Genomic DNA, 57,671 nt, shown 5'->3' with positions numbered 1-57,671 from the left:
TGGGTGGGGAGCTGGAAGTGCCCACGCTAGATGGCCGTGTGAAGCTGAAGATTCCACCGGAAACTCAAACCGGTAAGCTCTTCAGACTGCGCGGTAAAGGCGTGAAGCCGGTACGCGGCGGCGCACCTGGCGACCTGCTTTGCAAAGTGGTGCTGGAGACGCCGGTCAATCTCAATGACGAGCAGAAAGACCTGCTTCGTCAGTTGCAAGAGAGCTTTGACGGCAGCAATAGCCACAGCCATTCGCCGAAGAAAACTGGTTTCTTCGACAGTGTGAAGAAGTTTTTTGAAGAGATGAAGCCGTAACGGCGATTCACTTCACAGCACATCAGCGCCCCGGCACTTTCAAGTGTTGGGGCGTTTTTTTGTTAACTAGTTATTGCTAATTCATTGTGTTGCATAGTGTAAAATAGTGGGTCTGATGGGCTTATCGCTTAATCGCTAACCGATACCCTTTTAAAGCGTGGATTATTTGCACATAACTTATTAGCACATAAGGACGAGGGCAAATGCTAGCGGATGAAGAGTCTCGCCCTGGGTTGGGCATTGGGCTGCGAGTGCTTTCTGGCGTGCTGTTCACCGGCATGTTGGTGTGTATTAAAGCGGTGAGTGACGAGGTTCCGGTAGGGCAGTCGGTTTTTTTCCGCTCGCTATTTGCGCTGTTGCCGATTGTTGTGTTTTTGATGCTACGTCGCGAGTTTCCGCAGGGATTGGCGACGCGCCGTCCACTGGGGCACGCGTTGCGCTCGGGCCTTGGGGCAGCGGCAATGTTCGCATCGTTCGCGGCGGTGGCCTTGTTACCTGTCGCGGAAACTACGTTGTTAGCCCAGCTGACGCCCGTGTTTATGGCATTGGGTGGTGTCTTGCTGCTGGGGGAGCGCTTCTCGCTTTATCGGGCGGGCGCTATTGCGTTGGCGTTAGCTGGGGTGGCGGTGCTGGTACTGCCAGGGCTTGAGGCCAGTCGCGAGCAAGGGCAGCTGGCTGGCTATGCACTAGGCGCGCTGAGCGCGCTGTTAACCGCTGGAGCGCTGCTAACCGTACGGCGCATTTCACGTACCGAAACAGCCGGTTCCATTGCCTTCTACTTTATTCTGGTCTCTGCGCTAGCGGGGTTGGCAACACTGCCCTTGGGCTGGGCACCGCTTAAGGGTGACGTGGTGTGGTTGTTAGTGCTGTCTGGCTTGTTTGGCGGTTCGGCTCATATTGCGATGACGCTGGCGCTACGTTACGCCGAAGCGTCACGCCTAGCGCCTTTTGAATATATTGCGTTGGTGTGGCCTGTGTTAGCAGATTGGATGCTGTTTGGCCTGCCGGTTTCTAGCGGCTTTTTGCTGGCATTGCCGTTGCTACTTAGCGGGGTCGGGCTGGCCACACTAGAAGGCCGCCGGATTAAACGGCTTCTTCGACAATAAGCTGAGGGCGGCCCTTTGAGCATGGCTCAATACGCGCCGTCACTTTGTAAACTTGGCGCAGTAACTCAGGTGAGATTACCTCCTCGGTTGAACCGCAGGCGATTAAACGGCCGTTCTCTAACACCATGGCTGCATCAGTGAAGCGCAACGCATGCCCGAGGTCGTGAAGGGCAACCAGAATAAGCATGTTGCGCTCATCGGCAAGGCGCCGCAGTACGCTTAGCAGGTTGATTTGGCGGTTAAGGTCAAGCGCTGAGGTAGGCTCATCCAGCATTAAAATTTCAGGCTCTTGAACCAGCGCCTGGGCGGCACTCACCAATTGGCGCTGTCCGCCGCTCAGATCACCGATATCGCGTTCGCCAAGTGCGCTGATATTGAGCTCTTCAAGCGCTCGGTCGACCTGGGTAAGGTCTTCAGGCTGCACTTTTAGGCTGCGCCCTTGCATACGTGCCAGTAGCACTGATTCGTACACCGTTAGCACTGCTTTTGCCCCCGTATCTTGAGGCATATACGCCACTGGGCGTTCGGCACTGGTGCCACTGACAATCACCTCACCGTCCCCTTTTAGCAGGCCTAAAATACGGCGAAACAGGGTTGATTTACCTGCTGCGTTAGGGCCAAGCAGGGCGACAACCTGGCCGCCCTGAAAGCGCGGCGTTGTAATGTCCTGAATAATAGGACGGCGCCCGTAGCGAGCAGAAACGTGGTTAAGTTGTAGGGTTACCATGATGCCTTCTTATGGTTGAGTACCAAAAATAGGAAGAAGGGAATGCCCACGAGTGATGTGATAATGCCAATGGGAATAATGGTGCCTGGGATAATGATTTTGGAAATCACTGAGCCAACCGAAAGAATAAGCGCGCCGCATAAAGCAGAGCCGGGCAGGAAGAAGCGCTGATCCTCACCCAGCAGAATGCGCGCAATATGTGGCCCTACTAGGCCGATAAAACCAATAGTGCCGACAAAAGCGACGGCAATCGCTGCAAGCAGCGACACCAGCACTAAAACTTCTAAGCGTAGTGTGCGTGGGTTGACACCCATGCTTTCGGCCTTGGTATCCCCTAGGCGCATAGCGGTTAGTGCCCAGCCGTGGCGCGCCAGTAACGGCATAACGGCTGCCAGTACACCGAGTGCAATCCAAAACTTTGGCCAGGTTGCCTTGGTGAGACTGCCCATGGTCCAGAAGACAACAGCGGCGACAGCCTGTTGGCTGGCAAAAAACTGAATCAATGCCATTAATGAGTTAAAAATAAACACCATCGCAATGCCTAGCAGTACGATCGTTTCCACGGTGACGCCGCGCTTAAGGCTGAGTGCGTGAATTAAAAAAGCGGTCACCATTGCCATCAGGAACGCATTGATGGGGACAACATACTCAATGGCCGCAGGAATGATCGCAACGCCAAAAGCCAAGCCCAGGGCAGCGCCAAAGCTAGCGCCGGCCGAAATGCCTAACGTAAACGGGCTGGCTAGCGGGTTGCTTAGGATCGTTTGCATCTGAGCCCCGGCCACCGAGAGGCTGGCACCGACCACTAACGCCATCAGCGCCACGGGCATGCGAATTTCCCACAAAATGACACGTGCCTGCTGGCTAACAGACTCCGGGGTAAACAAAGCAGCAACGACTTCGCCAAGACTGTAGCGTGCAGGGCCGAGTGCAAGGTCAATACACAGGCTTAAGAACAGTGCTATGACCAGCGCCGCCAAGATCATTTGGCGACGAAATACCTGGGTGCGATAGAAGGCGCGCCCGTGGGACACGCTATTCATAGCAGTGCTGTCAGTCGCCATTTAAAGATATCCAATAACCGGGTGCATAATCGATAGGCAGAAAGCGATCGTGCAGCTCGCGCATTGTCGCTTCAGGGTCGAGATCGTCAAACAGTTCGGGGTGCAGCCATTTCGCCAATTGCTGAACAGCAACAAAATAGTAAGGACTGTTATAGAACTGATGCCAAATGGCGTGGAAATTTCCAGTGTCGACCGCTTCAATACCGGTCATGGCGGTGCGCTCGGTGAGTGCTTCGAGTTTCGCGCGAGCATGATCCATGTTTGCGCCTGGTCCTACTCCTACCCAAGCGCCTCCGGGAACGTAAGCATCCCAATTGCCGCCCGTGACAACGACGTGCTCGGGGTTAGCGGCAATAATTTGTTCAGGATTCAAATTGCCGAAGCTGTTAGGAATAATGCCTTCGGCAATGTTGTTGCCGCCAGCCAGGGTGACATACTCGCCAAAGTTACCAGGGCCAAAGCTCATGCAGCATTCATCTGAATACCCGCCTGCCCGGTCAATAAATACGCTCGGGCGCTCTGGGTTGGCGTCCTCAATAACATCAGTAACCCGCGCCATCTGCTCTTCAGCAAAGGCGATGAATTCCTCGGCAGCGGCTTCATCTCCCATCAGCTGGCCAATAATCCGCATCGAGGGAATGGTATGTGCGATGGGGTCTTCACGGAAATCCACATAGACAATAGGGATATCCAGCTCGGCTAACTTATCGTCATAGGCGGCGTCTTCAGTGGCCGCTTTCGCCTCAATATTCATCAGTATGACGTCAGGGTTAAGTGCCGCAGCTTGCTCAACATCAAAGGTGCCATCTTTGAAGCCACCAAAGGTGGGGATTGCCTCAATGTCGGGGAAACGTTCCAGATAGCGGGCGTAATTGTCGGGATCCGCCTGAGAAAAGTCTTCCCGCCAGCCAACCACATGGGTAAAAGGCGTTTCTGGTTCCAGCAGGCCAAGCAGATAAATTTGCCTTCCTTCGCCCAAGACAACCCGCTCGGCAGGCGCGTCTAAGGAGACTTGACGGCCTGCAACATCGGTGACGGTGATGCTATCAGCATTGGCAGCGGTGAACGTTAAGGCGGTTAGTGCGCTAAGTAGCGTCCTGAAAGCGTGGGAAGACATAACTATATTGATCACCAGTTGGTAAGTGAAACTAACCGAGGGTCGCCAGCGCGACTATTGAGAGGTAATGCCAAGAGGAAATTGATTATGCGTGTAATTCGTATTCACTGAGCTGGGCATTATTACGAAAACAGGCTTGTTTGTCGAGGTACGCTGCTAAGGAGGTGTCGTTGGAACGTGTTGTTGCAAGGCTTTATCATTCGCCGCTTGGCGCTTTTCGCTGTGGGCATTACGCTAGTAGGAGTTCACTCGCTATCTTTGGAGAAAACACCATGCCTTTATCCCGTGCCGAAATCGTAACGCCTTCTGGTGAGCGCTTGATAAACCGCTTATGCAAGCACTGGGCACATAAGCTTGAGATTGAGCAGAATGAGCAGGAAGCCAAAATCACATTTGCCAATGGCACCTGCCTGATGCATGTCGAGGCAGATCGCTTGATTGTGTCCCTCGAAACCTTGGAAGAGGAGCATCTGGATCAGTTGGAGGGGGTGGTGGAAAGCCATCTCATGCGCATGGCAAAAGACGAGCCGCTGGAAATTGTTTGGGAGAACTAACCCGTTCGAGGCAGCGTGCGCGCTGCCTTAAGCAAGCACCGCATCATTAACAGGGGTCTGTTATAATTTCGGCCACTTTTTTATCCTTGTTTTTCTTATACCAAGCTGGGTGCCGAACGGCGCACGCGCAGGAGTTCTCATGACCCGAATTGCCATTGTAGGCGTCGCTGGCCGTATGGGCCGCACGTTAGTAAATGCGGTAGAGCAGCAGGCAGATGCCTCACTTGCAGGCGGTATCGTTGAGCCAGGTAGTTCCTTGGCGGGGGCGGACATTGGTGAGCTGGCAGGTGTTGGTAAGCGCGGTGTGGTGGCCGTTGATTCTCTCGCTGCGATTGTGGACGACTTCGATGTTCTGATCGATTTCACTGCGCCGCAAGTCACCTTGGCAAATTTGGCATTCTGTGCTGAGCACGACAAACGCATTGTGATTGGCACCACCGGCATGAGCGATGACGAGCTGGCCGAACTGGATAGCTACCGCGATAAGGTTGCTATGGTGTTTGCGCCGAATATGAGTGTCGGCGTTAACCTGACCCTCAAGTTGCTTGAGACCGCTGCAAAAGCTCTCGGTGACGAAGGCTACGATATTGAAGTTATTGAAGCGCACCATCGTCATAAAGTGGATGCGCCTTCTGGCACGGCGATTAAGATGGGAGAAGTGGTCGCGGAGAGCATCGGCCGCACGTTAAAAGAGCACGGTGTTTATGAGCGGGTAGGTCAGTGCGGTCCGCGCACCGACAAAGAGATCGGTTTTGCCACCGTGCGCGCTGGCGACATTGTTGGCGAGCACACGGTGATGTTTGCCACTGAAGGCGAGCGTATCGAAATTACTCATAAAGCCTCCAGCCGTATGACCTTTGCTAAAGGCGCGGTTCGCGCTGCTCGCTGGGTCGCTGATAAAGCACATGGTCGTTACGATATGCAGGATGTATTAGGTTTAGAGTAATGTTTTAGTACAACAGGGCGCGTTTCGGTATGCACTCTGTTGGCTGCTGAACATGACTGTTTGGATGGCCTCCGAACCTGCTGGCAGGGTGAGGGGGCTTTGTTGCTTCTGGCCCCCTCCTGATTGCTTTTCTGCTTAATTTTGACGCCGGTGCTGTAGGCGTCCTCCGGCCCAGGTTTCGAAGATAGCGCGGTCGTCGCCTAGCATCATTAGAGTGAATAACTCCTCTGCCAAACTTTCGCATCGTGCCATACGGCGTGCCATTAGCGGTGAGGCGGACAGGTCGATAACGACGAAGTCGGCATCCATGCCTGGTGCGAAACGGCCGATACGGTCATCTAGCGATAGGGATACGGCATTGCCTCTGGTCAGGGCATGGAAACCTGACCAGGCCGTCAGTGGCTGGCCGAGCAGTTGCCCTACTTGATAGCCCGCCTTGAGAGTCGCCAACCCGGAAAGATCGGTGCCAGCGCCAATATCGCTGGCCAGGGTGAGATTTAACCCATTTTCATGAGCGGCGTGGCGGTCGAACAAGCCGCTACCAAGGAAGAGGTTAGAGCTGGGGCAAAAAGCGATATTGGCACTGCGATCAGCAAGCCGCTTGCGCATACCATTGTCCAGGTGAATGCCATGGGCAAAGGTGCTGCGTGGTCCAACCAAACCAGACTGCTCGTAAACCTCAAGATAGTCACGGCTTTCTGGAAACAGCTCGGCTACCCAGTCCAGCTCGCCGAGGTTTTCCGATAAGTGAGTCTGTAGCCAGAGGCTTTCATCGTTGCGCAGCAGGCCGCCAGCGGCATCAAGCTGGGTGCGCGTGGAAGTGGGAGCAAAGCGCGGCGTAACGCTATAGCCAAGGCGATCGGTGCCATGCCAGTCGCTGATTAAGCGCTCGGTATCACGAATGCCGCCGAGGGTCTTATCAGTCAGTGCTTCAGGGGCGTGGCGATCCATGAGTACCTTGCCCGCAAGCATACATAGGCCGCGGCGTTGGGCAGCACTGAAGAAGGCATCTACCGAATTGGGATGGCTTGAGCAGAACACTTGGGCGGTGGTGGTCCCGACTCGCATCAGCTCTTTGAGAAAAGCGTCGGCCATGTTGTCGGCATGCGCGCGCTGGGCGAAACGGCACTCTTCAGGAAAGGTGTAGTCATTCAACCAGTCCAGCAGTTGGCGGCCATAAGAGGCCATGATATCGAGCTGAACATAGTGGACATGACTGTCAATAAAGCCTGGCATGACCAGCTTGTCACGCTGGTCGATGACGCTGATATCGGCGGGTAACTGAGGGGCCAGAGTGCGATAGTCGCCGACGCCCTGAATGCGACCGTCGGCCCACCATAGAGCACCGTCTTGGTGGTAGACAACGCTACCCTCTCGGGGCGTGTCACCATCGCCGGGGTCGGCATCGAAACTCAAGACCCGTGCACGTATTAACCAGGCTTGCCCCTGCTCTTGTTTCAGGCATGGTCCTTGCTCTTCATTCATAATGTTGCTCCTGAAGATAGTTAGAGAGGGAAGGCTTAATGGCCATTGCTGTGCCGTTTGTCAGCGTCAGGGGCAAGTTTGGCGCGTGCGGCTTCGGCTGCCGCCATGACTCGCTCCGGTGTGGCTGGGGTGTCCAGAGGTATCGCCTGAGTGTATCCGTTTAGGCTGGCCAAGCCGTCACGCAGAGCCGCCCATACCGACATACCAAGCATGAAAGGGGGTTCACCCACGGCCTTGGAACGATAGATGCTGGCCATGGAGTTGGGGTGGCCTTCCATTAAGGAGGTATTGAAAGTGGCGGGTAGGTCGCCGTAAGTGGGAATCTTGTAGGTCGCGGGGCCATTGGAAATCAGTTGGCCTTTATTATTCCATTTCAGCTCTTCACTGGTTAACCAGCCCATCCCCTGAATAAAACCACCTTCGACCTGGCCGATATCGATAGCCGGATTCAGTGAGTCACCCACGTCGTGGAGAATATCGACACGATCTACTAGGTACTCGCCGCTCAAGGTATCGATTGAAACTTCGGCCACCGCCGCACCAAAGGCATAGTAGTAAAAAGGGCGTCCATTGCCGGTGGCGCGGTCATAATGGATCAATGGGGTAGCGTAAAAGCCTTTTTCCGAAAGTGAGATGCGCGATAGATAAGCGGCTTGAACCAGCTCTCCCCAAGCGATGCGGCGTTCACTTTCGCCAAAGCCGGCTATTAAATAACCCTCTTTGATGTGGATGGTTTCTCGATCGAGATGGTAGTGCTCGGCGGCAAAGTCATAAAGTCGTGTTTTTAGTTTGAGTGCCGCATCGCGCGCCGCCTGGCCATTGAGATCGGCACCGCTGGAGGCGGCGGTGGGAGAGGTGTTGGGCACCTTGTCGGTACGCGTGGCGGTGATGCGCACGCTATCAAGATCCAATCCCAGCTCACGCGCAACTACTTGGCAAATCTTGGTGTGCAGCCCCTGACCCATCTCGGTGCCGCCATGGTTGATCATGACGCTGCCGTCGGTATAGACGTGAAGAAGCGCGCCCGCTTGGTTGAGGTGCTGGGCGGTGAAGGAAATGCCGAATTTTACCGGGGTCAACGCTAAGCCTTTACGAATGACGGGGCTCTTGGCGTTGAACTCTCGGATCGCTCGGCGCCGCTGCCAGTAGTCGCTAGAGGTTTCGAGTTGCTCAACCAGCTCATGCAGTAGAACGGTCTGATCTACCGTCTGGCCGTAATGCGTCGTGTTGCGGCCGTCGCGGTAAAAGTTGCGCTTGCGTATCGTCAGCGGATCTTCGCCCAGACGGCGAGCGATATCCTCCATTGCCGCCTCAATAACCATCATACCTTGGGGGCCGCCGAAGCCGCGGAAAGCTGTGTTAGAGGCCGTATGGGTGCGCGCTCGATATCCTGTAACGCGGACGTCACCCAGCGAATAGGCGTTATCCGAGTGGAACATGGCGCGATCAACAATGGCGTCGGAAAGGTCGGGTGAATAGCCACAGTCGCCGATTACATTGATATCGCCACCCAGAATCACGCCCTGAGCATCGACGCCAAGACGGTAGTCGTTATGAAAAGGGTGGCGCTTTCCGGTGACGCGCATGTCATCGACCCGCGGTAAGCGGAAGCGGCAGCTGCGCCCGGTTCGTCTAGCGATTAGGGCGGCTAGGCAAGCCCAGGGAGAAGCCTGTGTTTCCTTGCCGCCGAATCCGCCCCCCATGCGGCGAGTCTCGACGGTAACGGCATGGAAGGGAATGCCGAGCACCTCGGCAACCAGTTTCTGCGTCTCGCTAGGATGCTGGTTGGAGGTATGAATCATAACGCCTTCGTCTTCGCTGGGATGAGCGACGCAGGCTTGCCCTTCCAAGTAGAAGTGTTCCTGGCCACCGACAAACTGTTTGCCAGCAACGACAATGGCAGCGTCGGCAAAGGCTTTTTCCCAGTCTCCACTGATCTGTTGATGAGTAGGGCGTACCAGATCGCCCGCGTTGGCGGCAGCAACGGGGTCGAGGCTTGCAGGGCGCTCCTCGATCTCGATAATTGCCTTTTCGACTGCTTGACGAGCCGCACGGTGGCTGTCGGCCGCCACGGCAAATAGCACCTGGCCCGCGTAGAGCACTTCGCCGTCGGCCATGATGGGATCCCCTGGGAAAACGGGGCCAATATCGGTATGGCCTGGCACGTCTGCCACGCTAATAACATCGACCACACCAGGAGCAGACCTTACCGCTTCCAGATCCATGCGGGTAATGCGCCCGTGGGCGACAGATGACAGGCCTGCGGCTAGGTGGAGGGCATTGGCCGGAAGGGCTAGGTCATCAATATAAGCCGCGCGCCCGGTGACATGCTTGATGGCACTCTCGTGATTGGCCGAGGTGCCAGAAAAAAAACGGCCGGTATGTTGTGCTGGCTGAAATGCTTTCTGCTCAGGCTGTGGTGCTGGCAGATCAGTGAGCGTACGCATGGAGCATCACCTCCTGAGTGTGTGGTTGGGCGTGGGTAGACGATTCGATGACCAGACGCAGGCGTTCAAGTAGCGCGCTCGCTGAGCGCGTGCGGTAGTCGGCACTGCCACGAACATCGCTCATCGGTGAAAAGTCATTCGCGAGTGCTTGGCGTGCAGCCTCAAAGACGCTTGGTGAGGGGGGATTTCCTTCGAGAGCCGCTTCGGCCCCACGGGCTCGGGCAGGTATGCCGGCCATGCCACCGAAGGCCAGGCGTACATCGCGTAGACACCCATCCTCCAGATGCCAGGCAAAGGCACTCAGCACGGCAGAAATATCATCTTCGCGCCGCTTCGAGAGTTTCCATACTTTCAACTGATGGCCTGCTTGTGGGGCCGGGATGAAAACCGCGCTTAACACCTCATTGTCAGCCAAGTCGGTTTTTTTGTAGTCGATGAAGAAGTTGCTGGCGGCAATCTCGCGGGAGCCGTTAGGGCCTGCAAGACGAAGCTGTGCATCAAGAGCCAGCAGCACCGGCGGGGTATCGCCGATGGGGGATGCATTAGCAACGTTGCCGCCCAAGGTGCCGCGGTTGCGTACTTGTGCCGAGCCTAGGCGGTGTAGAAGATGGGCAAAGGTTGGATATTCACTCTCGAGTAGGGGCTCCAGGCGTGCATAGGTGACGGCTGCTCCGATCCACCAGCCGGGACGCCCGCTCGCATCCTGACCTTGTTCAATTTGCTGAAGCTCACTTACGCGGGTGGTGTCGATAAGCCGTGGTAAGTCCTTCAGTTGTTGGGTGACTTCAAGCCAAAGGTCAGTGGCACCCGCAACCAAGCGTGCTTCTGGATGGGCTGCGCGTAGGCGCACTAGGTCATTCAGCTGGCGAGGCTGATGGAAACGGCTGCTGGTTTCGTCCAGGTTGGCCACGTGCTGATTATCTTGCGCATCATTCAGTGTTGCATCTAACCATTCAGGGCGATGACCATCGATACTGTTCATTGCTAATGCCGCATCACGAATGGGGCGATAGCCAGTGCAGCGACACAGGTTGCCGCCAAGTGCGGCTTCAAGGCGCTCAGGGCTAAAGGGAGTGGCGAGCGGGTTAGTGTGCTGTTCTTCGTGCAGTGTGAACAATGACATCACAATGCCCGGCGTGCAGAAGCCGCATTGGCTACCATGGCATTCGACCATGGCTGCCTGGGCGGGATGCAGGTATTGCTGGTCGTCAGCGAGACCTTCGACGGTGACTAAGTGGCGGCCTTGGAGCTGATGAGCGGGCATGATGCAGGCGTTGGCGCTGTGGTAGCGTAGCTCGCCATTGGCATCGGGTGCCCCGATGGCTACCGTGCAAGCGCCGCAATCACCAGACGCGCAACCTTCCTTGGTGCCGGTCAGGTGTAGTTGTTCTCTTAGCAGTTCCAGAACGCTAAGGTGAACATCCGCTGTAACGCGATGCGGTTGCCCATTGAGGTGAAATGTAATCATAGTTCTACCCGTTATGTTGTTATTGGTTGCTTAATTGCTGTCCGATCGGTCAGGTGGTGCGTGAGAAACGGGGTATTTCTTGATGACTCAGCATGAGAAGAGTCGTCTATTGTGCTGTCAGTAGCATCACCACCGCTAACAGGGCGGAGACCCACATCGCAGGCTTAATCTCATCCAGCTTGCCGGTGGCCAGCCGGATGAGTACAAAGCTGATAAAACCAAAGGCGATACCCAGGGTGATGGAGTACGTCAGCGGCATTAAAATGATGGCTAGAAATGCGGGGAAGGCTTCCTCGAGACGGCTCCAGTCAATCTTTCCAATCGGTGCCATCATGAACAGCCCCACCAAGACAAGAGCTGGGGCTGTCGCGATGCTGGGAACTAGGGACAGCAACGGTGAGAGAAACAAGAAAGGCAGGAACAATACGCCAATAACGACGGCCGTGAGTCCTGTGCGGCCGCCCTGGGCAACGCCAGCACCGGATTCGATAAAGGTTTGTGCCGCGCTGGTGCCGAGAGGGGCCGCGATCATCGATGCGAAAGCATCCACCGTCATGGAACGCTTAAGGTTGCGTGGATTGCCGTTGGCATCCTTGAGATCCGCTGACTCGGATAGCGCCATAAAGCAAGACAGTGAGTCGAAGAAGTTAGTAAACAGCATCACGAAAATGAACGGCAGGTAAGCCACCTTGAGGGCGCCTAGAATATCGACCTTCATTACCGCCGAGAAATCCGGCCATGCGGCTAGGCCTTGCCAAGCCACCAATACGTCGTCACTCCACAGCCGCCCCATAGGGATTGCCAACAGAGTGGTTAGGGCGATGCCTAAGATCAGAGCGCCATTGAAGCCGCGAATGACCAGTATCGCGGTAGCCATTAGGCCAATAAAGAAGGTTATTAGGCTTGCGTTTAAATCGCCCAGGCTAATCAGGGTCGCTGGGTTGGCTACGATGAACCCGGCATTCTTGAGCCCAATAAAGGTGATGAATAGGCCTATCCCACAGGTGATGGCATAGCGCAATGAGGCTGGAATGGCCTCGATGATGGCTTCGCGAACGTTAAACAGCGCCAAAATAGCGAACAGTACTCCTGACCAGAATACGCAGCCTAGAGCAACTTCCCACGATAACCCTGCGCCAAGCACCAGGGTGTAGGTGAAAAGCGCATTCATGCCCATTCCAGGAGCAACTAAAATTGGATTGCGGGCATACAAGCCCATGGCCAAGCTACTAAAAAAGCTGATGACCACGGTGGCGGAGAGTGCTGCAGAAAAGGGAATACCCGCATCAGATAAGATGGCTGGGTTGACCACGATGATATACATCCCGGCTAGAAACGTCGCGATGCCTGCAAGCACTTCGGTCTTCACCGAGGAGCCGCGGCGGCTGACATTGAAGTAATTATCCAGGGTGCTCGTTGCTTGCACGGGAGGAGAGCCGGAATACGGCGTAGGGCTTTGTGGCATGACGATATTCTCTTTGTATTTGTTGGGTGAGCTATCGAAAAAAACGTGTTTGACCATTTGGTCAACTCGGACAAGCGTAGACAAAAAAACATCAAGAAGGCAACCAAATATATTAATTACGTACACAAAAAATTTTGGGGCGACTTCCATCCTCCTCATTTATCAATGACCTGAAGGTCGTGGCATATTGATTGCAGGGGTAAAATGGAGCATATAAAGTTGCTGGTAGTTTTAGGGCTAGCCTAAGGTCGATAAATCCTGTAACATTCCAAAAATTTTGGCCCAGTGGCTGCAAAAAGCAGCAAAATATCTGCAGCGAACGAATCGCTGTAGGGTAAGCACCGCGCTTGTTGCACTGGCCTCAGGTTAGAGAAAACAGTCAGCTAAATGCTGCGCCATGGCCATTCGCCACGGAAGAGAACAACAAGCGGGATGAAACCGATTTTTTTACTATCGGCTTCGTCCCGCTTTTTTACGACCCGACGTTTGCACGCAAACGCCGACAAACCGGATCGCCGAGCCTGCGCCCACAGGCTCCCACCAGCATGGGAGAACTTGTCTTGAATAACCCCGCATTGAGCAAACCCGCGATATTGGCCCTGGAAGATGGCAGTGTGTTTCATGGCATTGCCATTGGCGCGGATGGCGTCACAAGCGGTGAGGTGGTGTTCAATACAGCCATGACCGGCTACCAGGAAATCCTCACTGACCCTTCTTACACCCGCCAAATCGTCACGCTGACCTATCCTCATATCGGCAATACCGGCATTAATTCGGAAGATGTGGAATCTGCATCGATTGCCACAGCGGGCCTGGTGATTCGTGATTTACCCCTGCTGGCCAGCAGTTTCCGTTCAGAGCAAAGCCTCTCTGACTATCTAAAAAGCCAAAATGTGCTGGGCATTGCGGATATCGATACTCGCCGTTTAACGCGCATTCTGCGTGATAAAGGCGCGCAAAACGGTGCGATTCTGGCGGGTGCAGAAGCAGAGGGCGATGATGCGGTAGAGCGGGCGCTGGCGGCAGCGAAGGCATTTCCCGGGTTGAAGGGCATGGATCTGGCCAAGGAAGTCTCGTGCAAAGAGGCTTACGAATGGACCCAAGGCGAGTGGACGCTGGGCGAGGGCTATGCTGATGCTTCCCAAGGTGAGCGTCCTTACCACGTGGTGGCGTATGACTTCGGGGTGAAATTTAACATCCTACGTATGCTGGCCGAGCGCGGCTGCCGGTTGACGGTCGTACCGGCACAAACGCCTGCGGCTGACGTGTTGGCGATGAATCCGGATGGGATCTTTTTGGCTAACGGCCCCGGTGACCCCGAGCCCTGTGATTACGCCATCAAGGCAATTCAGGATGTATTGGAAACCAATACGCCGGTATTTGGCATTTGCCTTGGTCACCAGTTGCTGGCGCTGGCCTCGGGTGCCAAAACCATCAAGATGGGCCACGGCCACCACGGTGCTAACCATCCGGTGCAGGATTTAGACACCGGCACGGTAATGATTACCAGCCAAAACCACGGCTTTGCTGCCGATGAAGCGACCCTTCCAGCCAACGTGCGTGCCACGCACCGTTCGCTGTTCGATGGCACGCTGCAAGGGATCGAGCGCACTGACCGCCCGGCGTTTAGCTTCCAAGGTCACCCGGAAGCTAGCCCTGGCCCGCGTGATGTGGCGCCGCTGTTTGATCGCTTTATTACCATGATGCAGGCGCGTCGCTAACGCTGCCCTTGATCGCCGCCATGTAACGCCGTTTTTTTGTCGCTCATCGTCACCTATTTTGCGGGAACCGTTATGCCTAAGCGTACCGATATCAACAGCATTCTTATCATTGGCGCTGGCCCGATTGTCATCGGCCAGGCCTGCGAATTTGACTACTCTGGCGCCCAGGCGTGTAAAGCGCTGCGTGAAGAGGGGTTCCGGGTTATTTTGGTTAACTCCAACCCGGCCACCATCATGACCGACCCGGCCATGGCCGATGCCACCTACATCGAGCCGATTACCTGGCAAGCGGTTGAAAAAATTATTGAGGCCGAGCGCCCGGACGCGATTCTACCCACGATGGGTGGTCAGACAGCGCTCAACTGCGCGCTTGACCTGGAAAAGCATGGCGTACTGGAAAAGTACAGCGTCGAGATGATTGGTGCCAATGCCGATGCGATTAACATGGCTGAAGATCGCGATCTGTTCGATCAAGCCATGAAGCGCATTGGTTTGGAGTGCCCGAAAGCCAAGGTGGCGCACACCATGGATGAGGCCTGGGAAATTCAGGCTGAATTAGGCTTTCCGACCATTATTCGTCCTTCTTACACCATGGGCGGCTCCGGCGGCGGCGTGGCGTATAACAAAGAAGAGTTCGAAGAGATCTGTACCCGCGGTTTCGAGCTTTCCAATAACCACGAGCTGCTGATCGACGAATCGCTGCTGGGGTGGAAAGAGTACGAGATGGAAGTGGTGCGGGATAAGAATGACAACTGCATCATTGTCTGTGCGATTGAAAACTTCGATCCGATGGGTGTTCACACCGGTGACTCGATTACCGTCGCGCCAGCGCAAACGCTGACCGACAAAGAGTATCAGATCATGCGTGATGCCAGCCTCGCGGTACTGCGCGAGATTGGTGTGGAAACCGGCGGCTCCAACGTACAGTTTGGTATGGACCCGAAAACCGGCCGCCTGGTGGTTATCGAGATGAACCCGCGGGTATCGCGCTCGTCGGCGCTGGCATCTAAGGCTACTGGTTTCCCGATTGCCAAAATCGCCGCGAAACTGGCGGTGGGTTACACCTTGGATGAGCTGCAAAACGATATTACCGGTGGCCGCACGCCCGCGTCGTTTGAGCCATCAATCGACTATGTCGTCACTAAGATTCCGCGCTTTACCTTCGAGAAATTCCCTCAGGCAAACGACCGCCTGACCACCCAGATGAAGTCGGTGGGCGAGGTGATGGCGATTGGCCGTACGTTCCAAGAGTCGCTGCAGAAAGCGCTGCGCGGCCTGGAAACCGGTAACGATGGTCTTGATCCGATCATCACCGATTTCACGCCAGACAATATGGCGATCATTCAGGGCGAGCTGCAGGCCGCCGGTGCCGAGCGTATTTTCTATGTGGCTGACGCCATGCGCTCTGGAATGAGTGTTGATGAGGTATTTGCGCTCACCAATATCGACCCTTGGTTCCTGGTGCAGTTGGAAGACCTGGTGTTGACTGAAAATGCCGTCGCCAAGCGCGCTCTGGCCGATTTCTCTGCTCGCGAGCTTTACCAGCTTAAGCGCAAAGGCTTTGGTGACGCGCGTTTGGCCAAGCTGCTGGGCGTGTCTGAAAAAGAGTTCCGCAAAACGCGCCAAGCAGCGGGCATTCGTCCGGTTTATAAACGTGTCGATACCTGTGCGGCGGAATTTGCCTCAGACACCGCTTACATGTACTCCACCTATGAAGAGGAGTGCGAAGCGGACGTCTCTGATCGTCAGAAAATTATGGTATTGGGTGGTGGCCCGAACCGTATCGGTCAAGGTATCGAGTTCGATTACTGCTGTGTTCATGCCGCCTTTGCCATGCGCGATGATGGCTATGAAACCATCATGGTCAACTGCAACCCGGAAACCGTTTCTACCGACTACGACACCTCTGATCGTCTCTACTTCGAGCCGGTGACGCTGGAAGATGTGTTGGAAATTGCCGACAAAGAGAAGCCGGTTGGCGTGATTGTGCAGTTCGGTGGCCAAACGCCGCTGAAGCTTGCCCGTGAACTAGAGGCAGCAGGCGTGCCGATTATCGGTACCACGCCGGACGCCATTGACCGCGCTGAAGACCGCGAGCGCTTCCAGGTAATGATCGACAAGCTAGGCTTGAAGCAGCCGCCCAACGCCACTGCCCGTAGCTTTGAAGAGGCGTTTTCCAAGGCAGAGGCCATTGGCTACCCGCTGGTGGTGCGCCCTAGCTACGTGCTGGGTGGTCGGGCAATGGAGATCGTTTATGACGCCTCCGAGCTTGAAAACTACATGACCAATGCGGTGAAGGTGTCTAACGACTCTCCCGTTTTGCTTGACCACTTCTTGAGTGCCGCGATCGAAATTGATATCGACGCTGTGTCGGACGGTCAGCAGGTGGTGATCGGCGGCATTATGCAGCACGTTGAGCAAGCTGGCGTTCACTCTGGTGATTCCGCCTGTGCGTTGCCGCCTTACTCGCTGCCTGCCGATGTGCAGGATGAAATGCGCGAGCAGGTCAAGAAAATGGCCGTTGAGTTGGGCGTTAAAGGTCTGATGAACGTGCAGCTGGCGTGGCAGGGTGGCGAAATTTATGTCATCGAGGTTAATCCTCGTGCGTCGCGTACCGTACCGTTTGTGTCTAAGTGTATCGGCACTTCGTTGGCGCAAATTGCGGCGCGCTGCATGGCGGGTAATACACTGGCCGAGCAGGGCTTTGAGCGCGAAATTATCCCGCACTTCTATAGCGTGAAAGAGGCGGTCTTCCCGTTCAACAAGTTCCAGGGTGTTGACCCGATTCTGTCGCCCGAGATGAAGTCGACGGGTGAAGTAATGGGCTCTGGCGAGACCTTTGCAGAAGCGTTCTTTAAAGCGCAGTTGGGCGCTGGCGAAGCCATTCCAGCATTGGATGGTGACCGTAAAGCGTTCCTTTCGGTACGCGAGCCCGACAAGCAAGGGATTATCGAAGTGGCGCGTTCTCTGCTAACATTGGGCTTCACACTATGTGCAACGCGCGGTACAGCGGCAGCACTTGAAGCTGCTGGACTGGAAGTGGAGCACGTCAATAAAGTCTACGAAGGCCGTCCCCATATTGTCGATCTGTTGAAGAACGACGAAATCGCCTACATCGTGAACACGACTGAAGGTCGTCAGGCTATTAACGACTCTTCAATTATTCGCCGTACTGCTCTCGCGCGCAAGGTGCCCTATGCGACCACCTTGGCGGGCGCTAATGCTGTTTGCATGGCGCTTGAGTACGGTAGGGAGATTACGGTGCGGCGCCTTCAGGATCTGCATGCAGGAGCAAGTCAATGAACAAGGTCCCGATGACGGTAGCGGGAGAAAAAAGTCTTCGCGAAGAGCTTAATCACTTGAAGGGCGAAGCCCGCCCTCAAGTTATTGCTGCTATTGCTGAAGCGCGTGAACATGGCGATCTCAAGGAGAACGCCGAGTACCACGCCGCTCGCGAGCAGCAAGGATTTATTGAAGGCCGTATCCAGGAAATTGAAAGCAAGCTTTCAGGTGCGCAGGTCATCGACGTTACTAAGCTGCCCAAAACCGGCAAGGTGATCTTTGGGGTTACCGTGTCGTTGCTGAATCTGGATAGCGACGCCAGCGTTACCTACCGCATTGTTGGTGAAGACGAAGCCAATATTAAAGAGGGGCGCATTTCTGTGACCTCACCTATCGCCCGAGCAATGATTGGCAAAGAAGAAGGCGATGTGGTGGTGGTAAAAACACCTGGTGGCGATGTTGAGTACGAAATTGAGAGTGTTGAACATCTCTGATTTACCGCGGTGACGCGGGGCGGGCGTCTTGATGGCGCCTGCAGTCCAGGCACACTAAAAGGCCCGTGACGGTGACGTCGCGGGCCTTTTAGTATCATGCGTTCATGCGTTGTTTAACGAGTCACGTGTGGGTTAATGCCGTCCGTGGTGGTTTTCAAAACGCGTGATGTTGGAAAGCTTGGGGTTTACCTTTGGGTTGTGGCGATAGAGCAGCGCCATTTTGCCAATGGTTTGTACTAGCTCGGCGTTACTGTCGGCGACTAGCTCATTGAGCGCCGCGACGCGGTCTTCCCGCTCGGGAATAGCGAGCTTCACTTTGATGAGCTCGTGATCGTTGAGCGCGCGGCTGAGTTCTGCGAGCAAATTTTCGGAGACGCCGTTCTCAGAAACGGTGACCACTGGATTAAGGTGATGGCCAATGCTACGAAATGCTTTCTTTTGTGCCTGTGACAAGCTCATGGTATCTTGCGGTATCCCGGTTAGCGCTTAACGCTCCATCTTACGGTGAAATGCCGTTAAGTGAAAGCAATCGCGTGAATGCGCCCATCTCTTATTCCAGTGTTAGATTCCCACATGCAGCAAAAGCCCCCAAGCCGTAAACATTCAGTGAGCAAGACCAGCAACAACTGGAAGAAAGAACATTTCGACGATCAGTATGTGAAACAACGCTGGCAAGATGGCTATCGCTCCCGTGCAAGCTATAAACTGCTTGAGCTTGATGAAAAGGATAAGCTGTTTCGCCCAGGCATGACGGTAATTGATCTAGGCGCTGCCCCAGGGGGGTGGAGTCAAATTGCCGCAGAAAAGGTGGGGCCTGACGGTGTCGTGATAGCGTCAGACATATTAGAGATGGATGCCCTCGCCGGCGTTGACTTTATCCAGGGCGATTTTACTGAAGAGAGCGTGCTTAACGCGATTCTTGAACGTTTAGGAAATCGTCAGGTAGACCTTGTGATGTCCGATATGGCCCCCAATATGAGTGGTATGGCGGCTATTGATCAGCCACAGGCAATGTACCTTGTTGAACTCGCTTTGGAACTTGCGCGAGAAACGCTACCGCCTGGCGGGCGTTTTCTGGCTAAGGTATTTCAAGGCGAAGGATTTGATACCTATTTGAAAGAGCTCCGAAGTAGCTTTGATCGTGTTGTGACTCGCAAGCCGGATGCTTCGAGGGCGCGCTCGCGGGAAGTCTATTTTTTAGCGGAAGGATTTCGAGGCTAGCGAGACGTGGCCCTGTACTCGTCAGTGAGTGCGAGCGTGTAGATACTGGCGGGTAATAGCAAAGATTTATCACCACGATTGCCAGACAGGCAGGCGTAAATTGTGTCACATTATGCACATTGGACGAGCGTGACACAGATGGCCCAAAGCAAAATGTGCTTTGGCAATGGTTGAACGTTAAGCTCTAGTGTAAGGTCTGAGTATTGACGGTTAACTGACGGATTCTTGTAATGAGGGTAGCCCCTTGAACGATATGGCGAAGAACCTGATTCTGTGGTTGGTCATCGCGGCCGTTCTACTGACAGTGTTCAACAATTTCAGTACGGAAAGCGCACCGCAAACCACCAACTACTCTCAGTTTGTGCAGCAGGTGCAAAATCAGCAGGTACGTAGTGTCACGATTGATGGCTATACCATCATTGGTGAGCGTACGGACGGTTCTCAGTTCCAGACCATCCGCCCGTCGGCGGAAGATCCTAAGCTGATGGATGATCTGCTAAGCAATAACGTGACCGTTGTCGGTAAAGAGCCGGAACAACAAAGCATCTGGACGCGCTTGCTGATTGCGAGCTTCCCGATTCTGCTTATTCTGGCCATCTTTATGTTCTTTATGCGCCAAATGCAAGGTGGAGCCGGTGGCGGTAAAGGCGGTCCCATGAGCTTTGGTAAGTCGAAAGCCAAACTGCTTTCCCAAGATCAGATCAAGACCACATTTGCCGATGTTGCAGGCTGCGACGAGGCGAAAGAAGAAGTTGAAGAGCTTGTAGACTTCTTGCGTGATCCTACTAAATTCCAGCGTTTGGGTGGCACAATCCCGCGCGGTGTATTGATGGTAGGTCCGCCAGGAACAGGTAAAACGCTGCTGGCCAAGTCCATTGCGGGCGAAGCCAAAGTACCGTTTTTCTCTATCTCTGGTTCAGACTTTGTTGAAATGTTTGTGGGCGTTGGTGCTTCACGCGTTCGTGACATGTTTGAGCAAGCCAAGAAACAAGCGCCTTGCATTATCTTTATTGATGAAATCGATGCGGTTGGCCGTTCACGCGGTGCTGGCATGGGTGGCGGCAATGATGAGCGTGAGCAGACACTCAACCAGTTACTGGTAGAGATGGATGGCTTCGAAGCTAATGAAGGGGTCATCGTCATTGCGGCCACTAACCGCCCTGACGTGCTTGATCCTGCGCTGCTGCGTCCGGGGCGTTTCGACCGTCAAGTAACGGTTGGGCTGCCGGATATTCGTGGCCGTGAACACATTCTGGGCGTTCACCTGCGTAAAGTGCCGCTGGCGGATGATGTTAAGCCGCAGCTGATTGCGCGCGGTACGCCAGGCTTCTCTGGTGCGGATCTTGCGAACTTGGTCAACGAGGCAGCGCTGTTTGCCGCCCGTCGTAACAAGCGCTTGGTTGCCATGGAAGAGCTGGAGCTTGCTAAAGACAAGATCATGATGGGCGCTGAGCGCAAATCGATGGTTATGACCGATAAAGAGAAGCTCAACACGGCGTATCACGAATCAGGTCATGCCATTATTGGCCTTGTTGCGCCGGAGCATGATCCTGTTTACAAAGTGACGATCATCCCGCGTGGCCGTGCGCTAGGCGTCACCATGTTCTTGCCGGAAGAAGATCGTTACAGCCTGTCTCGCCAGCAAATTCTCAGTCAGATTTGCTCGCTGTTTGGTGGGCGTATTGCCGAAGAGATGACGCTGGGTGCTAACGGTGTGACAACGGGTGCTTCAAACGATATCAAGCGCGCCACCGAGCTGGCCCATAACATGGTCGCTAAATGGGGGCTATCGAATGAGATGGGCCCGATCATGTACGACGAGGATGAGTCCCACCAGTTCCTTGGTGGCCCTGGTCAGGGTGGCGGTAAGCTAAAATCTGGCGAAACGACGTCTCGTCTCGATAAAGAAGTGCGCAAGATTATCGACGAGTGTTACGAGCAGGCACGCCAGATTCTGGAAGATAATCGCGACAAGCTAGATGCGATGGCCGAAGCGCTGATGAAGTACGAAACCATCGATGCTGATCAGCTGAAAGATATTATGGAGGGGCGCGATCCGCGTCCGCCAGAAGGCTGGAACGATGGTGATTCATCTGGCGGCGGCACGCGTGTTGGTGACGAGAAGGCGGAGGAAAAGGCTGACGGTACGCCTTCTGATGCATCTGGCGACGATGGCGAAGAGGATGATGACCAGCCACGCCGTCGTCCTTCTGACCCGTTAGGCGGTCCCGCAGGTCCTTAACGTGTGCGAGTGTTAGAGATGTTAGCAAAGGCGCCCCATAACGGGGCGCCTTTTTGTTATGCTGTGAAGCCATTGCAAACACGTTTTTTCTTTTAGTAGGCCGCAGCATGAAACCGATAGTTGACTCTTCATCGCCTTCACGGGCAGCGGATAGCGCATATCACCTGCGCTGTGGGCGCCATTCATTAGATCTTTCGTTTCCACGGGTAATGGGTATTCTGAATGTTACGCCGGACTCCTTCTCTGATGGCGGGCAACACATTGGTCTAGATAGCGCGTTGCGCCACGCTGAACAAATGTTGGCGGAAGGGGCCGCGATGATTGACGTGGGCGGGGAGTCGACAAGGCCGGGGGCTAGCCCTGTATCAGAGCAGGAAGAGTTAGACCGTGTGGCGCCTGTGGTTGAAGCGTTAGTGCACGAGCTAGATGCGCTGGTGTCAGTCGATACCAGTAGCCCTGCTGTTATGCGAGAAGTAAGCGCGCTTGGCGCTGGTATGATTAACGATGTGCGAGCGCTAGAGCGCGAGGGTGCGCTGGGCGCTGCGGCAAGCACTGGCCTGCCTGTGTGTTTAATGCATCGCCAGGGTGAGCCCCAGGATATGCAGCAGTCGCCCTATTATGGTCAGCCAGTTGAGCGAGTGGTTGCCGACTATCTTGCTGAGCGGGTAGCGGCGTGTGAAGCCGCTGGAATTCGCCGTAGCCGTCTGTTGGTAGATCCTGGTTTTGGTTTTGGCAAAACCATTGAACATAACCTGCGCTTGCTGAAGTATATGGATGAACTTCAGGCGCTGGAGTTGCCGCTGTTAGTGGGGATGTCGCGGAAAAGCATGATTGGTAAAGTGTTGGGTCGCCCGGTGGAGGAGCGCTTGGCCGGAAGTCTTGCGCTAGCAGCCATGGCGGTTGAACGGGGCGCCAATATTTTGCGCGTGCATGATGTCGGGCCCACGGTAGATGCCGTGGATATGGCATGGGCGGTGCTTCAGGAAGGCTGCGAGCCGCCGTTAAATAAGGAGATGGCGCCATGACGCGACGTTATTTTGGTACCGATGGGATTCGCGGTACGGTTGGGCAAGCGCCTATTACTGCCGATTTTATGCTCAAGCTGGGGTGGGCGGTGGGTCAGGTATTGCGCCGTGAAAAAGGCCGCACGCGTGTGTTAATTGGTAAAGATACGCGCATCTCTGGCTATATGTTTGAGTCAGCCTTGGAAGCGGGGCTATCTGCCGCAGGTGTCGATGTTTCGTTGCTGGGGCCAATGCCTACACCGGGAATCGCCTATCTAACGCGTACCTTTCGCGCCGACGCTGGGATAGTGATTTCCGCGTCGCATAACCCGTTTGATGATAACGGCATTAAGTTTTTCTCTGCCGAGGGTAAAAAGCTACCCGATGAGATTGAAGATCGCATTGAGACGATGCTTGATGCGCCTCTGACAACGGCGAGCGCGGCTCAGTTGGGTAAAGCGACGCGCATTGACGATGCTGCCGGGCGCTATATCGAATTCTGCAAATCGACGTTACCTGATCGTCTCAGCCTGCACGGTCTAAAAGTGGTATTGGATTGTGCTCATGGGGCTACCTACCACATTGCGCCAAACGTATTTCGTGAGCTAGGCGCTGATGTTAGCGTAATTGGTTCTTCTCCTGATGGGGTGAATATTAACCATCAAGTGGGGTCTACCCATCCCGCAGCGCTGCGTGCAGCGGTGATTCAGCAAGGTGCTGATTTAGGCATTGCCTTTGATGGTGATGGAGATCGAGTGCTGTTGGTAGATGCCGATGGCCGTGAGGTGGATGGCGACGATATTCTTTACCTGATTGCCCGAGATCGTCATGAGCGGGGACTGCTTGAAGGTGGCGTGGTGGGCACTCTGATGAGCAACTTCGGGCTTGCCATGGCGCTGGAGCGGCTGGGGATTCCCTTTCAGCGCGCGAAAGTGGGTGATCGCTTTGTCATGGAGATGATGGCTGCCAACGGCTGGGAGCTGGGAGGCGAGTCATCAGGTCATATTGTATGTGGCCATGCTCAAACGACGGGCGATGGGATTGTTTCAGCGTTGCAAGTGTTGGCGTTGATGGTGCGAGAGCAGAAGCCGCTGCTGTCTCTCTTGACGGGGTTGGAAAAGGTGCCCCAGTCGCTGGTTAACGTCAGGCTGCCTGGGGGTACCAACGCAAAAGATGTCATGACGGCAAAGCCGCTACTCGAAGCGGTGGCTGCCCTTGAAGCTGAGCTAGGTGACCAGGGCCGAGTGTTGCTACGCCCGTCGGGTACTGAGCCGCTAATCCGAGTGATGGTGGAAGGGCGGGCTCACCTGGATGTTGACCGTCTGGCGCATAAACTTGCCGATCAGGTCCAGGCGTTGCTCAGCTAGCTTGGTAAAAGTGTTTGATAGGCGAGTATGCTTGCCACGCCCCCAACTAACTAACCTGTATAACAGCGGTTGTCTTGACAAGGCCGCTCCTATACCATTTCGCTCCACCTTGAGTGAGGATAATCGATGCGTACGCCATTAATTGCCGGTAACTGGAAAATGAACGGCTCCACGGCGTTGATTCAAGCGTTCGGAGACGCCTTCGCCGCGTCCAAGCTGCCTAATGATATCGACGTTGTAGTTATTCCGCCGTTTCCTTATTTGGAAGCTGCACGAAGTGCTTTCCAAAATACGCCGTTACAGCTAGGGGCGCAGACGCTCAATCCTCAGCACTCAGGTGCGCATACGGGTGAGATTAGCGGGCGTATGCTTAAAGAGTTTGATGTGGCCTATGTGCTGGTTGGTCACTCTGAGCGTCGCCAGCTATACAAAGAAGGTGATGAGCAGGTATTTGACCGCTTGGTAGCCGCGCTTGATGTCGGCATCACGCCGATTCTTTGTGTGGGTGAAACTCTAGAAGAGCGCGATTCCGGTAGCACGATGGATGTTGTATTGCGGCAAGTTGGCTATGCAATGGCGCGTTTAGAGCCAGCACAGCGGCTTAAGGTTGTTATTGCCTATGAGCCCGTATGGGCAATTGGGACAGGCCGTACAGCAACGCCTGAGCAGGCTCAGGAAGTAATGGCCGGTATTCGTACCTATCAGGCCGGGTTTGATAAAACGCTAGCCGAGCAGCTTAAGTTGCTTTACGGCGGCAGCATGAATGCAAACAATGCGGCTGAGTTGCTTGCTCAGCCGGATATCGACGGCGGTTTAGTGGGTGGTGCTTCGCTCAAAACCGACGATTTCTACGCCATTTGTCAGTCAGCAGGATAATCCCATGCAAGTTGCAATTCTTATGGTTCACGTGGTGATTGCGATCGCCTTGGTTGTGCTCATCCTGCTTCAGCAGGGTAAAGGTGCCGAAGCGGGTGCCGCCTTTGGTGGAGGGGCATCGCAAACTGTGTTTGGTTCGCGGGGTAGCGGTAACTTTTTGTCTCGCGCAACGGGACTTTTAGCCGCCGGCTTTTTTGTTACCTCAATGGCATTGGCTTATTTTGCGACCCAGGCAGGACAAGCGCCCGAAGCGGGTATTCCCGACTCTCGGCTAATTGAGCAGCAGCGCAATATTCCAACGCTTGACGATGGCCCTGCAAGTATGGATAATACCGCGCCAGTGCTAGAGGAAAGCAGCGAGTAACATATTGATACTGCTTTTTTTAGCCTCCCCTGTTGCCGAAGTGGTGGAATTGGTAGACACGCTATCTTGAGGGGGTAGTGACCGTATGGTCGTGCGGGTTCAAGTCCCGCCTTCGGCACCATCTGTTTTGCTGGCTCGCCAGCTTCCCAGAGTTGTTTTGTCAAATAAGCTTCATTAAAGAGCTATTGTCAAAAAGTAGGGATTGGCACCTAAGACGAAAAATGCACTTGAAAAGAAAGGTTGACGAAAGTGGTTCAAGTGTCTATTATCGTCGACCTAGATTGATGCGGGGTGGAGCAGTCTGGTAGCTCGTCGGGCTCATAACCCGAAGGTCATCGGTTCAAATCCGGTCCCCGCTACCATTTACTAGTAACATGTTAATCGCCTGAAAAGTCTTGATGTTAGCTAATCTTGATGTTGGTTGGGCAAGGGCGAAAGCCAAGTCATGTTATTAGGTGGTATTACAGGTTTCTTTCGAAAAGCCCCTTCCTGTGAAGGGGCTTTTTGTTAGTAGCTTTTCGAGAGCCAAGAGTGTCTCCAGAGCGGATGTCTTCCGAATTGCCAGAGACACATTTCCGGGTAACGCCAATCAGCCACCTAGCTTCTCATTCAACTCCTGGCCAGGTGCCTGATGCAACGGCTATAGGAGCTTTGTCTGTGGCCACAAAACACGCTGCGCTTCACGCGCTGATCGAACCTGTCGTAGCCGCCATGGGTTTTGAGCTATGGGGTATCGACCATCTTTCCCAGGGCAAGCATTCGCGGCTGGTAATTTATATCGAACGCGAAAGTGGCGTCAGCGTGGAAGACTGCGCTGATATTAGTCGCCAAGTCAGTGCCGTTATGGATGTGGAAGATCCCATTCCTGGCGAATACCGCTTGGAAGTCTCGTCGCCTGGTATGGCACGTCCCTTATATACCCTGGATCAATTTATTCGTTATCAAGGCCACCACGTTGCGCTCAAATTGCGCGTGGCTTTTGATGGACGGCGTAAATATCAAGGCCTTCTCGCTGGTGTCGAAGGCGATGAGGTACTGCTACAGCTGGATGGCGAAGAGTACTGTTTTCCAATCGAAAGCATCGATTCTGCGCACGTCGTCCCGCAATTCGACGAATAAACGGGTGGCGGCTTCCGGCAGGCTGCCGGGATGATGCACAAAAGGACAGGTTTTCTGGCGAGGCAAACGCATGAGTAAAGAAATTTTAATGGTCGTGGACGCGATCTCAAACGAAAAAGGCGTCCCCCGCGATGTTATTTTTGAAGCGGTTGAGGCCGCGCTAGCTAGCGCGTCACGCAAGCGTTTTGATCAGGAAGAAGCCAATGTGCGCGTTCATATCGACCGCCGCACGGGCGACTACGATACGTTCCGCTACTGGACCGTTGTCGAAGATGACGAATTTGAAACACCTGATTATGAAATTAAAGAAACCATCGCCGAGCAGCGTGATCCGCCGCTGAAACTAGGCGATGTGGTTGAGAAAAAGATTGAAAATGCCGTGTTTGGCCGTATCGCTGCGCAAACTGCAAAGCAGGTTATCGTGCAAAAGGTACGTGAAGCCGAACGCGCTGAAGTGGTTCGTCAGTACGCTGACCGCGAAGGCGAGTTAGTGGCAGGTATCGTCAAGAAAACCACGCGTGACGGATTGATTATCGACCTGGGTGAAAACGCTGAGGCGTTCTTGCCGCGTAACGAAATGATTCACGGTGAGCGCTACCGCATGAATGAGCGGGTACGCGCCTTGCTAGTGAAAGTTGATCCAGAGGCGCGTGGTGCACAGCTACAGCTGTCACGTACCTGTCCTGAATTCATCATTGAGCTGTTTAAAATTGAAGTACCGGAAATTGCTGAACAGCTGATTGAAATCAAGGGTGCGGCGCGCGACCCTGGCTCGCGGGCCAAAATCGCCGTTAAAACTAACGACCGCCGCATCGATCCTGTTGGGGCGTGTGTTGGTATGCGTGGTTCTCGCGTACAGGCAGTGTCGTCAGAGCTGCAAAATGAGCGTGTCGATATTGTGCTGTGGGACGACAACCCAGCGCAGTTGGTGATAAATGCCATGGCACCTGCCGATGTGGCGTCTATCCTGGTTGACGAAGATGCTCACGCCATGGACGTTGCCGTTGCTCAAGACAATCTGGCGCAGGCCATTGGTCGTAGCGGCCAGAACGTGCGCTTAGCTTCTGAGCTAACCGGCTGGCGTATTAACGTGATGACCGAAGATGAAGCTGAGTCAAAACGTGAGCAGGAAATTGATAGCCTGGTGGATTCCTTTGTTCAGCATCTGGAAGTGGACGAAGACGTTGCCCGCCTATTAGTAGAAGAAGGGTTCACCACCCTGGAAGAAGTTGCCTACGTGCCGCTTGAAGAGATGCTCGAAATCGAAGAGTTCGATGAAGATTTGGTGGAAGAGCTGCGCGCACGAGCGAAAGACGAGCTGCTGACGATGGCCATTGCCTCGGAGGAAGCGCTAGACGGTGCCCAACCAGCAGACGATCTGCTGGACATGGACGGCATGGAGCGCCACCTGGCCTTCATTCTGGCTAGCCGAGGCATCGTCACCATGGAAGATCTCGCCGAGCAGTCTGTCGACGATCTGGTCGATATCGAGGAGTTGGACGAAGCGCGCGCAGCGGCACTGATCATGACTGCCCGTGCGCCCTGGTTTGAAGACGATGGCGTATCGGATTCGAACACACAGTAAAAGGTCACGGGCTGAGGAGGGTCACTATGTCGGATATGACAGTTAAAGATTTTGCAGTAAAGGTGGGCCGTGATGTGCCCCGCCTATTGGAACAGATGAAAGAAGCTGGTTTAAAACATGCGTCAGAAAGCGACGCCGTGTCTGAAGACGATAAGCAAACGCTGCTAAGCTTTTTGAAAAAAAGCCATGGCGGCGGTGACAGCGATGCTAGCAAAAACCGCATTACGTTGACGCGTAAAACCCGTAGCCGTATTAAAACGGGCGAGCGTGGCAAAACGATCGAAGTGCAGGTGCGTAAGAAGAAAACGTACGTTAAGAGCGCCGAAGACGATAAGCCGAAGGCGCCTGAGCCTAAGCATTCTGGCCCGCGTCAACTGGTAGGTGATATGGCAGAAGCGGAAGCCGAGCGTAAAGCTCGCGATATCCGCGAAGCTGAAGAGAAGGCGGCAGCGGCTAAAGCGAAAGCAGCGGAAGAGGCTGCACGTAAAGCCGAGGAAGAGAAAGCCAAGGCAAAAGCGGCTGAAGTGCCCGATATCGCTGTGCCTGAGCTGCAAATCGACGATACCCCGGCACCTGATGATTTGCCGCCCGCGCCGCCGAAAGAAGGCCGCACGGATCGTCGTACAGCACCGCCTAAAAAGGCAGCGGCTAAGAAAAAAGGCCGTAGTGACGATGAGGATCGTGGCGACCGCGAAGAGCGTAAGCGCGGTGGTGGCGGTAAGAAAGTCAAACGTGCCGAGCGTCGCGGCGGTCGTCGTGGTGGTGCCAGCCAGAGTGGCAACGGCAAGCATGCTTTCCAAAAGCCGACTCAGCCGATCGTTCGTGAAGTCTCGATTCCTGAGTCAATCAGCGTTGCTGAGTTGGCCGACAAAATGTCGATCAAGGCCAATGAAGTGATCAAGGCCATGTTCAACATGGGCGCGGCCGTGACCATCAACCAAACGATTGACCAGGATACTGCGGCTATCGTTGTGGAAGAGATGGGCCACAAGGTCAAACTGGTGAAAGACGATGCGCTGGAAACGGAAATGCTGGAAGGCATCTCCTACGAAGGCGAAGAGATCACTCGTTCACCGGTGGTCACTGTTATGGGCCACGTTGACCACGGTAAAACATCGCTGTTGGATTATATCCGTCGCGCGAAAGTCGCCACTGGCGAAGCGGGCGGTATTACCCAGCACATCGGTGCTTACCACGTGGAAGACAACCACGGCGGCGTTACCTTCCTGGATACCCCTGGCCACGCGGCGTTTACCGCAATGCGTGCCCGTGGTGCTAAAGCGACTGACGTCGTTATCCTGGTTGTTGCTGCTGACGACGGCGTAATGCCCCAGACGATTGAAGCGATCGAACACTCCAAAGCTGCTGAAGTACCCATGGTGGTGGCGGTGAACAAGATCGACAAGCAGGGCATCGATCTGGACCGCATTCGTAATGAACTCTCGCAGCATGGCGTGATTTCAGAGGAATGGGGTGGTGACACCCAGTTTGTGCACGTTTCTGCGAAGACTGGCGAGGGCATCGAAGAGCTGTTGGAAGCCATTCAGCTTGTGTCAGAAGTACTTGAATTGACGGCTGTACCTTCCGCACCTGGTAAAGGCGTTGTGGTTGAATCGCGCCTTGATAAAGGTCGCGGTCCGGTAGCCACTGTTCTGGTACAAAACGGCACGCTGAAGAAAGGCGATATCGTTCTTGCTGGTCTGCATTACGGCCGCGTTCGTGCGCTTACCAATGAGCTGGGCAAGCAAGTGGATACCGCTGGCCCTGCGATGCCGGTCGAAATCCAAGGTTTGGATGGCACGCCGGATGCAGGTGATGACTTCATGGTTGTTGCCGATGAGAAGAAAGCCCGTGAAGTGGCTAACTTCCGTCAAGGTAAATACCGCGAAGTGCGCCTGGCACGTCAGCAGAAGGCCAAGCTGGAGAACATGTTCAGCCAGATGGGCCAAGACGAAGTGGCCAAGGTCAACATCGTTCTGAAAGCCGACGTTCAAGGTTCGCTGGAAGCTATCAAAGGCGCCCTGGAAGAACTCTCCACCGGTGAAGTTGAAGTTGCCGTGGTCTCCTCGGGTGTTGGCGGTATCACCGGTACCGATGCCAACTTGGCGCTTGCTTCTGAGGCCATCGTCGTCGGCTTCAACGTCCGTGCTGATGCGGCTGCTCGTGAAATCATCGAACGTGAAGGTCTGGATCTGCGCTACTACAGCGTTATTTACCAGCTGATCGATGAGGTTAAGCAGGCGATGAGCGGTATGCTTGCTCCCGAGTGGAAAGAAGAGATCGTGGGCGTGGCCGAAGTACGCGATGTGTTCCGCGCACCGAAAATTGGTGCAGTGGCTGGCTGTATGGTTGTCGAAGGCACCGTATCGCGCAGCAAACGTATCCGTGTACTGCGTGACAACGTTGTGATTTACGAAGGCGAGCTCGAGTCGCTGCGCCGCTTCAAAGATGACGTTCAAGAAGTGCGTAATGGCATGGAATGCGGCATCGGCGTGAAGAACTACAACGATGTTCAGGTCAACGATAAGATCGAAGTCTTTGACCAAGTGAAGGTCGAGCGCAGCCTGTAAGGCCGCGAGGAGCAATCATGCGCGAATTTAAGCGTACCGACCGAGTCGCTGACCAGCTCCAAAAGGAGCTGGCAGTACTGATCCAGCGCGAAGTAAAAGACCCGCGTTTGGGCATGATCACGGTGAGCGGCGCGACCGTTAGCCGTGATCTTGGCTACGCCGATATCTATGTCACCTTATTGGGTGAGCAAGATCCCGCGCGTATCAAAGAAAACCTGCAGGTGCTAAAGCGCGCTGGAGGCTTTCTAAGAAGCCAAATTGCCAAACGTATTAAGCTGCGTCACGTACCTGAACTGCGCTTTCATTACGATGAAAGCGTGGTGCGTGGTCAGCACCTCTCATCACTGATCGACGAAGCGGTTTCAACTGACCGCGCACGTCAACAGGATGATGAAGAGGGAAGCGACAATGACAATGGTGAGGAGACGCGCTAATGGCACGTCGCCGTCGCGGATTGCCGGTTAATGGCGTATTGCTGCTGGATAAGCCTAAGGGCATTTCCAGCAATCATGCGCTGCAGCGTGTGCGTCGTCTGTTTGAGGCGCAAAAAGCCGGTCATACCGGCACGCTGGACCCTATGGCAACAGGCTTGTTACCTATTTGCCTTGGGGAAGCTACTAAGTTTTCCGCGCACCTGTTAGAAGCCGACAAGATGTATCGCACCCGTGTAGAACTGGGCGTGATTACAGACACCGGTGATGCCGAAGGCACGGTCATTGAGCAGCGCGAGATCCCCCGCTTAACGGCCGAGGATGTCGAGTCAGTCCTAGCTCGCTTTCACGGCGAGATTGACCAAGTGCCGCCGATGTATTCGGCACTGAAGCATCAAGGCAAAAAGCTGTATGAGCTTGCTCGTGAGGGTAAGCACGTTGAGCGTGCAGCGCGGCGAGTAAGCGTGTATGATGCGCGGCTGCTTGCTTTCGAGGGCACTGCCTTTGAGATTGAAGTCAGTTGCAGCAAAGGCACGTATATTCGCACCTTGGCTGAAGATATTGGTCATGCGCTGGGCTGTGGTGCCCACATTAGCCAGTTGAGAAGGCTCAAAACGGGGCCCTTTACTGGCGATGCAATGTGGACACTGGAGGGCCTTGAGGCGCTGGCAGACCAAGCCACCCGCGAGGCTGAACTAATGCCTGCGGATGTGCTGGTTGATCATTTGCCGTCGCTGACGGTGGATGAAACGGCTTACGGGCGTCTTGCACACGGCCAATCGGCTAGCTTAGCCATTGGTGCGCTTGAGCCTGAGGCGCTGGCAAGACTTTATTACGCTGAGACGTTTATCGGCCTTGGCGTTGTAAAAGGGGCGCAGGAAGTAGCTCCCAAGCGGCTGTTAAGTACCGTCGCTATCTCGTAAAACGTTGCAAGGACGTAGCGATTTGCGCGAAAATTGTACGTGAAGATAGTTGCATGAGACTGCAAATATGCGTGGTCTCACCCATTCAATTTTAGGCATATTGCTTACTGGAGAGACAGATGGCATTAACCGCTGAGAAGAAGGCCGAGATCGTCAACGAATACGGCCGCGGCGATAACGATACCGGTTCCCCTGAAGTTCAGGTTGCACTGCTGAGCGCCAACATTAATGGCCTGCAGGACCACTTCAAAACCAACAAGCAGGATCACCACTCTCGTCGTGGTCTGATCCGCATGGTAAACCAGCGTCGTAAGCTGTTGGATTACCTGAAGCGTAAAGATTTTGAACGCTATCAGTCTCTGATTCAGCGTTTAGGTCTGCGTCGTTAAGCGTTAACGGCAACGATCAAAAACGGGCAGCCCCTTGTGGGCTGCCCGTTTTTTTGTTTCTGGTAGCCGTATGGCGCCACAGCGCCTAGAATGGTGGCGAGTCAAAACGACCCAAGCGAAAAGACAAGTAGATATTAATGTTAAAGGAAGTCGCCGTGAATCCGGTAAAAAAAACGTTTCAATACGGTCGTAGCACCGTCACCCTAGAAACTGGGCGTATTGCTCGCCAAGCCACTGGCGCCGTTATGGTGACCATGGATGAAACCGTCGTACTGTGTACGGTTGTGGCTAAAAAAGAAGCAAACCCCAATCAGCCTTTCTTCCCACTCTCGGTACACTACCAAGAGAAAACCTACGCAGTGGGCAAGATCCCCGGCGGCTTCTTTAAGCGCGAAGGGCGTCCTACTGAGAAAGAAACCCTTACCTCGCGTCTGATTGATCGTCCGATCCGTCCGCTATTTCCTAAAGGGTTTATGAACGAAGTGCAGGTTATCTGTACTGTTCTGTCGACTGATCGTAATCATGACCCCGATATCGCAGCCCTACTGGGCACTTCGGCAGCGCTGGGTATTGCTGGCGTGCCGTTCAACGGCCCGATTGGCGCGGCACGTGTGGGCTTTAATGAAGAGCAGGGCTACTTCCTAAACCCAACCGTTGAAGAGCTGACTACCTCAGAGCTGGACATGGTTGTTGCCGGTACCGAAAACGCGGTATTGATGGTGGAGTCGGAAGCTCAGGAACTGCTTGAAGACGAAATGCTCGGTGCCGTGCTGTTTGGTCACCAAGAAATGCAGGTAGCCGTTAGCGCGATTAAAGAGCTGGTCGCTGAAGCTGGCAAACCGCGTTGGGATTGGCAGCCGGCCCAAGAAAATGTAGCACTGAAAACGGCCATGGCCGATGCCTTTGAAGCCAAGGTAGGTGATGCTTATCGCATTACTGACAAAATGGCTCGCCAAGATGCGCTGTCAGCGCTGAAAGATGAAGCGGTTGCACAGTTGGCCGCTGCTGAAGGCGAAGAAGTAGAAGGTAAGTTCAGCAAAGATGACGTGAAAGGTGCGTTTGCTGGCCTTGAAAAGCGCGTTGTACGCTCTCGTGTCGTGAAAGGCGAGCCCCGTATTGATGGACGCGACAATGCCACTGTACGTCCTCTAGCGATTGAGGTGGGTGTACTGCCTAAGACACACGGTTCGGCAGTATTTACCCGTGGTGAAACTCAGGCCATCGCCATTGCTACCTTGGGCACCCTGCGCGATTCGCAGCTGATCGAGTCCCTGGAAGGTGAGCGTAAAGACCGCTTTATGCTGCACTACAACTTCCCTCCTTACTGTGTTGGTGAAGCCGGCTTTATGGGCGGCCCGAAGCGTCGCGAAATCGGCCATGGCCGTTTAGCACGCCGTGGCGTTCAAGCAATGCTGCCGTCAGAAGACGTTTTCCCCTATACCATCCGTGTGGTATCGGAAATCACCGAATCTAACGGTTCTAGCTCCATGGCGTCAGTGTGCGGCTCCTCGCTCGCGCTGATGGATGCTGGTGTACCATTAAAAGCACCGGTGGCCGGTATTGCCATGGGCTTGGTGAAAGATGAAGACGGCTATGCGGTATTGACCGATATCCTGGGTGACGAAGATCATCTGGGCGATATGGACTTCAAAGTTGCCGGTTCTGAAGAGGGCGTTACTGCTCTGCAGATGGACATTAAGATTGAAGGCATCAATGAAGAGATCATGGAGAAAGCGCTGCAGCAGGCCCATGATGCTCGCCTCAGTATCCTCGCTCAGATGAACGACGTGATCAGCCAAAGTCGTACGGATGTGTCGGAAAATGCTCCGTCCATGGCGACGATTAAAATCGATCCGGACAAGATCCGTGATGTGATTGGTAAAGGCGGCGCGACGATCCGTAAAATTTGCGAAGATACCGGCGCCTCTATTGATCTGGATGATGATGGCACCGTGCGCATCTACGCCGAAGATAAAGCCGCAGCCAAAAAAGCCATTGATACCGTGCTGGCAATTACCGCAGAGGCGGAAATTGGTAAGCTTTATAACGGTAAAGTAGTTCGCATTGCGGACTTTGGCGCTTTCGTTAATATCATGCCGGGTACTGACGGCTTGGTTCACATATCGCAAATTGTTGCCGAGCGCGTTAACAACGTGCGCGACTTCTTAAATGAAGGCGATGATGTGATTGTGAAAGTATTGGATATCGACAACCGCAATCGTGTGAAACTCTCAATCAAAGAGATCACCGAGGAAGAGAAAGCAGCTTTTGCCGCTGCCGAGGCGGACGTCGCTAACTAAAGCGATGTAGACGTAACGGCCGCCCCCGCAGCTTTCAGTTGCGGGGGCGGTGTCGTTTTATAGGCAGTATAGGAAAAGAGAAGAGAACATGGAGAAGGAGCAAGCGCCGCGTTGGTGGGCGGTAGTGGCCGTGATGATCGGCATTTTTTTATTGGTGACAGCTGAGCAGCTGCCTATAGGGTTATTGTCCCAGGTGGCGTCGTCAATGGGTGTCACGCCAGGTATGGCGGGCCTTATGGTGACCGTGCCGGGAGTGGTTGCTGCTTTCTCTGCGCCGCTGTTGCCGGTCGCGGTAGGCCGTTTAGATAGACGTGTCATGCTCACGGTGATGATGATTGTGATGGTGATTGGCAGCGCGCTTTCAGCAGTGGCCAGCAACTTTGGGTTACTTCTGGCAGCCCGTGTGTTGGTGGGCATTAGTATCGGCGGGTTTTGGGCCATTGCGGGCAGTATTGCCCCAAGGCTGGTGCCCAGCGATCAGGTTGCCAAGGCCATGACGATTATTTTCGGTGGTGTGGCCGCTGCGTCAGTATTGGGGGTGCCGTTAGGTACGCTGCTTGGGGACCTGAGCAACTGGCGGGTGGCGTTTGGCGCGCTAGGCGGGCTGAGTCTTTTAACCGCCATTGCACTATGGTGTTGGCTACCGCCACTGCCGCCAAGAGAGCCGGTACGATTGCGTATGTTAGCGCAGCAGTTTAGCAATCGTGGTGTGCGTGTCGCGGTGTTAACCACCGGCTTTGTCGTTATTGGGCACTTTGCTGCTTATACCTTTATTAGCCCTATTCTGCAGGAGATTAGTGGCGTAGCTCAGCGCCATGTTGGCAGTTTGCTGTTGCTATATGGGGCGGCAGGGATTTTGGGTAATATCGCGGCAGGTATCTTTGCTGGGCGTCACCCGTATCGGGCGGTGCTGGCCATTCCTAGCCTGTTACTGTTAGTGGTGGCTGTTTTCCCGCTGCTGGGTGTTCAGCCTATCAGCGGCGTCCTGCTGCTAATGGTATGGGGAGCTGTTTTTGGCAGCGTGTCAGTGAGTATTCAAACCTGGATTATACGTACGGCACCTAATACCGAGGCAGCCACCGCGCTGATGGCCTTTACCTTTAATATGTCGATTGGTTTAGGGGCCATGTTTGGTGGACGTATCGTCGATGGCACTAGCCTGCCTATTGCTATGTGGGCGGCATCGGGGCTATTCCTGCTGGGGGCGTTGTTGGTATGGCGAACGCCTTCAAGCATTGTGGGTGAGAAGCGTCGCTAGGACGTTGCAACATAAACCGTAAAAAATGCCCCCGCTCTTAGTAGCGGGGGCATGGCGTTTAAGCGCACTAAACGTAGGGCTTAGGGACGTTCAATCGCCAGTGCAACACCTTGACCGCCGCCGATACACAGGGTGGCCAGGCCTTTCTTAGCATCACGCGCAATCATTTCATGCAGTAGGCTGACCAAGATGCGGCAGCCAGAAGCACCGATCGGGTGGCCTAGTGCAATAGCACCGCCATTCACATTCACTTTGCTGACATCCCAGCCCAACTCTTTGTTGACTGAAAGCGCCTGAGCAGCGAATGCTTCGTTAGCTTCTACTAGGTCCAGGTCGTCCAGGCTCCAGCCCGCTTTTTCGAGGCAGCGGCGGGTGGCTGGGGCTGGGCCAATGCCCATAATTGCCGGGTCAACGCCAGCGTTAGAGTAAGCGGCAATACGTGCCAGTGGCTCTAAGCCAAGTTCTTTGGCTTTTTCTGCTGAGCAAAGCATCACCACGGCAGCGCCATCGTTTAAGGATGAGGCGTTACCGGCGGTAACGGTGCCGTCTTTCTTGAACGCGGGGCGCATTCCACCTAGCTTCTCAGCGGTAACTTCCCGCGGGTTCTCATCCGTATCAAACACCACTGGATCGCCTTTGCGCTGCGGGATTTCCACAGGAACGATCTGGCCTTTGAATTTACCATCTCTGATAGCTTGCGCAGCTTTTTGTTGCGAGGCCGCCGCGAACTCGTCCATCGCTTCGCGAGTGATACTGTATTTATCCGCCAGGTTTTCCGCGGTAATACCCATGTGATAGTTGTTGAATGCATCCCACAGGCCGTCGTGAACCATGGAATCAATCGCTTTCCAGTCGCCCATGCGCTGACCGTTACGCGAGTTAGGCAGGATATGCGGGGACGCAGACATGTTTTCCTGTCCACCTGCCAGAATAACGCTGGCGTCACCGCAACGGATGGCTTGGGTAGCCAAGTGCAGGGCCTTGAGGCCTGAGCCACATACCTTGTTGATCGTCATGGCTGGAACGGCATCAGGCAGACCAGCTTTGATAGCCGCCTGGCGCGCAGGGTTTTGGCCTACGCCAGCGGTCAGCACTTGGCCTAGCAACACTTCATCAATTTGCTCTGGGGCAACGCCGGTAGCGGCGAGAATGTCTTTAATAACCAATGCACCTAAATCGCTAGCAGGAATGCCAGCGAGTGATCCACCAAAGCTTCCTACGGCGGTGCGGCGAGCGGCGACAATAACCACGTCTTGCATATGATGACTCCTTGGGTAAGTAACGCAACGTTCCGAGTGAGGACAGAGGCTTCAGGGGAAGCGGACTCTCCATTGTTGTTAGCATGTTGTGTCGAACTTATCTATCAGCATAGGGGAAGGTTGTGCATTGCGGCAATACGCTTTTTTAGGCAAATAAAAACGGGCCGTAAAACGGCCCGTTAAATAGCTGCTTACTCAACTGCTTGGCTTACGCTAATTGAACAGGAATCGCATTACTGGTGTGGCTAACGTGATTGCCTTCTTGCAGATAGACAAGCGCTGGCTGATGCTTTTCAAGTTCTGCTTCAGAGTAGTGAGCGTAACTACAAATAATGATCCGGTGTTCCGGTGAGGCTAAATGCGCGGCTGCACCATTGATGGAAATTAGCCGAGAGCCTTCTTCTCCACGAATCGCGTAGGTAGTGAAGCGCTCGCCGTTTTCCACGTTATAGATCTGGATTTGCTCGTTTTCGCGAATACCGGCCATATCCAGCAATTCCCCGTCGATAGCACAGGAACCTTCGTAATTGAGTACCGCGTGGGTAACGCGAGCCATATGCAGCTTGGCTTTCAGCATAATCGTGTGCATAGAAACTCCTAAATAGCGAAACTAGCTTACGCGCTAGTGTCAGTGGCAGCGTCTGGGAGCTGCACGCTGATGTTGTCAATAAGTCGAGCGGGGCCTAGCTTAGCCGCCGCTAGTAGCACGGCACTGCGTGTCGAGCTGCCCACAGGAGCAAGCGTTGCGTCACGTAGCTCAAGGTAATCAGGCCTAAAGCCAGCATCATACAGTGCCGTTTTACCCTGTTGTAGTACCTCTTCGGCGGGGGTGCCGCGCTCTAACGCATCGCGTAGCTCGCATAAGGTGCGATATAGCATGGGGGCTTTTGCGCGCTCAGACGCACTTAAATAACCATTACGAGAGGAGAGCGCTAGGCCGTCATCGGCGCGCACAATCGGTACGCCGATAATCTCGATAGGCATGTGTAGATCACTCACCAGCTTACGAATGACCGCAAGTTGCTGGTAATCTTTTTCACCGAAGCAAGCCACATCCGGCTGCACCAGATTAAATAGCATGCTGACCACGGTAGAAACGCCATCAAAGTGCCCGGGGCGCGAGCCTCCGCACAACCCTTCGCCTACGTCGGGGACATGCACGAGGGTCTGGGCAGACAGGCCATTGGGGTAAAGCGCGCTGACGGTGGGGGCGAACAGAATATCGCAGCCAGCATCGGTCAACTGCGCTTGGTCTGCCTCGAACGTGCGTGGGTAGGCGTCCAGGTCTTCCCCGGGACCGAACTGCATGGGGTTCACGAACAGGCTTGAAATGACGACGTCAGCGTGCTGACGAGCATTGGCCACAAGCGCCAAGTGGCCTTGATGCAGGTTGCCCATGGTGGGCACTAAGGCAATGCGTTGGCCACGCTGGCGGTATTCGCGGAGCGTGCTGCGTAATTCGTTGATATCTCGTAAAGTGCGCATAAAGGGGTCGTGGTCGTTCCAGTTGGCGCTTAAAAACAGTGCTCAGCGGCTGGGAAAGTACGGGTTTTAACCGCTTCATGGTAGTGTGAAAATGCACTTTGAATGCTTTCAGCATCCGCCATGAAATTCTTGACGAAGCGCGGCGTGCGGCCATGAGTAACGCCTAGCACGTCGTGCATGACTAGAATTTGGCCATCGGTATCAGGGCCTGCGCCGATACCAATCACTGGGACGTCTAAGGCTTCAGTTACTGCTTTACCCAGGCTTGCTGGCACACACTCCAGCAAAATTACGGAAGCACCTGCCTCAACGAGCACTTTGGCATCATTGATAATTTGTTCGGCCTGGGCAGCTTCGCGGCCTTGCACTTTATAACCACCTAGCTGGTAGACCGTTTGCGGTGTTAACCCGAGGTGGGCGCATACCGGAACGCCGCGGCGGGTCATCTCACGGATACCGTCGGCCATCCATGCTTCGCCTTCGACTTTTACCAGTTCAGCGCCAGCACGCATCAATGCGGCAGAATCTTCTAGCATGCGTTCCGTGGTGGCGTTGCTCATAAACGGCAAGTCCACCATCAACAGGCTATGGCCTTTGCCACGCGCCGTGCAGCGTGTGTGGTAGCAAATATCTTCCATAGTCACAGGAAGCGTACTAGTGTGCCCTTGTAAGACCATGCCTAGGGAATCGCCGACTAGCAGAACATCAACGCCTGCAGCGCTGGCGGCATGGGCAAAAGAGGCATCGTAAGCGGTCAGGCAACTGAACGTTTCGCCGGCGCGCTTATACGCCTGCAGAGTGCTCAGGGTGACGGTTTTCATGGCGTGCTCTCGTAGTTTCTAAGTGGGCCGATGCAACGTGGGCAGCCGACCATTATTAACGTTGCATCCTTGCAAGCGTGAAGTGGCGTAACTGGCAATTGTTACCTGAATGGGGGCTTGGTGTCGAGATTTGTGTCAGACGGTAGCAGTCACGGTAGCATTTGGATTGTCTAACCGTTGTATCCCGCTTTGCTCAAGCTGCTTCAGCCACTCAGCAAGCGGCTGTTGATAAAGCACTATTGGCTCTAATTGAGTAGCAGACACCAGTTCTTCAAGAGGCGCTAATACAAAGGCGCGTTCATGCATATGGGGATGAGGAACCTGAAGCCTAGGGCGCGCGATCGTGGTTTGATCGTAAAGCAGCAGATCTAAATCCAGCGTGCGCGGCCCCCAGTGACGTAATCGCCGACGGCGGTGGCGTTGCTCTAGCCCTTGAAGCTGGTCCAGTAGTGCCAGCGGAGAAAGCGTAGTTTCAAGGGCGGCCACGGCGTTAATAAAGTCAGGCTGGTCTTGTGGCCCTATTGGCCGTGTAGCGTATAGGGACGACTGAGCCACCAACTGGCAAAGAGGCAGGGTGTCCAGTTCTCGTAAGGCTTGGCGAACCTGGCTGACAGGGTCATCCAGATTGCTACCTAGGCCAATATAAGCAAGTGACATTGTGCTCTTACTGCTCTGTTTTGCGTGGTTTGCGTCGTTTTTTACGTCGACGGTCCCCCTGGCTTGCCGGATCACTTCCCACTTTTTGCAGCAGCCGAAGTTGCTCGTGCTCATCACCTTGCTGGAAGGCATTCCACCAATCGCCTAAGCCACGCGGTATTTCACCTGCTTGTTCACGCAACAGCAGCAAATCGTAGGCGGCTCGGAAGCGTGGGTGTTCGCGGGTTTGAAATGCCCGTTTGCCACGGCGCAGAGGAAGGCGTGCCTGTAGTTCCCAAATATCGCGCATGGGCATGCCAAAGCGTTTGGGAATCGAAATATGCTGTAACTGACGAGTGACTACCTGCTGGGCAGCAGTTTGCAGCGCTGGAATTGCGGGCATGCCTTCGCGCTCAAGCTCGGCTTGACGGTGTGCCACTGGTGCCCACAAAAAGGCGGCTAGCAGGAAGGCTGGCGTCACTGGCCGTCCTTCCGCAATGCGCTTATCGGTGTTAGTGAGCGCTTGTTCAATCAGATCTTCGGCCCAAGCAGCATCCGCCATGGCTTCTTCCGCTTCGGGGAACAGCATGCCAAACAAGTTGTAATGGCTCAGTAAGCGGAAAGTAATTAAGCCGTGCCCCGACATGAATAGCTTGAGTACTTCATCAAACAAACGGGCGGGAGGAATTTGCAGTAACAGCGGCGCCAGATCGTACATCGGCTCTTCAGTGGCTGGCTCGATGGTGAAATCGAGCTTGGCCGCAAAGCGCACCGCACGCAGCATACGTACAGGGTCTTCCCGATAGCGGGTAACGGGGTCGCCAATCAGTCGCAGCGTACGTGACTCAATATCACGCGCGCCGTTGGCAAAGTCATGAATCGTGAAGTCAGCGATATTGTAGTAAAGCGCATTCACGGTGAAGTCGCGGCGTAGAGCGTCTTCTTCGATGTTGCCCCACACATTGTCTCGCAATAGCAGGCCATCGTCAGACTGCTGGGCGATATGATCGCCGTGCTCGTCCTGAGGCTTGCCGCGGAAAGTGGTAACTTCAATGACTTCGCGACCAAAGCGCACATGCACAATGCGAAAACGCCGACCAATCAGCCGCGAATTGCGAAACAGATCGCGCACCTGTTCCGGCGTTGCATTCGTGGCAACGTCGAAATCTTTCGGCATTTTGCCCAGCAATGCATCACGAATGCAGCCGCCAACCAGGAAGGCATCAAATCCAGCGCCATTAAGGCGATAGAGTACCTTTAACGCGGCCTCGCTGATTTGCTGACGAGAAACAGGGTGCTCGGAGCGCGGAATAATACGGGGACTGAGCGCATCGGCGGCGCTCTCTGGGGAATCGAGCAGGGATTTCAAGTGCTCTCCCGGGCTATGTAATAAACGGGTAAATCCTTTAAACATGCGGCGATATCGACTCGCAGGGTATCGAAAACAGTATCGAGAAACGTAGCGAAAAAATGACCGCAAGGTTAGCGGTAAGTTGCTGAGTGTAGCCGACCCCTTGAGGCTTGCAAAGCACTGGAGCAGGGTTTGTAAAAGACGACTGCTTTAAACGCGGAAAGGGGAGGCTACAAGAGCCTCCCCTATAAAGCAGACAATCAGCGTCCATGCTGTTGTTTTTCTTCATGATGGCACATCGCTCTGAATACGCACCGCAGTCGGTAGGCGTGAGAACCAGTCTGATTCCGACCGCCTCGTATTCAAAACAATAATCCAACCGCGAACTTTTTCTCCCGGCGTGTTGTTATTGGTTCCGGGGTGTACACACATGCTGCTGTTGTTTTTGTTTGGGAGCAGATTCTTTGTGTACGTCGCGTCCTTTTTTGGGCACTTGCTGACTGTTGTTATTGTTCGCTGCGCCTATTCTGCTTAGCGCTAGCAAGTCGTGAGACTCAAGCCTGTTGTTCTTGTTAGTACTATGATCTCTGCCTAGCCCTGTTGTTTTTGTTTTGGCTCAGGTTGGGGCGGTGTCATGTTGTTTTTGTTAGCGACGTCCGCGCTGCCCATTTTGTTCTTCTTGCCCAGTAATATTGCACTTGCTGTGCCACCCATTTTTTATTCTTTTATTTTCATGGGCTTGGAATTTATTGGCTATGCCAGGGAACTAATCGCAACGCATAGTGTTACCCGTTTTTAAGGGATTTCTGGGGCGTGTTGTGTGGGAAGGTAACAGTGGCTGATGGGAAGGTTTTGGATATTTCTTATGCAAATCAATCTATTGGACGTTAGTCGTAGAAGGCGAGGTGGTGAATGGCTAATCATAGGTATTGCCGCCACCTAATTGGGGCGGCGTGCGGTTTTTTTACGTGGGATGCCTAGGCGCTGGCGCCGCTCCCATAAATTTTTACGGCTAATTCCCAGCTTTTGGGCTAACTCGGTTTCACTCATTTGATCCTGATGTTCCAGCACAAAATGCTGAAAATAGTCCTCAAGAGAGAGGTCGTCGTCATCGCCACTTGGCGCTGATGATTCATTGGCTAATGCGGAGCTGTTACCTGCAGAAGAGTGAGGTCGGTTGGTAACAGGGCCAAGGCCTAGGTCGTCAGGGTGAATCAAATGCCCCTCGGCTAGAATTACGCCCCTCTCCAGTGCATTCTCAAGCTCGCGTACGTTACCAGGCCAAGGGTAGTCGCGTAGGTCCTGTCGGGAAGCCCGTGACAAACGAAGCCCTTGGCGATCATGACGTTTGCAGGCTTTATCTAACAGAATATCGGCTATCTTCAATACGTCTTCTTCACGGTCGCGCAGCGGTGGCAATTCAATCTGCATAACGTTGAGGCGATAGTAGAGATCTAGTCGGAATTCCCCGCTTTTAGACAGAGCGCGCAAGTCTCTGTGGGTGGCGGCGATCAGGCGCACGTCCACATGGCGTGTTTCGACGGAGCCAATTTTGCGGATTTCACCTTCCTGAAGTACGCGTAACAGCCGCGCTTGGGCATCCAGTGGTAACTCGCCGATTTCATCTAAAAACAGGGTGCCACCGTCGGCGGCTTCCACTAACCCGGTTCGGGCAGCGCTAGCGCCGGTAAACGCTCCTTTCTCATGGCCAAAAAGCTCTGACTCGATCAGCGTCTCAGGTATTGCCGCGCAGTTCACACAAATCAGCGGTGCTTTGGCGCGTTTGCTTTGCTGATGAATGGCCCGGGCAACGAGCTCTTTGCCTGTGCCGGATTCTCCTTGAATTAGCACGGTAACGTCTGCCGGGGCTGTTTTGCGAATGCGCGTGTAAACCTGCTGCATAGCCGTGCAATTGCCGATCATCGTTTGACGCCCACCTCCTTCATCGGTGATATCCGGAGGTGTGCCTTGCTGCATCGACTGCTTATGCAGAATGCGTTCGACGGTTTCTAAAAGCTCGGTGTGATCAAATGGTTTAGCAACATAGTCCACAGCCCCTTGCTTAAGCGCGTCGACTGCCGAGCGCATGCTGGCATAGCTGGTCATTATCAGTACCGGCGCGGGTGCTGCGGCCTCAATTAGGGCGGTGCCAGGATCACCTGGCAGTCGCAGGTCGCTAATGACTAGATCAAACTCGCTAGGCGCCAGCTCACGTGCTTCTTCTGCGCTGCCCGCTTCGCTGACGGTATAGCTGTGACGTTCGAGTAAACGCTTTAAAGCGCTGCGAATAATCGCTTCATCTTCAACAATCAGTATCCTGGGCATGAGGTAGGTGATCATCCTGTTGGTAAAGCGGTAGCCAAAGCGTGATGGCAGTGCCGCGAGGCTTTCCTGGAGGTGGTGACGCAACCTCTATTTTGCCTTGGTGCTCATTGATAATTTGGTAGGCCAACGAGAGCCCAAGCCCCGTTCCTTGACCCGCAGGCTTGGTCGTGGTGAAGGGCTCGAAAAGGCGATGCTTCACGCTTGGGTCAATGCCGTGGCCATCATCGGTGACTCGCCACCAAGCATGGCTTGCCTGTTTGCCTGCTTCAATATGAACCGTGCCCTGAGCGTCGCAAGCGTCTTTGGCATTGCTCAGTAAGTTGACCATGACCTGGGTTAATCGCTGAGCATCGCCACGCACCACGATGTCATCCGGACAGTCATTGGTAAAGCTTACATCCTCCCCCGAGCGCGCTAAATGGATCAAGTGCAGCGCGTCTTCGCTAACGGTAGAGAGCGAGGCGGGGGATGCCGGCAGTGGCAGGGTTTGACGGCCACCGTGGGCAAAACCGACCAGCGAGTTAACAATCTTGGTGACTCGTTGGGTTAACTGTTGAATTTGGTTAGCCGTTTCCAGTAGCGCTGGGTCATCGGTATCGTAGCGCAAGTTTTGGGCCAGTGACGAAATGCCCGTGATAGGGTTGCCTATTTCATGTGCCACGCCTGCCGCAAGTTGCCCTATGGATGCCAAGCGCGCTGCGTGGACAAGTTCCTCTTCTAGCCACTTCATTTCAGTATGGTCTTCTACCAAAATCACGCTGCCGCCACGGCTGTCGTGTCCGCTTAACACTGCTTTGTGAAGGGTGAGGAAGTAATCCTTGCCATGTAGTGACACGGCTTGTTTATACAACGGCGTATGGCTGGCGTTGAGTACGCTACCGAGTAAATTGGGCCAGGGTGGGGGCAGGCTATCTCGGCGTGAGCCAATCACGCTATCGCCGCTAATCCCGGAGAGTGATGAAAGCGCCTCATTCCACATTAACAGCTCATCATCGTCGCCTAGCACGCACAAGCCTACGGGCAAGTAGGCTAGCGTTTGCCGGTGATGGCGGCGCAAGCCATCCAGTTCCCGAGCCAGCCCAGTGAGCCTAGAGCGGTAAGCTTCAAGGCGGCTTTCAACAAAATGAATATCGTCAGTGACCGGTGCGTCGTCGTGGCGGTAGGGCAAGTAACGATCAACAATATCTCGCGCAACTGAAGGCCCCATTAAACCGGATAGGTTCGCCTGGATTCGGTCGCGCAGGCGGCGCAGTGCATAGGGGCGGCGCTCCTGAGGTGTCAGGTTTAGCGCTGCCAGTGCGCGGTCAACTTCACGGCTGGCAGCTTCATCGCCCAACGCTTGGGCAAGATAAGTAGGGAAGTCTCCCGCCGTAGCTGCTTCCAGTGGTAGGCGTTTTGAACGAATGACCGCATCTACGGAGCATGCTTCAGCCGCAGAGCGTTCGCCTTCTGAGATGCGGGTAAATAACGACACAATGAGAAGCAGTAAAATATTCACCGCTAAAGAAACAAGCGTAACGTTATACCAAATGGGCGCATCCGCAGACATCAGGGGAGTGAGGGGCAGCGAGAGTGTGGGGAGATCAAGCAAAAGCGGCAACCATAGGCCCCACAGCCAAATGATGATGCCGCTCATTAGCCCGGCGATCATGCCCTTGCGGTTCGCACCGGGCCAGTATAACAACGCCAGCATGCCAGGCAGGCACTGTGCCATGCCTACAAATGCAGCGAGCCCCAAGTTTGTTAGCGAATGGTAGCGACCGACGCTTTCAGCAAATAGCCACCCGCCCGCAATTACAGCGACGACTAAACCGCGACGTAGCCAGAGCAGCCAGCCGTATAAATCGCTACGCGCCTCCGGGGGGCGAGCCACTAGCACCACGTGGTTTAGCACCATGCCTGAAAGAGCCAGCGCGATCATCATCATGGTGCCACTGGCGGCGGCAAGGCCGCCAATGAAGGCTAGCGCTCCCACCCACCAATGTTCTGACATCAAGAAGGCGGCGTAGGCTGCGACTGGAACCGTCTCGTTTGTCGATTGTGCAGCCCACCAAATCAACGGTACTGGCAGTGCCATCAGTAGCAAAAATAGCGGTAATGTCCAACTGGCTTGGAGCAGGGTGTGGCGAGAAAGGCTTTCTGCAAAGGTAATCTGAAACAGGTGCGGCATCATGAACGCGGCCGCAAAGAACAGCAGTAGCAGCGTGCGCCATTGGGGGGCTTCAAATTGCGGCGTTGCGGCTTGGGCTGCGGCTCCAGGCCCTTCTAACCACTGCTGTAATCCGTGAGGCCCATCAAATACCCACCACAGTGCAATGGCACCTAGCCCAAGCATCGCCAGTAGTTTAATGATCGATTCAAAAGCAATCACGCTGAGTAGCGTATCGTGACGATGTCGATGGCTGTGGCGTGCGCCAAACAACACTGCACAGCCTGCGATCACACCGCAAAACAGCAGGGTGGCCGCCGCGCTATAGCGGCTGCCGGTGAGCAAGTAGACCGCATCGCTTAAGGTTTGCACCTGGATGCCCAGCAGCGGCATCACGGCTAGCAGGCTGATCAGCGTTACCAGAGTGCCTGCCCAGCGGGATCGGTAGCGAAACGCAAATAGATCCGCGAGTGAAGAGAGCTGGTAGGTACGAGTAATGCGTTGTATGGGCACAAGCAGTACGGGGGCCAGCAGAAAAGCCCCGGCTGCACCGAGGTAATATGCCAGGTAGCCAAAGCCTGCTTTCGCCGCAAGCTCCACACTGCCATAGATTGCCCACGCGCTGGCGTATACGCCCAGCGCCAGGGTGTACACAATAGGGTGGCGCGTAATGCGCACGGGCACCCAGCCACGCTCAACGGCCATGCCGCAGGCAAACAGTAAGGCAAGATAGCCTAGGCCCAGCAGTACTACTCCTAAAAGCTCAACGCTCATCTAACTTCCTTTTTTGCTCAAGCCATAGCGTTAGCGCGATCAGACCGCCCCAAATAGCAAATGGGCGATACCAGGCAACGCTTGGATCTCCCCAGCCGTCCATCAGTAACGGCGAAAGCAAATAGCCGCCAAACACCAAGAACAGCAGTATGCGATAAACGTACATATTAAAACTCTGATTGATAGCGGCGGTGGGTGGTAGCGACAAGCTTTTCAACAGACCAGTGTGCTATTGCCCAGTTTAGTTGTGTTTCGGGTGGCTCTTGAACCAACGTGTCAGGTGGGGCCTGATCGAGTAGTCGCAGTGCTTGAAACAGCTGTTGGCGAATGCCGTCGGCGTCTTCGGCTAATGCAGGGGCCAGATTTTGCTTAGAAAGCTTTTGACCCTCTTGAGTAACCACGAGCGGTAAATGTAGATAGCGGGGAGTTGATAAGCCAAGCGCTTGCTGCAACTGGCCTTGCCAGGGCGTGTTATCCAGCAGGTCATAACCGCGCACAATATCGGTAATGCCTTGATCGGCATCATCCACTACGACGGCGAGCTGATAGGCCCAAAGCTGATCTTTGCGTTTAAGCACAACATCCCCCAAAACGGCAGGGTCGAACTGTTGGAAACCAAAAAGCCGATCCTGCCAAGTAATAGGGCGCTTTGCCAGATCGCTGCGCAGCCGCCAGGCCACCGGCTTTGTGGCATCACGAACGCTCTCGCGGCACCAGCCAGGATAGATTGAAAACGCTTGCCACTGCTTTCTCGAACAGCTACATGGATAAGCCAAGCCTTGGGCAGCCAGTTGATCGAGCGCCTGCTGATAAGCCTCATCACGGTGGCATTGCCAGCGGATTTCTTCATCCCAATGAAGCCCAAAGGCGTCAAGCTGACGCAGAATTGTATCAGCAGAGCCTTCAGGGCAGCGGGGCGGGTCGATATCCTCAATGCGCACCAGCCACTGCCCGCCAACAGCGCGGGCGTCTAAATAGCTGCCTAGGGCGGCTACTAGCGAGCCAAGATGCAGTGGCCCTGACGGTGTAGGAGCGAAACGTCCTCGGTAGTGCGTGGTATGGGTCATGACAGCCCGAATCAATTGTTCAAATAGCGCCAGCGATTAACTACGATGATAAGTACAGCGATAAATACAAGATGACAAACAAAAACGGGCACCTCAAGGGTGCCCGTTGGACGCTTTAGCTTGTAACAAACTAGCAGCTTGTAGCGTATGCGCGCCGATGGTTAGCCACCGAGCTGTTTCTCTTTAAGCTCTGCCAGCGTTTTACAGTCCACGCACAGCGTTGCCGTGGGGCGGGCTTCAAGGCGGCGAATGCCGATTTCAACGCCGCAGGCTTCACAAAAGCCGTAGTCGTCTTCATCGATTTTTTCGATGGTTTCGTTAATCTTTTTCAGCAACTTGCGTTCGCGATCCCGAGTACGCAGCTCCAGGCTGAAGCCCTCTTCTTGAGTAGCGCGGTCAGCGGGGTCAGCGTAGTTATTAGCGTCTTCCTGTAGGTGGCGTACGGTACGATCCACCTCTTCCATGAGATCTTGTTTCCAGTCTAGAAGGAGCTGGCGGAAGTGCGCGAGCTGCTTCTCGTTCATATACTCTTCGCCCGGTGCTGGCTCATACGGGGTGAAGGACTTGGACGCTTCCGGTTTCTTTTCCGCTACTGGCATGGGAGTGCCCCTTACGTATGTGACTGCTGATCGACCATGAGTGTGTGTCACGATCTCACGCCAAAGGGATGCTTGTTTAGCTGAAAAATGCGCGCTATGCAAGCATAATGGCGCATTTTCGACCATGGTCTTGCCTCTTCAACGACCTGCGTCATGATTTCTCTACCATTTAGTGAAGGAACCGTTATGGCTTGGAATTCACGTGTAAATCACGTTGCACCTTTTCGCGTGATGCATCTATTGGAAATGGCCCAGGCTCGAGAGGCCGAAGGCCACGATGTGATTCACCTAGAGGTCGGCGAACCTGATTTCGCGACGCCGGCACCGATTGTAGCAGCAGGCCAGCAAGCGTTGGCAACAGGCAAAACGCGCTATACACCTGCGGCAGGCCTAGCGTCGCTGCGGGAGGCGATTTCAAGACATTACGCCGAGCATTTTAACGCCACCGTTGACCCCTCACGTATTTTGGTAACGCCAGGGGCCTCTGGAGCGCTGCTGCTGGCTAGCCAATTACTGGTCGAAGAAGGCGACCGTGTTTTGATGGCCGATCCCAACTATCCGTGTAATCGTCACTTTATGGCCCTAGCTGGCGCAGACATTGATGCCATTCCCGTAGGGCGCCAAAGCGGTTGGCAGTTAACGGCGCCGTTAATTGAACAGCACTGGCAAGCTAAAACGAGTTTAGCCATGCTGGCTTCCCCGTCTAACCCTACGGGACATACGTTAGGCGCTGAGGCGCTAAACGCGGTCATCAACACGGTAGCTGCGAAAGGCGGTGACGTGATTGTCGATGAGATTTACCAAGGCTTGAATTATGACGATGCACCACTATCGGCGACATCGCTTTCCGATCAAGCCTTCGTGGTGAACAGTTTCTCTAAATATTTCGGCATGACAGGCTGGCGCTTGGGCTGGTTGGTGGCGCCTGAACATGCCGTCGAGCCGCTTACTAGGCTGGCGCAAAACGTCTTCCTTGCCGCGCCTACGCCTTCCCAGCATGCGGCGTTGGCCGCTTTCACTCCAGAGTGTCGAGATATTTTGGAAGCGCGTAGATCGACGCTCAAGCAGCGACGCCAAGTGTTGTTGGATGGGCTAGCGCAGTTGGGGCTTGCCCCGGACCTGCCACCTCAAGGGGCTTTTTATCTGTGGTTGGATATTTCCCATTACAGCCGAGATAGCCAGGCATTCTGTGAGCGGTTGCTGGTCGAGGAGAACGTGGCAATTACTCCGGGCATTGATTTTGCGCTGGAGGGCGGCGAACACCATGTGCGCATTGCCTTTACTAACAGCGTTGAACGGTTGCAGGAGGCCGTAGAGCGCATTGGCCGTTTCGTGAGTCGACTATGACGACCTATCCTGAGTTGGTATCTGGGGTGTTGCTGCGTCGTTATAAACGCTTTTTAGCCGATGTAAGGCTGGAGGGTGGCGAGGAAGTCGTCGCCCATTGCCCCAACACGGGCTCAATGAAGGCGGTGAATGTGCCCGGTTGTCGAGTGTGGCTGTCACGGAGTGATAATCCCAAGCGCAAGCTGGCCTGGACCTGGGAATGGATTGAGTTGCCACAGTCAGAGGGTGCCTTGGCGCTGGCTTCTGTCCACACTGGCCGCGCCAACCGCATCGTGGAGGAGGCCATTTTAGCCGGTGATATTGCGCCATTGGCAGGCTATCAAACGCTCAAGCGGGAAGTGAAGATCAGTGACGCAAGGCTCGATTTCCGGCTGAGTGATCCTGATAAGGGCGAGGTTTTTATTGAAGTTAAGCAGGTCACCCTTAAAGAAGCCGATGGACATGGTTATTTTCCTGATTCGGTCAGCGTGAGGGGCACCAAGCATTTGCATACATTAACCGCGCTGGCCGAGCTGGGCGAAAGGGCCGTGCTGCTGTTTTGTGTCGCCCATGAAGGTATTCACGATGTAGCCCCAGCGGCCCATATCGATCCCATCTATGCGGCGGCGCTAGCCGCAGCAGTAGATGCTGGGGTTGAGGTGTTGGCTTACGGTATTACGCTAGATTGGCAGGCAGGAGCGCCGGTAGCGGTGCGATTAGCACGACCGCTACCGGTGCGAATTTAACGCTCGATATAAAAACGCTGAATAAAACTGACCCGCTCGGGACTGGCATTGCGGTCGTAGCGAACGTCCAAGTTAAAACGTGTGGGCTCGTCGTGGCGCAGGGCGAAGGTGGCCAAGTGATAAGTGGCATCACCATCGTGCACAGTACGAAAGCTTAGCGACTCTTGGGCGTCGGTGAGGCCTGTCACGTGGCCTTGTACGCTAGCGTTAACGGCACGGGTGCTGCCGTCCTCTTGGCGTTCGCGTACGCTTACATTAACCAATCCGAGACCTGCACTGCGCTGAATTCCGTGCGCTTGGGCAACTTCAGGGGTGAGGAAGCTGGTGGCCACAGCACTGTAATGGATCTCATAGTCGCCTATCCGTACCAGCTGCTCAGCTACCGCTTGTGTGGCGAGGAGCAGTGAGCAAAGCAGCGTAGTAAGCAGGGTTGTTCTGCGTAACGCTCGATAAACCATGGCAGGTCTCCTCTTATGGGTCGATATGGCGAGTTAACGTAAAATAAATTAGCGACGGCGCACTCTAAAAATAGCAATTTCACCGAACAAGTTGGGCCACCACTTGGATGTCCAGTGCCCTTTGTGATCGCCAACCCCTACCGCGCGATCCACAATTACCAACCCTTTTTCACGGCACAAATGCTCGAAGTCGTTAAAGGTAGAAAGGTGGATGTTGGGTGTGTCATACCAGGCATGGGGTAGCGATTTAGAGACCGGCATATAGCCACGTAGGCCAAGATGAATTCGGTGACGCCAATAAGCAAAATTAGGAAAGGTGATAATGCCTTCCTCGGCGACACGTAACATTTCATCAAGCATTTTATCCGGGCGACGTAGTGCCTGAAGCGCTTGGGTCATAATGACTTGATCATAGCTGTTGTCGCAGAAACTACCCAGGCCATCATCCAGGTTATGCTCAATAACGTTCACGCCCCTGGCGACACACTGGGTAATACCGTCGGGGTCGATCTCTAAACCGTAGCCGGTAACATTTTTCTCCTGTGCTAAGCGCTCAAGCAGAGCACCATCACCGCAGGCTAAATCCAGCACGTGAGCCCCTTGGGGCACCCAGTCGTAAATCAGTTCAAGATCCGCACGCATTACAGGGTCTCCTCCCTGGCTGTTTCTTCGATATTCAGCTCTCGGGCGATGCGAGTCATAAATGCGCTGAACAGAGCGTGGTAACGTGGCTCGGGCAGTAAGAAGGCATCATGCCCGTGAGGAGAGTCGATATTGGCATAGCTAACCGATTTGCCAGCGCGGGTGAGCGCGTCGACGAGTTCTCGAGAGCGAGAAGGTGGGAAACGCCAGTCAGTGGTAAAACTAACAACCAGAAAAGGGCACTTTGCTGGTGCTAGTGCGCTGGCTAGGTCGCCTGCTTGAGTGGCTGCGGGATCGAAGTAGTCAAGGGCCTTGGTCATTAACAGGTAGGTGTTAGCGTCAAAGGCGGTGGAGAAGGTATCGCCCTGATAGCGCAGATAAGACTCAACCTGGAACTCGACATCAAACCCAAAGTTCAAATCGTTGCTGCGCAAATCGCGGCCAAACTTACTGCCCATTGCATCTTCGGAGAGGTAGGTGATGTGGCCCACCATGCGTGCCAGTTTCAAACCACGCTTGGGGACCGTGTCGTGCTCTGCATACCAACCGTCGAAGAATTCAGGGTCAGAGCGAATCGCCTGACGAGCCACTTCGTTAAAGGCAATATTCTGGGCGGAAAGCCGGGGGGTGGCGGCAATCACTACCGCATTGGCGACACGTTCAGGGTAAGTCATTGTCCACTGAAGCACCTGCATACCACCCAGGCTACCGCCCACTGCTGCGGCCCAGCGCTCAATGCCTAGTTGATCGGCTAGGCGCGCTTGGCTGGCTACCCAGTCACTGACAGTGACCATGGGGAAATCAGGCCCCCACTGGCGGCCGGTTTCAGGGTTGTGGCTAACAGGGCCTGTGCTGCCATGGCAGCCGCCCAGATTGTTTAGCGATACCACAAAAAAACGGTTGGTATCGATAGATTTTCCGGGGCCGATATGAGCATCCCACCAGCCAGGTTTGCGGTCTTCGTCACCGTGATAGCCCGCTGCGTGGTGGTGTCCCGATAACGCATGGCAGATCAACACAGCGTTACTACGCTCAGCGTTTAACGTGCCGTAGGTTTCGTAGATAAGCTCGTACTCAGGCAGCACCTTGCCACAAGCAAGCGGCAGCGGCGTATCAAATTTCGCTACATGGGGGGTGACGAGGCCAACGGAGTCCGCCGGCCGGTCAACGAAAGTGAGAGTGTCTGAATCAGGCATCGAAAGCGCTAGTCCTGCAAAAAATAAATCCTGCTAAAAAGAGGCCCTGGGGAATATTGCGCGGTTACAGCCCAACCAGTGCGCCAGAGATACCCGCAGCGCGGATCAAAGCCCCCACTACTAAGCCATCCACCAAATTAATCGCAATAAACACCACGATGGGTGATAAATCGATCATGCCGAGTGGCGGAATGACTTTCCGAACAGGCGCCATAATGGGCTCGACTAGCTGCATGACCAGCAAAGCACCTGGGTGGCTAGCATTCGGGGCGACCCAGCTCAGAATAATCATCACAATCATGGCAAAGAAATAGATCTTTAATATGGCGTTAGCCAGTGCCGCAATGCCCGCAATCAGTAGTCCTGGAATGGGCGGCATGCCAACGCCAATCACCATGAAAATTGCCAGCATGCTAACCACTTTCAGCACAAAACCCGCGGCCAGCGTGGCAAGGTCAAAGCGCCCAGCGACGGGACCTAAGAAGCCCTGAAATAGCCCTACAACAGGCTGGGTAATTTTAACCACTGATTGGCTAAGCGGGTTGTAATAATCTGCCCGCGATGCCTGCAGCAAAAAGCGCAGCATCAGTAAGAATAAATAAATATTGATTAACGAGTTAACAAGCATTAACCCGGCACTGCCCACTTGACTACCCATTGCGGCCTCTCCGTTGCAAAGTTACGTATTTAGTTGGCGCTAAGTTCCTTGGACATTGCTTCTGCGCGCTGGGCACAGGCCTGCATGGCGTCGGCGATGGTGGCGCGTAGTTGCGCATCTTCCATGTGCTGAATCGCGCGTTCTGTTGTGCCGCCTGGTGACATAACATTTTGTTTAAGTGTGGCCGGGTCTTTGTCACTGCGCTGGGCCATAGTGGCGGCACCTAGCGCCGTTTGAATGGCCAAGCGTCGCGCCGTGGCGGCAGGCAAGCCTAGTTTGACAGCGGCTTCTTCCATCGCCTCAAACATTAGAAAGAAGTAAGCTGGCGCACTGCCTGATACCGCAGTTACCGCATCAAGCAGGCCCTCTTCTTCAACCCACTCCACAATGCCAACCGCTTCCATAAGCTGTGTTGCTAGCGTGCGTTGCTCCTCGCTCACCGCGCTATTGGCATATAAGCCGCTGGCACCGATACCAACCAATGCAGGCGTGTTGGGCATGCAACGAACTAACGCATTATTACCGCCTAGCCATTGATCAATGGTGGCTGCATCGAGACCTGCCGCGATCGAAATAATCAGCGGTGATTGCTGTTGTACGTTATCCCGCATCGCTTCGCATACGCTGCGCATAATCTGGGGTTTTACCGCGAGTACGACCACGTCGGCGTCTTCGACGGCGGCGTTATTATCGGTGTTTGTGTTAATTCCTAAACGTGCTGCTAAAGGCGTTAACTCGCTTTCATTAGGTGCGGTGGCCGTGATGTCGCTAGGAGACACGCCACTATCGATGAGGCCGCCGATAATGGCGCTGGCCATATTGCCTGCGCCAATGAAGGTAATCTTGCTCGCCATGTGGGTATCCTTATTGGGTAAAAAAGCTGCATCGGGCAGCATGGGCTGTCAGTCGTCTTTACGCTCTTCAATTAGCAGTGTTACTGAGTCGCGTGTTGAGTGGTGCGTGCGCCAAAAATCGCCGTTCCTAAACGTACCAGCGTTGCGCCCTCTAAAACAGCGGCTTCTAAATCGTCGCTCATCCCCATCGATAGCGTATCCAGAGGGGCATCCGGGAGCGCTGTCTGAAGGGTTTCCAAAAGTTGTCGCAAGGCCGCAAGCGGCGCCCGCTGTTCTGCAAGGCTGTTGGCCGGGGCCGGAATCGCCATGAGTCCACGTAGACACAGCCGTGGCAGGGCGGCCACTTCTTTCGCTAGTGCCATTACCTCATCGGGCATGACGCCCGACTTTGAAGCCTCGCGGCTAATATTGACCTGCAAACAAATGTTGAGTGGCGGTAAGTGTTCCGGGCGTTGTTCGCTAAGCCGTTTGGCAATTTTTAAGCGGTCAACGCTATGTACCCAAGCGAAGCTTTCTGCCACTGCGCGGGTTTTGTTGGACTGTAGTGGGCCAATAAAATGCCACACAATACCGTCTAAGTCGGCCAGTTCGACTTGTTTTTCCAGGGCTTCTTGCAGATAGTTTTCGCCGAATTCACGCTGACCATGCTGCCAGGCTTGGCGAATCATGGAAGCGGGCTTTGTTTTACTAACGGCTAGCAGCGTTGCGCTATCGAGTGGGCGTTCAGCCTTTTTTAATGCGTTACTCAGGCGTTCGTGGGCCTGGGCGAGTGACTCGGGAAGCGCGATGTCTGTCATACTCAAGCACCTTACCACTGCTGGGAAAAGAGAGGTGGATATTACCGAACTGCTGGTGTTCTCGGCAAAGCAGAATGCATCTAATCAGCACCTTTCTGCTGGGCTTCCACCTATGATACGTGCTGATGGTGTTAGCCGTTGACTTAATCTACCCGCCATGGGGAGCGTTGGTGTCAATCAGCAGGCGTAAATGCCACCCAGAACTCTCGGGCCACTGGCGCCAGTGACAGAAGGTAAGTTGCCGGGCAGATCGTGTAAACGTTGATGGGCAAGCCAGGCAAAAGCGCCTGCTTCAATCCAGTCTTCGGGCCAGCCTAAGTCGGCGGGAGACTTAAACGTCGCATGGGGCAAATGCGCCGCTAGCCTCGCCATTAAATAGCTGTTATGTGCACCGCCGCCGCAAGCAATTAAGGTCATGCTATCGTGGGTCGCGGGCAATTGTTGAATACCCTGGGCAACGCTTATCGCGGTCAGTTCCGCTAACGTAGTTTGCACATCGCAAGCAGTTTCATTGCCCGTTAGCTTGTTTTCTAACCAGGCCAAGTGGAATAGTTCGCGCCCGGTGCTGCGCGGCGGCGGTTGATGAAAAAAAGGCTCGCTAAGCAGGCGTTTTAGTAGCGCTTGATCGACCTGTCCGCGAGAGGCCCAGGTGCCATTTTGGTCAAAGCGTCCGTCGTGATGTTTTGAGAACCAAGCATCTAACAGCACATTAGCGGGTCCTGTATCAAAGCCAATGGCAGGAATGCTGGTATCGCTGGGTAGCCACGTCAGATTCGCAAAGCCTCCTAGGTTTAAAACAAGCTGCTCGCTTGTCTGGCGACCAAAAAGGGCTTGATGAAATGCTGGTGCCAGCGGCGCTGCTTGACCACCAGCGGCTAAGTCTCGTCGGCGAAAATCAGCCACCACCGTGCAGCCGGTTAATTCGGCCAACAGGCTGGGATTGTCCAGCTGTAGTGTATAGGCAGGGCCGCCGTGGTGGCCGCTGGGAGCATGCTCGATTGTTTGTCCATGGCTACCAATAGCACTAATTTGCGCTGCTGAGACCTGTTGCTGAGCCAGCAGTGCTTTCACAGCGTTTGCCTGTAGCTGGCAAAATTCGGTTTCGGCCGCTGCCAGCTCAGCAAAGCTCACTTGCTCGGCATGACACAAGTTCAGCAGTAGGTTATGAAGCGACTGAGGCATGGGCGACGCATGCGTAGCAATGAGCTCCGGTGGCGAGTGCGGCGTTATAGCGACCAACGCCGCATCAATGCCGTCCAGGCTGGTGCCCGACATTAAGCCAACATAGTACGACGGTAAGGTAGGGTGGGGCGTTTTCATAAAGCGGCTCATCCAAAACGTAGTGAAGGCTCAACCAAGGCGATAGGGCATGGTAACATCGCCGGTTATTCGATATCTGACGCCTATATGGCACATATTACATGGAGAGAGAGGCAATGAGTGAGGTGGATCAGGCGTTAGCGCTACTGTCGCGAGGCACGCATGAAATCCTGGTAGAGGATGAGCTGAAGAAAAAGCTGGCGTCTGGCCGTAAGCTGCGTATTAAAGCAGGGTTTGATCCGACAGCACCTGATTTGCACCTTGGGCATAGTGTGCTGCTGACGAAAATGCGCCAGTTCCAGGATCTCGGGCACACCGTTATTTTCTTGATCGGGGATTTCACTGGTCGTATCGGTGACCCCACTGGCAAAAACGTTACTCGTAAACCGCTCACCGAGGCCGACGTAAAAGCCAACGCTGAAACCTATAAAGAGCAGGTGTTTAAAATCCTCGATCCCGAAAAGACCGAGGTGCGCTTTAACGCCGAATGGTTTGGTGAATTAAGCGCCGCTAAAATGATTGAGTTGGCAGCGCAAAGCACGGTCGCGCGGATGCTTGAGCGTGATGACTTTGAAAAGCGTTATAAAGCTAACCAATCTATCGCGATCCACGAGTTTCTCTACCCGCTCGTCCAAGGCTACGACTCAGTCGCGCTTGAGGCGGATGTTGAGTTAGGTGGGACCGATCAGAAATTTAACCTGTTGATGGGCCGAGAAATTCAAAAGCACTTCGGCCAAGAGCCTCAGGTCGTGATCACCATGCCGCTGCTCGAAGGCCTGGACGGCGTGCAGAAAATGTCCAAGTCGTTGGGCAACTATGTTGGTGTCGATGAAGCGCCGGGCTCTATGTTCAATAAGCTAGTGTCTATGCCCGATAGCTTAATGTGGCGTTACTTTGAGCTGCTCTCTTTGAAATCCAACGAAGAGATCGATGCGCTCAAGCAGAGCGTTGAGGCGGGGGCTAATCCGCGTGACGTGAAAATGGAGCTAGCCCGTGAGCTTATTGCCCGTTACCACGGCGATGAAGCTGCCGCCAATGCACACAAGTCGGCGGGTAATCAGCTAGCGGAAGGTGAGTTGCCGGAAGACCTACCTGAAGTAGAAGTAGATTTCGAAGGTAATGAGCAGGCGCCTATCGCGGCAGTACTCAATCGCTCTGGTCTCACCAAGAACAGTGCGCAAGCCAAAGACATGTTGAAAAACGGTAGTGTGAAAGTCGATGGGGATGTTGTTGCCCAAGACACGATGTTAGCTACGGGTAGCGCCTACGTTATCCAGGCAGGTAAGAAACGTTATGCTCGTGTGACGCTTACCTAACGTTTTCGATAACTTTCTCAAAAAACCACTTGCCAAGACGGCAGCGAATCCGTAAAGTACGC

50 protein-coding genes, 2 tRNA genes and 1 pseudogene (1 of these 53 running past the window's edge) are annotated in these 57,671 nt (G+C 54.4%); 27 read left to right on the top strand and 26 right to left on the bottom strand.

Annotated elements, in window-relative coordinates; translation table 11 throughout:
- Nucleotides 1-305, top strand: partial view of a molecular chaperone DnaJ gene (gene dnaJ, locus INT21_RS06400; protein WP_193060649.1) — the final stretch only. Its footprint begins 850 nt before the window's first position; 305 of the gene's 1,155 nt are visible here — the last part of the coding sequence; its start codon lies beyond the left edge, outside the window; its stop codon occupies nt 303-305.
- Between the two features lie 203 nt (nt 306-508).
- A complete protein-coding gene (locus tag INT21_RS06395) occupies nt 509-1,411 on the top strand; it encodes a DMT family transporter (protein WP_193060648.1) in 903 nt (300 codons plus the stop codon).
- Here the strand turns inward: INT21_RS06395 and INT21_RS06390 are convergent.
- Genes INT21_RS06390 through INT21_RS06380 form a run of 3 tightly spaced genes read right to left on the bottom strand, consistent with a single transcriptional unit; the run spans nt 1,389 to nt 4,319 of the window.
- Nucleotides 1,389-2,138: an ABC transporter ATP-binding protein gene (locus INT21_RS06390; RefSeq protein WP_193060647.1), complete on the bottom strand. Its 750-nt coding sequence runs from the start codon at nt 2,136-2,138 to the stop codon at nt 1,389-1,391. The two genes, INT21_RS06395 and INT21_RS06390, sit on opposite strands and share 23 nt — an antisense overlap.
- Nucleotides 2,132-3,202: a FecCD family ABC transporter permease gene (locus INT21_RS06385; protein ID WP_193060646.1), complete on the bottom strand. Its 1,071-nt coding sequence runs from the start codon at nt 3,200-3,202 to the stop codon at nt 2,132-2,134. The genes INT21_RS06390 and INT21_RS06385 overlap by 7 nt, the downstream gene beginning before the upstream one ends.
- Entirely contained in the window at nt 3,192-4,319 is a 1,128-nt protein-coding gene (locus INT21_RS06380) for an ABC transporter substrate-binding protein (RefSeq protein WP_193060645.1), read from the bottom strand. Before INT21_RS06380 ends, INT21_RS06385 begins: the two co-directional genes overlap by 11 nt.
- A gap of 272 nt (nt 4,320-4,591) precedes the next feature.
- Here INT21_RS06380 and INT21_RS06375 point away from each other — a divergent pair, with 272 nt between their 5' ends.
- Entirely contained in the window at nt 4,592-4,873 is a 282-nt protein-coding gene (locus INT21_RS06375) for a DUF2218 domain-containing protein (RefSeq protein WP_193060644.1), read from the top strand.
- A 139-nt stretch (nt 4,874-5,012) separates the two neighbouring features.
- A complete protein-coding gene (gene dapB / locus INT21_RS06370) occupies nt 5,013-5,819 on the top strand; it encodes a 4-hydroxy-tetrahydrodipicolinate reductase (RefSeq protein ID WP_089039924.1) in 807 nt (268 codons plus the stop codon).
- A 135-nt stretch (nt 5,820-5,954) separates the two neighbouring features.
- Here dapB and guaD read toward each other — a convergent pair whose 3' ends face one another.
- From guaD to INT21_RS06350, 4 genes are all read right to left on the bottom strand, one after another.
- Nucleotides 5,955-7,304, bottom strand: coding sequence for a guanine deaminase (gene guaD / locus INT21_RS06365; protein WP_193060643.1), 1,350 nt, complete (start codon nt 7,302-7,304; stop codon nt 5,955-5,957).
- A gap of 35 nt (nt 7,305-7,339) precedes the next feature.
- Nucleotides 7,340-9,751, bottom strand: a complete 2,412-nt coding sequence (gene xdhB / locus INT21_RS06360) for a xanthine dehydrogenase molybdopterin binding subunit (protein WP_193060642.1) — start codon at nt 9,749-9,751, stop codon at nt 7,340-7,342.
- A complete protein-coding gene (xdhA, locus tag INT21_RS06355; RefSeq protein WP_193060641.1) occupies nt 9,735-11,219 on the bottom strand; it encodes a xanthine dehydrogenase small subunit in 1,485 nt (494 codons plus the stop codon). Before xdhA ends, xdhB begins: the two co-directional genes overlap by 17 nt.
- 106 nt (nt 11,220-11,325) lie before the next feature.
- A complete protein-coding gene (locus INT21_RS06350; protein WP_083000706.1) occupies nt 11,326-12,684 on the bottom strand; it encodes an NCS2 family permease in 1,359 nt (452 codons plus the stop codon).
- Nucleotides 12,685-13,259: 575 nt separating this feature from the next.
- Here INT21_RS06350 and carA point away from each other — a divergent pair.
- The 3 genes from carA (at nt 13,260) to greA (ending at nt 18,181) form a co-directional block, all read left to right on the top strand.
- Nucleotides 13,260-14,405 carry a glutamine-hydrolyzing carbamoyl-phosphate synthase small subunit gene (gene carA, locus INT21_RS06345; protein ID WP_193060672.1) on the top strand — a complete coding sequence of 382 codons (1,146 nt, stop codon included), beginning with the start codon at nt 13,260-13,262 and terminating at the stop codon, nt 14,403-14,405.
- A gap of 72 nt (nt 14,406-14,477) precedes the next feature.
- Nucleotides 14,478-17,708, top strand: a complete 3,231-nt coding sequence (carB, locus tag INT21_RS06340) for a carbamoyl-phosphate synthase large subunit (protein WP_193060640.1) — start codon at nt 14,478-14,480, stop codon at nt 17,706-17,708.
- The gene (gene greA / locus INT21_RS06335) at nt 17,705-18,181 is read left to right on the top strand and encodes a transcription elongation factor GreA (RefSeq protein WP_009723748.1); all 477 of its coding nucleotides are present in this window, start codon (nt 17,705-17,707) and stop codon (nt 18,179-18,181) included. Before carB ends, greA begins: the two co-directional genes overlap by 4 nt.
- Before the next feature lie 132 nt (nt 18,182-18,313).
- Here greA and yhbY read toward each other — a convergent pair whose 3' ends face one another.
- Nucleotides 18,314-18,640 carry a ribosome assembly RNA-binding protein YhbY gene (yhbY, locus tag INT21_RS06330; RefSeq protein ID WP_089039920.1) on the bottom strand — a complete coding sequence of 109 codons (327 nt, stop codon included), beginning with the start codon at nt 18,638-18,640 and terminating at the stop codon, nt 18,314-18,316.
- Between the two features lie 114 nt (nt 18,641-18,754).
- Between yhbY and rlmE the strand changes: the two genes are divergently transcribed.
- The 16 genes from rlmE (at nt 18,755) to INT21_RS06250 (ending at nt 35,830) form a co-directional block, all read left to right on the top strand.
- Nucleotides 18,755-19,402 carry a 23S rRNA (uridine(2552)-2'-O)-methyltransferase RlmE gene (gene rlmE / locus INT21_RS06325; RefSeq protein ID WP_083000710.1) on the top strand — a complete coding sequence of 216 codons (648 nt, stop codon included), beginning with the start codon at nt 18,755-18,757 and terminating at the stop codon, nt 19,400-19,402.
- A gap of 244 nt (nt 19,403-19,646) precedes the next feature.
- Nucleotides 19,647-21,644, top strand: a complete 1,998-nt coding sequence (gene ftsH / locus INT21_RS06320; protein ID WP_089039919.1) for an ATP-dependent zinc metalloprotease FtsH — start codon at nt 19,647-19,649, stop codon at nt 21,642-21,644.
- Between the two features lie 107 nt (nt 21,645-21,751).
- Nucleotides 21,752-22,669, top strand: a complete 918-nt coding sequence (gene folP / locus INT21_RS06315) for a dihydropteroate synthase (protein WP_193060639.1) — start codon at nt 21,752-21,754, stop codon at nt 22,667-22,669.
- Nucleotides 22,666-24,015 carry a phosphoglucosamine mutase gene (gene glmM, locus INT21_RS06310; RefSeq protein WP_193060638.1) on the top strand — a complete coding sequence of 450 codons (1,350 nt, stop codon included), beginning with the start codon at nt 22,666-22,668 and terminating at the stop codon, nt 24,013-24,015. The genes folP and glmM overlap by 4 nt, the downstream gene beginning before the upstream one ends.
- A 126-nt stretch (nt 24,016-24,141) precedes the next feature.
- On the top strand, nt 24,142-24,891 hold the full coding sequence (gene tpiA, locus INT21_RS06305; protein WP_193060637.1) for a triose-phosphate isomerase: 750 nt from the start codon (nt 24,142-24,144) through the stop codon (nt 24,889-24,891).
- A gap of 4 nt (nt 24,892-24,895) precedes the next feature.
- Nucleotides 24,896-25,255 carry a preprotein translocase subunit SecG gene (gene secG, locus INT21_RS06300; RefSeq protein ID WP_009723741.1) on the top strand — a complete coding sequence of 120 codons (360 nt, stop codon included), beginning with the start codon at nt 24,896-24,898 and terminating at the stop codon, nt 25,253-25,255.
- Between the two features lie 34 nt (nt 25,256-25,289).
- Nucleotides 25,290-25,376, top strand: a tRNA-Leu gene (locus INT21_RS06295).
- 164 nt (nt 25,377-25,540) lie between these two features.
- Nucleotides 25,541-25,617 (top strand) — tRNA-Met (locus INT21_RS06290).
- Nucleotides 25,618-25,912: 295 nt separating this feature from the next.
- Nucleotides 25,913-26,374 (top strand): ribosome maturation factor RimP, encoded by a 462-nt coding sequence (gene rimP, locus INT21_RS06285; RefSeq protein WP_030074116.1) that lies wholly within the window; start codon nt 25,913-25,915, stop codon nt 26,372-26,374.
- Nucleotides 26,375-26,444: 70 nt separating this feature from the next.
- Nucleotides 26,445-27,959 carry a transcription termination factor NusA gene (nusA, locus tag INT21_RS06280; protein ID WP_009723738.1) on the top strand — a complete coding sequence of 505 codons (1,515 nt, stop codon included), beginning with the start codon at nt 26,445-26,447 and terminating at the stop codon, nt 27,957-27,959.
- A 26-nt stretch (nt 27,960-27,985) separates the two neighbouring features.
- On the top strand, nt 27,986-30,529 hold the full coding sequence (gene infB, locus INT21_RS06275; protein ID WP_193060636.1) for a translation initiation factor IF-2: 2,544 nt from the start codon (nt 27,986-27,988) through the stop codon (nt 30,527-30,529).
- A 17-nt stretch (nt 30,530-30,546) separates the two neighbouring features.
- Nucleotides 30,547-30,963, top strand: coding sequence for a 30S ribosome-binding factor RbfA (gene rbfA / locus INT21_RS06270; protein ID WP_038480714.1), 417 nt, complete (start codon nt 30,547-30,549; stop codon nt 30,961-30,963).
- Entirely contained in the window at nt 30,963-31,883 is a 921-nt protein-coding gene (truB, locus tag INT21_RS06265; RefSeq protein WP_089039915.1) for a tRNA pseudouridine(55) synthase TruB, read from the top strand. The genes rbfA and truB overlap by 1 nt, the downstream gene beginning before the upstream one ends.
- Before the next feature lie 119 nt (nt 31,884-32,002).
- Nucleotides 32,003-32,272 (top strand): 30S ribosomal protein S15, encoded by a 270-nt coding sequence (gene rpsO / locus INT21_RS06260; RefSeq protein ID WP_009723734.1) that lies wholly within the window; start codon nt 32,003-32,005, stop codon nt 32,270-32,272.
- Between the two features lie 137 nt (nt 32,273-32,409).
- Entirely contained in the window at nt 32,410-34,572 is a 2,163-nt protein-coding gene (gene pnp, locus INT21_RS06255; protein ID WP_083000730.1) for a polyribonucleotide nucleotidyltransferase, read from the top strand.
- Nucleotides 34,573-34,660: 88 nt separating this feature from the next.
- Complete coding sequence (locus tag INT21_RS06250; RefSeq protein WP_193060635.1) at nt 34,661-35,830, top strand: MFS transporter; 1,170 nt, start codon at nt 34,661-34,663, stop codon at nt 35,828-35,830.
- 80 nt (nt 35,831-35,910) lie between these two features.
- Here INT21_RS06250 and INT21_RS06245 read toward each other — a convergent pair whose 3' ends face one another.
- The 11 genes from INT21_RS06245 to dksA form a co-directional block, all read right to left on the bottom strand.
- Complete coding sequence (locus INT21_RS06245; protein WP_193060634.1) at nt 35,911-37,089, bottom strand: acetyl-CoA C-acetyltransferase; 1,179 nt, start codon at nt 37,087-37,089, stop codon at nt 35,911-35,913.
- A 208-nt stretch (nt 37,090-37,297) separates the two neighbouring features.
- Nucleotides 37,298-37,678 carry an aspartate 1-decarboxylase gene (gene panD, locus INT21_RS06240; protein ID WP_089039911.1) on the bottom strand — a complete coding sequence of 127 codons (381 nt, stop codon included), beginning with the start codon at nt 37,676-37,678 and terminating at the stop codon, nt 37,298-37,300.
- Between the two features lie 26 nt (nt 37,679-37,704).
- Nucleotides 37,705-38,574 (bottom strand): pantoate--beta-alanine ligase, encoded by an 870-nt coding sequence (gene panC, locus INT21_RS06235; RefSeq protein WP_193060633.1) that lies wholly within the window; start codon nt 38,572-38,574, stop codon nt 37,705-37,707.
- A gap of 29 nt (nt 38,575-38,603) precedes the next feature.
- Entirely contained in the window at nt 38,604-39,395 is a 792-nt protein-coding gene (gene panB / locus INT21_RS06230; protein ID WP_089039909.1) for a 3-methyl-2-oxobutanoate hydroxymethyltransferase, read from the bottom strand.
- Between the two features lie 135 nt (nt 39,396-39,530).
- Nucleotides 39,531-40,052 carry a 2-amino-4-hydroxy-6-hydroxymethyldihydropteridine diphosphokinase gene (gene folK, locus INT21_RS06225; RefSeq protein ID WP_193060632.1) on the bottom strand — a complete coding sequence of 174 codons (522 nt, stop codon included), beginning with the start codon at nt 40,050-40,052 and terminating at the stop codon, nt 39,531-39,533.
- Between the two features lie 7 nt (nt 40,053-40,059).
- On the bottom strand, nt 40,060-41,445 hold the full coding sequence (gene pcnB / locus INT21_RS06220; RefSeq protein WP_038480742.1) for a polynucleotide adenylyltransferase PcnB: 1,386 nt from the start codon (nt 41,443-41,445) through the stop codon (nt 40,060-40,062).
- An 876-nt stretch (nt 41,446-42,321) separates the two neighbouring features.
- Nucleotides 42,322-43,707, bottom strand: a complete 1,386-nt coding sequence (locus INT21_RS06215) for a sigma-54-dependent transcriptional regulator (RefSeq protein WP_089039907.1) — start codon at nt 43,705-43,707, stop codon at nt 42,322-42,324.
- Nucleotides 43,685-46,630, bottom strand: a complete 2,946-nt coding sequence (locus tag INT21_RS06210; RefSeq protein ID WP_193060631.1) for an ATP-binding protein — start codon at nt 46,628-46,630, stop codon at nt 43,685-43,687. The genes INT21_RS06215 and INT21_RS06210 overlap by 23 nt, the downstream gene beginning before the upstream one ends.
- Nucleotides 46,620-46,796 (bottom strand): hypothetical protein, encoded by a 177-nt coding sequence (locus INT21_RS06205; protein WP_009723722.1) that lies wholly within the window; start codon nt 46,794-46,796, stop codon nt 46,620-46,622. Before INT21_RS06205 ends, INT21_RS06210 begins: the two co-directional genes overlap by 11 nt.
- 1 nt (nt 46,797) lies before the next feature.
- Nucleotides 46,798-47,697, bottom strand: coding sequence for a tRNA glutamyl-Q(34) synthetase GluQRS (gene gluQRS, locus INT21_RS06200; protein WP_193060630.1), 900 nt, complete (start codon nt 47,695-47,697; stop codon nt 46,798-46,800).
- A 161-nt stretch (nt 47,698-47,858) separates the two neighbouring features.
- Nucleotides 47,859-48,296: an RNA polymerase-binding protein DksA gene (gene dksA / locus INT21_RS06195; RefSeq protein WP_009723720.1), complete on the bottom strand. Its 438-nt coding sequence runs from the start codon at nt 48,294-48,296 to the stop codon at nt 47,859-47,861.
- Between the two features lie 186 nt (nt 48,297-48,482).
- On the opposite strand from dksA, the gene INT21_RS06190 reads away from it, so the two are divergent.
- Nucleotides 48,483-49,643: an aminotransferase class I/II-fold pyridoxal phosphate-dependent enzyme gene (locus INT21_RS06190; protein ID WP_089039904.1), complete on the top strand. Its 1,161-nt coding sequence runs from the start codon at nt 48,483-48,485 to the stop codon at nt 49,641-49,643.
- On the top strand, nt 49,640-50,368 hold the full coding sequence (gene sfsA, locus INT21_RS06185; RefSeq protein ID WP_193060629.1) for a DNA/RNA nuclease SfsA: 729 nt from the start codon (nt 49,640-49,642) through the stop codon (nt 50,366-50,368). Before INT21_RS06190 ends, sfsA begins: the two co-directional genes overlap by 4 nt.
- Here the strand turns inward: sfsA and INT21_RS06180 are convergent.
- From INT21_RS06180 to INT21_RS06155, 6 genes are all read right to left on the bottom strand, one after another.
- Complete coding sequence (locus INT21_RS06180) at nt 50,365-50,826, bottom strand: DUF4426 domain-containing protein (RefSeq protein ID WP_089039902.1); 462 nt, start codon at nt 50,824-50,826, stop codon at nt 50,365-50,367. The two genes, sfsA and INT21_RS06180, sit on opposite strands and share 4 nt — an antisense overlap.
- A gap of 48 nt (nt 50,827-50,874) precedes the next feature.
- Nucleotides 50,875-51,468: a methionine biosynthesis protein MetW gene (gene metW, locus INT21_RS06175; RefSeq protein ID WP_038480763.1), complete on the bottom strand. Its 594-nt coding sequence runs from the start codon at nt 51,466-51,468 to the stop codon at nt 50,875-50,877.
- Nucleotides 51,468-52,664: a homoserine O-succinyltransferase MetX gene (gene metX / locus INT21_RS06170; protein ID WP_193060628.1), complete on the bottom strand. Its 1,197-nt coding sequence runs from the start codon at nt 52,662-52,664 to the stop codon at nt 51,468-51,470. Before metX ends, metW begins: the two co-directional genes overlap by 1 nt.
- A 64-nt stretch (nt 52,665-52,728) precedes the next feature.
- Nucleotides 52,729-53,322, bottom strand: a complete 594-nt coding sequence (locus INT21_RS06165) for a YggT family protein (protein WP_089039900.1) — start codon at nt 53,320-53,322, stop codon at nt 52,729-52,731.
- 29 nt (nt 53,323-53,351) lie between these two features.
- Nucleotides 53,352-54,176, bottom strand: coding sequence for a pyrroline-5-carboxylate reductase (gene proC, locus INT21_RS06160; RefSeq protein ID WP_193060627.1), 825 nt, complete (start codon nt 54,174-54,176; stop codon nt 53,352-53,354).
- 80 nt (nt 54,177-54,256) lie between these two features.
- The gene (locus INT21_RS06155) at nt 54,257-54,973 is read right to left on the bottom strand and encodes a YggS family pyridoxal phosphate-dependent enzyme (RefSeq protein ID WP_193060626.1); all 717 of its coding nucleotides are present in this window, start codon (nt 54,971-54,973) and stop codon (nt 54,257-54,259) included.
- 34 nt (nt 54,974-55,007) lie between these two features.
- Here INT21_RS06155 and INT21_RS06150 point away from each other — a divergent pair.
- A pseudogene (locus tag INT21_RS06150) lies at nt 55,008-55,112 on the top strand (twitching motility protein PilT); the annotation flags it as partial.
- Nucleotides 55,113-55,150: 38 nt separating this feature from the next.
- Here the strand turns inward: INT21_RS06150 and INT21_RS06145 are convergent.
- On the bottom strand, nt 55,151-56,293 hold the full coding sequence (locus INT21_RS06145; protein WP_193060625.1) for an anhydro-N-acetylmuramic acid kinase: 1,143 nt from the start codon (nt 56,291-56,293) through the stop codon (nt 55,151-55,153).
- 116 nt (nt 56,294-56,409) lie between these two features.
- Here INT21_RS06145 and tyrS point away from each other — a divergent pair, with 116 nt between their 5' ends.
- Entirely contained in the window at nt 56,410-57,609 is a 1,200-nt protein-coding gene (gene tyrS / locus INT21_RS06140; RefSeq protein ID WP_089039896.1) for a tyrosine--tRNA ligase, read from the top strand.
- Nucleotides 57,610-57,671 lie beyond the last annotated feature (62 nt).

Source organism: Halomonas sp. 3F2F (genome assembly GCF_014897805.1).
Lineage (GTDB): Bacteria > Pseudomonadota > Gammaproteobacteria > Pseudomonadales > Halomonadaceae > Vreelandella.
This window is presented reverse-complemented; position numbering and strand designations above follow the sequence as displayed.

Bases quoted from the DNA above. Each gene is read 5' to 3' on its own strand.
- INT21_RS06395 (WP_193060648.1), top strand. From the start codon at position 509: ATGCTAGCGGATGAAGAGTCTCGCCCTGGGTTGGGCATTGGGCTGCGA.
- INT21_RS06390 (WP_193060647.1), bottom strand. From the start codon at position 2,138: ATGGTAACCCTACAACTTAACCACGTTTCTGCTCGCTACGGGCGCCGT.
- INT21_RS06385 (WP_193060646.1), bottom strand. From the start codon at position 3,202: ATGGCGACTGACAGCACTGCTATGAATAGCGTGTCCCACGGGCGCGCC.
- INT21_RS06380 (WP_193060645.1), bottom strand. From the start codon at position 4,319: ATGTCTTCCCACGCTTTCAGGACGCTACTTAGCGCACTAACCGCCTTA.
- INT21_RS06375 (WP_193060644.1), top strand. From the start codon at position 4,592: ATGCCTTTATCCCGTGCCGAAATCGTAACGCCTTCTGGTGAGCGCTTG.
- dapB (WP_089039924.1), top strand. From the start codon at position 5,013: ATGACCCGAATTGCCATTGTAGGCGTCGCTGGCCGTATGGGCCGCACG.
- guaD (WP_193060643.1), bottom strand. From the start codon at position 7,304: ATGAATGAAGAGCAAGGACCATGCCTGAAACAAGAGCAGGGGCAAGCC.
- xdhB (WP_193060642.1), bottom strand. From the start codon at position 9,751: ATGCGTACGCTCACTGATCTGCCAGCACCACAGCCTGAGCAGAAAGCA.
- xdhA (WP_193060641.1), bottom strand. From the start codon at position 11,219: ATGATTACATTTCACCTCAATGGGCAACCGCATCGCGTTACAGCGGAT.
- INT21_RS06350 (WP_083000706.1), bottom strand. From the start codon at position 12,684: ATGCCACAAAGCCCTACGCCGTATTCCGGCTCTCCTCCCGTGCAAGCA.
- carB (WP_193060640.1), top strand. From the start codon at position 14,478: ATGCCTAAGCGTACCGATATCAACAGCATTCTTATCATTGGCGCTGGC.
- greA (WP_009723748.1), top strand. From the start codon at position 17,705: ATGAACAAGGTCCCGATGACGGTAGCGGGAGAAAAAAGTCTTCGCGAA.
- yhbY (WP_089039920.1), bottom strand. From the start codon at position 18,640: ATGAGCTTGTCACAGGCACAAAAGAAAGCATTTCGTAGCATTGGCCAT.
- rlmE (WP_083000710.1), top strand. From the start codon at position 18,755: ATGCAGCAAAAGCCCCCAAGCCGTAAACATTCAGTGAGCAAGACCAGC.
- folP (WP_193060639.1), top strand. From the start codon at position 21,752: ATGAAACCGATAGTTGACTCTTCATCGCCTTCACGGGCAGCGGATAGC.
- glmM (WP_193060638.1), top strand. From the start codon at position 22,666: ATGACGCGACGTTATTTTGGTACCGATGGGATTCGCGGTACGGTTGGG.
- tpiA (WP_193060637.1), top strand. From the start codon at position 24,142: ATGCGTACGCCATTAATTGCCGGTAACTGGAAAATGAACGGCTCCACG.
- secG (WP_009723741.1), top strand. From the start codon at position 24,896: ATGCAAGTTGCAATTCTTATGGTTCACGTGGTGATTGCGATCGCCTTG.
- nusA (WP_009723738.1), top strand. From the start codon at position 26,445: ATGAGTAAAGAAATTTTAATGGTCGTGGACGCGATCTCAAACGAAAAA.
- infB (WP_193060636.1), top strand. From the start codon at position 27,986: ATGTCGGATATGACAGTTAAAGATTTTGCAGTAAAGGTGGGCCGTGAT.
- rbfA (WP_038480714.1), top strand. From the start codon at position 30,547: ATGCGCGAATTTAAGCGTACCGACCGAGTCGCTGACCAGCTCCAAAAG.
- truB (WP_089039915.1), top strand. From the start codon at position 30,963: ATGGCACGTCGCCGTCGCGGATTGCCGGTTAATGGCGTATTGCTGCTG.
- rpsO (WP_009723734.1), top strand. From the start codon at position 32,003: ATGGCATTAACCGCTGAGAAGAAGGCCGAGATCGTCAACGAATACGGC.
- pnp (WP_083000730.1), top strand. From the start codon at position 32,410: ATGTTAAAGGAAGTCGCCGTGAATCCGGTAAAAAAAACGTTTCAATAC.
- INT21_RS06250 (WP_193060635.1), top strand. From the start codon at position 34,661: ATGGAGAAGGAGCAAGCGCCGCGTTGGTGGGCGGTAGTGGCCGTGATG.
- INT21_RS06245 (WP_193060634.1), bottom strand. From the start codon at position 37,089: ATGCAAGACGTGGTTATTGTCGCCGCTCGCCGCACCGCCGTAGGAAGC.
- panD (WP_089039911.1), bottom strand. From the start codon at position 37,678: ATGCACACGATTATGCTGAAAGCCAAGCTGCATATGGCTCGCGTTACC.
- panC (WP_193060633.1), bottom strand. From the start codon at position 38,574: ATGCGCACTTTACGAGATATCAACGAATTACGCAGCACGCTCCGCGAA.
- panB (WP_089039909.1), bottom strand. From the start codon at position 39,395: ATGAAAACCGTCACCCTGAGCACTCTGCAGGCGTATAAGCGCGCCGGC.
- folK (WP_193060632.1), bottom strand. From the start codon at position 40,052: ATGTCACTTGCTTATATTGGCCTAGGTAGCAATCTGGATGACCCTGTC.
- pcnB (WP_038480742.1), bottom strand. From the start codon at position 41,445: ATGTTTAAAGGATTTACCCGTTTATTACATAGCCCGGGAGAGCACTTG.
- INT21_RS06215 (WP_089039907.1), bottom strand. From the start codon at position 43,707: ATGCCCAGGATACTGATTGTTGAAGATGAAGCGATTATTCGCAGCGCT.
- INT21_RS06210 (WP_193060631.1), bottom strand. From the start codon at position 46,630: ATGAGCGTTGAGCTTTTAGGAGTAGTACTGCTGGGCCTAGGCTATCTT.
- INT21_RS06205 (WP_009723722.1), bottom strand. From the start codon at position 46,796: ATGTACGTTTATCGCATACTGCTGTTCTTGGTGTTTGGCGGCTATTTG.
- gluQRS (WP_193060630.1), bottom strand. From the start codon at position 47,697: ATGACCCATACCACGCACTACCGAGGACGTTTCGCTCCTACACCGTCA.
- dksA (WP_009723720.1), bottom strand. From the start codon at position 48,296: ATGCCAGTAGCGGAAAAGAAACCGGAAGCGTCCAAGTCCTTCACCCCG.
- INT21_RS06190 (WP_089039904.1), top strand. From the start codon at position 48,483: ATGGCTTGGAATTCACGTGTAAATCACGTTGCACCTTTTCGCGTGATG.
- sfsA (WP_193060629.1), top strand. From the start codon at position 49,640: ATGACGACCTATCCTGAGTTGGTATCTGGGGTGTTGCTGCGTCGTTAT.
- INT21_RS06180 (WP_089039902.1), bottom strand. From the start codon at position 50,826: ATGGTTTATCGAGCGTTACGCAGAACAACCCTGCTTACTACGCTGCTT.
- metW (WP_038480763.1), bottom strand. From the start codon at position 51,468: ATGCGTGCGGATCTTGAACTGATTTACGACTGGGTGCCCCAAGGGGCT.
- metX (WP_193060628.1), bottom strand. From the start codon at position 52,664: ATGCCTGATTCAGACACTCTCACTTTCGTTGACCGGCCGGCGGACTCC.
- INT21_RS06165 (WP_089039900.1), bottom strand. From the start codon at position 53,322: ATGGGTAGTCAAGTGGGCAGTGCCGGGTTAATGCTTGTTAACTCGTTA.
- proC (WP_193060627.1), bottom strand. From the start codon at position 54,176: ATGGCGAGCAAGATTACCTTCATTGGCGCAGGCAATATGGCCAGCGCC.
- INT21_RS06155 (WP_193060626.1), bottom strand. From the start codon at position 54,973: ATGACAGACATCGCGCTTCCCGAGTCACTCGCCCAGGCCCACGAACGC.
- INT21_RS06145 (WP_193060625.1), bottom strand. From the start codon at position 56,293: ATGAAAACGCCCCACCCTACCTTACCGTCGTACTATGTTGGCTTAATG.
- tyrS (WP_089039896.1), top strand. From the start codon at position 56,410: ATGAGTGAGGTGGATCAGGCGTTAGCGCTACTGTCGCGAGGCACGCAT.